Source organism: Acidovorax sp. SRI_002 (assembly GCF_057586455.1).
In genome coordinates this window covers 164466-216883 of the sequence record NZ_JBYCZW010000005.1, presented here as the reverse complement: position 1 = coordinate 216883, position 52418 = coordinate 164466, and the positions used below count along the sequence as shown (strand labels likewise).

General features: G+C 64.0%; 66 protein-coding genes and 5 tRNA genes (2 of these 71 cut by a window edge). 47 read left to right on the top strand and 24 right to left on the bottom strand.

Features of this window, described 5'->3' with window-relative positions; genetic code table 11:
* The 11 genes from AC2YJX_RS15195 to AC2YJX_RS15145 all read left to right on the top strand — a co-directional run.
* On the top strand, positions 1–984 hold the end of the coding sequence (locus AC2YJX_RS15195; protein ID WP_487256505.1) for an efflux RND transporter permease subunit. It extends 2199 nt beyond the left edge of the window; the window shows 984 of its 3183 coding nt (coding positions 2200–3183); the start codon falls outside the window, past its left edge; the stop codon is at positions 982–984.
* A gap of 94 nt (positions 985–1078) precedes the next feature.
* A tRNA-Leu gene (locus AC2YJX_RS15190) sits at positions 1079–1165 on the top strand.
* A gap of 75 nt (positions 1166–1240) precedes the next feature.
* Positions 1241–2554: a trigger factor gene (gene tig / locus AC2YJX_RS15185; protein ID WP_055399519.1), complete on the top strand. Its 1314-nt coding sequence runs from the start codon at positions 1241–1243 to the stop codon at positions 2552–2554.
* 127 nt (positions 2555–2681) lie between these two features.
* Positions 2682–3290 (top strand): ATP-dependent Clp endopeptidase proteolytic subunit ClpP, encoded by a 609-nt coding sequence (gene clpP, locus AC2YJX_RS15180; RefSeq protein ID WP_055399521.1) that lies wholly within the window; start codon positions 2682–2684, stop codon positions 3288–3290.
* Between the two features lie 102 nt (positions 3291–3392).
* Positions 3393–4658, top strand: coding sequence for an ATP-dependent Clp protease ATP-binding subunit ClpX (gene clpX, locus AC2YJX_RS15175; RefSeq protein WP_010460566.1), 1266 nt, complete (start codon positions 3393–3395; stop codon positions 4656–4658).
* A gap of 188 nt (positions 4659–4846) precedes the next feature.
* Positions 4847–7279, top strand: a complete 2433-nt coding sequence (gene lon, locus AC2YJX_RS15170; RefSeq protein WP_055399523.1) for an endopeptidase La — start codon at positions 4847–4849, stop codon at positions 7277–7279.
* Between the two features lie 86 nt (positions 7280–7365).
* Positions 7366–7441, top strand: a tRNA-Gly gene (locus AC2YJX_RS15165).
* A gap of 58 nt (positions 7442–7499) precedes the next feature.
* Positions 7500–7573, top strand: a tRNA-Cys gene (locus tag AC2YJX_RS15160).
* A gap of 182 nt (positions 7574–7755) precedes the next feature.
* Positions 7756–7831: transfer RNA gene (locus tag AC2YJX_RS15155), tRNA-Gly, on the top strand.
* Positions 7832–7987: 156 nt separating this feature from the next.
* A tRNA-Leu gene (locus tag AC2YJX_RS15150) sits at positions 7988–8080 on the top strand.
* 142 nt (positions 8081–8222) lie between these two features.
* Positions 8223–9233 (top strand): tyrosine-type recombinase/integrase, encoded by a 1011-nt coding sequence (locus tag AC2YJX_RS15145; protein ID WP_487256504.1) that lies wholly within the window; start codon positions 8223–8225, stop codon positions 9231–9233.
* Here the strand turns inward: AC2YJX_RS15145 and AC2YJX_RS15140 are convergent.
* From AC2YJX_RS15140 to AC2YJX_RS15060, 17 genes are read right to left on the bottom strand one after another with little or no spacing between them, the layout of a single operon-like run.
* A complete protein-coding gene (locus AC2YJX_RS15140; protein ID WP_487256503.1) occupies positions 9196–9426 on the bottom strand; it encodes a helix-turn-helix transcriptional regulator in 231 nt (76 codons plus the stop codon). The genes AC2YJX_RS15145 and AC2YJX_RS15140 overlap by 38 nt on opposite strands.
* A complete protein-coding gene (locus tag AC2YJX_RS15135) occupies positions 9423–9779 on the bottom strand; it encodes a DUF4031 domain-containing protein (protein ID WP_487256502.1) in 357 nt (118 codons plus the stop codon). The genes AC2YJX_RS15140 and AC2YJX_RS15135 overlap by 4 nt, the downstream gene beginning before the upstream one ends.
* Complete coding sequence (locus tag AC2YJX_RS15130; protein WP_487256501.1) at positions 9779–10219, bottom strand: hypothetical protein; 441 nt, start codon at positions 10217–10219, stop codon at positions 9779–9781. The genes AC2YJX_RS15135 and AC2YJX_RS15130 overlap by 1 nt, the downstream gene beginning before the upstream one ends.
* Complete coding sequence (locus tag AC2YJX_RS15125; RefSeq protein ID WP_487256500.1) at positions 10219–11781, bottom strand: hypothetical protein; 1563 nt, start codon at positions 11779–11781, stop codon at positions 10219–10221. Before AC2YJX_RS15125 ends, AC2YJX_RS15130 begins: the two co-directional genes overlap by 1 nt.
* A gap of 3 nt (positions 11782–11784) precedes the next feature.
* Positions 11785–12306, bottom strand: coding sequence for a hypothetical protein (locus AC2YJX_RS15120; RefSeq protein WP_487256499.1), 522 nt, complete (start codon positions 12304–12306; stop codon positions 11785–11787).
* Complete coding sequence (locus tag AC2YJX_RS15115; RefSeq protein WP_487256498.1) at positions 12303–12560, bottom strand: hypothetical protein; 258 nt, start codon at positions 12558–12560, stop codon at positions 12303–12305. Before AC2YJX_RS15115 ends, AC2YJX_RS15120 begins: the two co-directional genes overlap by 4 nt.
* Positions 12557–12895: a hypothetical protein gene (locus tag AC2YJX_RS15110; RefSeq protein ID WP_487256497.1), complete on the bottom strand. Its 339-nt coding sequence runs from the start codon at positions 12893–12895 to the stop codon at positions 12557–12559. Before AC2YJX_RS15110 ends, AC2YJX_RS15115 begins: the two co-directional genes overlap by 4 nt.
* Entirely contained in the window at positions 12892–13284 is a 393-nt protein-coding gene (locus tag AC2YJX_RS15105) for an ASCH domain-containing protein (RefSeq protein ID WP_487256496.1), read from the bottom strand. The genes AC2YJX_RS15110 and AC2YJX_RS15105 overlap by 4 nt, the downstream gene beginning before the upstream one ends.
* Positions 13281–15623, bottom strand: coding sequence for a ParB/RepB/Spo0J family partition protein (locus tag AC2YJX_RS15100; protein ID WP_487256495.1), 2343 nt, complete (start codon positions 15621–15623; stop codon positions 13281–13283). Before AC2YJX_RS15100 ends, AC2YJX_RS15105 begins: the two co-directional genes overlap by 4 nt.
* Positions 15624–15628: 5 nt before the next feature.
* Positions 15629–15997 (bottom strand): hypothetical protein, encoded by a 369-nt coding sequence (locus tag AC2YJX_RS15095; RefSeq protein ID WP_487256494.1) that lies wholly within the window; start codon positions 15995–15997, stop codon positions 15629–15631.
* Entirely contained in the window at positions 15994–16308 is a 315-nt protein-coding gene (locus AC2YJX_RS15090; RefSeq protein WP_487256493.1) for a hypothetical protein, read from the bottom strand. Before AC2YJX_RS15090 ends, AC2YJX_RS15095 begins: the two co-directional genes overlap by 4 nt.
* On the bottom strand, positions 16305–16625 hold the full coding sequence (locus AC2YJX_RS15085) for a hypothetical protein (protein ID WP_487256492.1): 321 nt from the start codon (positions 16623–16625) through the stop codon (positions 16305–16307). The genes AC2YJX_RS15090 and AC2YJX_RS15085 overlap by 4 nt, the downstream gene beginning before the upstream one ends.
* 12 nt (positions 16626–16637) lie before the next feature.
* A complete protein-coding gene (locus AC2YJX_RS15080; RefSeq protein ID WP_487256491.1) occupies positions 16638–16787 on the bottom strand; it encodes a hypothetical protein in 150 nt (49 codons plus the stop codon).
* Positions 16784–17053, bottom strand: a complete 270-nt coding sequence (locus tag AC2YJX_RS15075; protein ID WP_487256490.1) for a hypothetical protein — start codon at positions 17051–17053, stop codon at positions 16784–16786. The genes AC2YJX_RS15080 and AC2YJX_RS15075 overlap by 4 nt, the downstream gene beginning before the upstream one ends.
* Positions 17053–17595, bottom strand: coding sequence for a hypothetical protein (locus AC2YJX_RS15070; RefSeq protein WP_487256489.1), 543 nt, complete (start codon positions 17593–17595; stop codon positions 17053–17055). Before AC2YJX_RS15070 ends, AC2YJX_RS15075 begins: the two co-directional genes overlap by 1 nt.
* Positions 17592–18008, bottom strand: coding sequence for a hypothetical protein (locus AC2YJX_RS15065; RefSeq protein WP_487256488.1), 417 nt, complete (start codon positions 18006–18008; stop codon positions 17592–17594). The genes AC2YJX_RS15070 and AC2YJX_RS15065 overlap by 4 nt, the downstream gene beginning before the upstream one ends.
* Positions 18005–18148, bottom strand: coding sequence for a hypothetical protein (locus AC2YJX_RS15060; protein WP_487256487.1), 144 nt, complete (start codon positions 18146–18148; stop codon positions 18005–18007). The genes AC2YJX_RS15065 and AC2YJX_RS15060 overlap by 4 nt, the downstream gene beginning before the upstream one ends.
* Positions 18149–18580: 432 nt before the next feature.
* On the opposite strand from AC2YJX_RS15060, the gene AC2YJX_RS15055 reads away from it, so the two are divergent.
* Entirely contained in the window at positions 18581–18997 is a 417-nt protein-coding gene (locus AC2YJX_RS15055; protein WP_487256486.1) for a hypothetical protein, read from the top strand.
* A 43-nt stretch (positions 18998–19040) separates the two neighbouring features.
* On the opposite strand, the gene AC2YJX_RS15050 is transcribed toward AC2YJX_RS15055, so the two are convergent.
* Positions 19041–19424 (bottom strand): helix-turn-helix domain-containing protein, encoded by a 384-nt coding sequence (locus AC2YJX_RS15050; protein WP_487256485.1) that lies wholly within the window; start codon positions 19422–19424, stop codon positions 19041–19043.
* A gap of 21 nt (positions 19425–19445) precedes the next feature.
* Between AC2YJX_RS15050 and AC2YJX_RS15045 the strand changes: the two genes are divergently transcribed.
* Positions 19446–19727, top strand: a complete 282-nt coding sequence (locus tag AC2YJX_RS15045) for a helix-turn-helix domain-containing protein (protein ID WP_487256484.1) — start codon at positions 19446–19448, stop codon at positions 19725–19727.
* A gap of 26 nt (positions 19728–19753) precedes the next feature.
* Here the strand turns inward: AC2YJX_RS15045 and AC2YJX_RS15040 are convergent, their stop codons facing one another.
* The gene (locus tag AC2YJX_RS15040) at positions 19754–19996 is read right to left on the bottom strand and encodes a hypothetical protein (protein ID WP_487256483.1); all 243 of its coding nucleotides are present in this window, start codon (positions 19994–19996) and stop codon (positions 19754–19756) included.
* Between the two features lie 279 nt (positions 19997–20275).
* Here AC2YJX_RS15040 and AC2YJX_RS15035 point away from each other — a divergent pair, with 279 nt between their 5' ends.
* The 5 genes from AC2YJX_RS15035 (at position 20276) to AC2YJX_RS15015 (ending at position 25007) form a co-directional block, all read left to right on the top strand.
* On the top strand, positions 20276–20800 hold the full coding sequence (locus tag AC2YJX_RS15035) for a hypothetical protein (RefSeq protein WP_487256482.1): 525 nt from the start codon (positions 20276–20278) through the stop codon (positions 20798–20800).
* Positions 20797–21087, top strand: coding sequence for a hypothetical protein (locus AC2YJX_RS15030; protein WP_487256481.1), 291 nt, complete (start codon positions 20797–20799; stop codon positions 21085–21087). Before AC2YJX_RS15035 ends, AC2YJX_RS15030 begins: the two co-directional genes overlap by 4 nt.
* An 80-nt stretch (positions 21088–21167) precedes the next feature.
* Positions 21168–23849, top strand: a complete 2682-nt coding sequence (locus tag AC2YJX_RS15025; RefSeq protein ID WP_487256480.1) for a virulence-associated E family protein — start codon at positions 21168–21170, stop codon at positions 23847–23849.
* 419 nt (positions 23850–24268) lie between these two features.
* Positions 24269–24598: a hypothetical protein gene (locus AC2YJX_RS15020; protein WP_487256479.1), complete on the top strand. Its 330-nt coding sequence runs from the start codon at positions 24269–24271 to the stop codon at positions 24596–24598.
* Positions 24585–25007, top strand: coding sequence for a hypothetical protein (locus AC2YJX_RS15015; protein WP_487256478.1), 423 nt, complete (start codon positions 24585–24587; stop codon positions 25005–25007). The genes AC2YJX_RS15020 and AC2YJX_RS15015 overlap by 14 nt, the downstream gene beginning before the upstream one ends.
* A 140-nt stretch (positions 25008–25147) precedes the next feature.
* Here AC2YJX_RS15015 and AC2YJX_RS15010 read toward each other — a convergent pair whose 3' ends face one another.
* Positions 25148–25447, bottom strand: coding sequence for a hypothetical protein (locus tag AC2YJX_RS15010; RefSeq protein WP_487256477.1), 300 nt, complete (start codon positions 25445–25447; stop codon positions 25148–25150).
* Between the two features lie 49 nt (positions 25448–25496).
* On the opposite strand from AC2YJX_RS15010, the gene AC2YJX_RS15005 reads away from it, so the two are divergent.
* The 26 genes from AC2YJX_RS15005 (at position 25497) to AC2YJX_RS14880 (ending at position 47444) form a co-directional block, all read left to right on the top strand.
* Positions 25497–25871 (top strand): HNH endonuclease, encoded by a 375-nt coding sequence (locus tag AC2YJX_RS15005; RefSeq protein WP_487256476.1) that lies wholly within the window; start codon positions 25497–25499, stop codon positions 25869–25871.
* 133 nt (positions 25872–26004) lie between these two features.
* A complete protein-coding gene (locus tag AC2YJX_RS15000) occupies positions 26005–26577 on the top strand; it encodes a P27 family phage terminase small subunit (protein WP_487256475.1) in 573 nt (190 codons plus the stop codon).
* Positions 26578–26583: 6 nt separating this feature from the next.
* Positions 26584–28296, top strand: a complete 1713-nt coding sequence (locus AC2YJX_RS14995) for a terminase large subunit (RefSeq protein WP_487256474.1) — start codon at positions 26584–26586, stop codon at positions 28294–28296.
* The gene (locus AC2YJX_RS14990; RefSeq protein WP_487256473.1) at positions 28293–28487 is read left to right on the top strand and encodes a hypothetical protein; all 195 of its coding nucleotides are present in this window, start codon (positions 28293–28295) and stop codon (positions 28485–28487) included. Before AC2YJX_RS14995 ends, AC2YJX_RS14990 begins: the two co-directional genes overlap by 4 nt.
* Positions 28474–29964: a phage portal protein gene (locus AC2YJX_RS14985; protein WP_487256472.1), complete on the top strand. Its 1491-nt coding sequence runs from the start codon at positions 28474–28476 to the stop codon at positions 29962–29964. Before AC2YJX_RS14990 ends, AC2YJX_RS14985 begins: the two co-directional genes overlap by 14 nt.
* Positions 29965–29966: 2 nt before the next feature.
* A complete protein-coding gene (locus tag AC2YJX_RS14980) occupies positions 29967–30893 on the top strand; it encodes a S49 family peptidase (RefSeq protein ID WP_487256471.1) in 927 nt (308 codons plus the stop codon).
* Between the two features lie 142 nt (positions 30894–31035).
* On the top strand, positions 31036–32523 hold the full coding sequence (locus AC2YJX_RS14975; protein ID WP_487256470.1) for a phage major capsid protein: 1488 nt from the start codon (positions 31036–31038) through the stop codon (positions 32521–32523).
* A gap of 83 nt (positions 32524–32606) precedes the next feature.
* Complete coding sequence (locus AC2YJX_RS14970) at positions 32607–33053, top strand: hypothetical protein (RefSeq protein WP_487256469.1); 447 nt, start codon at positions 32607–32609, stop codon at positions 33051–33053.
* A 7-nt stretch (positions 33054–33060) separates the two neighbouring features.
* On the top strand, positions 33061–33510 hold the full coding sequence (locus AC2YJX_RS14965; protein ID WP_487256468.1) for a hypothetical protein: 450 nt from the start codon (positions 33061–33063) through the stop codon (positions 33508–33510).
* 66 nt (positions 33511–33576) lie between these two features.
* Positions 33577–34158: a head-tail connector protein gene (locus AC2YJX_RS14960; RefSeq protein ID WP_487256467.1), complete on the top strand. Its 582-nt coding sequence runs from the start codon at positions 33577–33579 to the stop codon at positions 34156–34158.
* Between the two features lie 2 nt (positions 34159–34160).
* Positions 34161–34478, top strand: a complete 318-nt coding sequence (locus tag AC2YJX_RS14955; RefSeq protein WP_218299605.1) for a phage head closure protein — start codon at positions 34161–34163, stop codon at positions 34476–34478.
* Positions 34475–34915, top strand: coding sequence for an HK97-gp10 family putative phage morphogenesis protein (locus tag AC2YJX_RS14950; RefSeq protein WP_487256466.1), 441 nt, complete (start codon positions 34475–34477; stop codon positions 34913–34915). Before AC2YJX_RS14955 ends, AC2YJX_RS14950 begins: the two co-directional genes overlap by 4 nt.
* Positions 34912–35268, top strand: coding sequence for a DUF3168 domain-containing protein (locus AC2YJX_RS14945; RefSeq protein WP_487256465.1), 357 nt, complete (start codon positions 34912–34914; stop codon positions 35266–35268). The genes AC2YJX_RS14950 and AC2YJX_RS14945 overlap by 4 nt, the downstream gene beginning before the upstream one ends.
* Positions 35269–35438: 170 nt before the next feature.
* A complete protein-coding gene (locus tag AC2YJX_RS14940; protein WP_487256464.1) occupies positions 35439–36101 on the top strand; it encodes a phage tail tube protein in 663 nt (220 codons plus the stop codon).
* A 120-nt stretch (positions 36102–36221) separates the two neighbouring features.
* The gene (locus AC2YJX_RS14935; protein WP_487256463.1) at positions 36222–36716 is read left to right on the top strand and encodes a phage tail assembly chaperone; all 495 of its coding nucleotides are present in this window, start codon (positions 36222–36224) and stop codon (positions 36714–36716) included.
* Positions 36701–37027 (top strand): DUF1799 domain-containing protein, encoded by a 327-nt coding sequence (locus AC2YJX_RS14930; protein WP_487256722.1) that lies wholly within the window; start codon positions 36701–36703, stop codon positions 37025–37027. Before AC2YJX_RS14935 ends, AC2YJX_RS14930 begins: the two co-directional genes overlap by 16 nt.
* A 47-nt stretch (positions 37028–37074) precedes the next feature.
* Positions 37075–41547: a hypothetical protein gene (locus AC2YJX_RS14925; RefSeq protein WP_487256462.1), complete on the top strand. Its 4473-nt coding sequence runs from the start codon at positions 37075–37077 to the stop codon at positions 41545–41547.
* A gap of 12 nt (positions 41548–41559) precedes the next feature.
* A complete protein-coding gene (locus AC2YJX_RS14920; protein WP_487256461.1) occupies positions 41560–42465 on the top strand; it encodes a carbohydrate-binding protein in 906 nt (301 codons plus the stop codon).
* Positions 42465–44156, top strand: coding sequence for a glycoside hydrolase family 78 protein (locus AC2YJX_RS14915; protein WP_487256460.1), 1692 nt, complete (start codon positions 42465–42467; stop codon positions 44154–44156). Before AC2YJX_RS14920 ends, AC2YJX_RS14915 begins: the two co-directional genes overlap by 1 nt.
* 8 nt (positions 44157–44164) lie before the next feature.
* Positions 44165–44671, top strand: coding sequence for a hypothetical protein (locus AC2YJX_RS14910; RefSeq protein WP_487256459.1), 507 nt, complete (start codon positions 44165–44167; stop codon positions 44669–44671).
* Positions 44668–45159 (top strand): hypothetical protein, encoded by a 492-nt coding sequence (locus AC2YJX_RS14905; RefSeq protein WP_487256458.1) that lies wholly within the window; start codon positions 44668–44670, stop codon positions 45157–45159. Before AC2YJX_RS14910 ends, AC2YJX_RS14905 begins: the two co-directional genes overlap by 4 nt.
* On the top strand, positions 45156–45770 hold the full coding sequence (locus AC2YJX_RS14900; RefSeq protein ID WP_487256457.1) for an SGNH/GDSL hydrolase family protein: 615 nt from the start codon (positions 45156–45158) through the stop codon (positions 45768–45770). The genes AC2YJX_RS14905 and AC2YJX_RS14900 overlap by 4 nt, the downstream gene beginning before the upstream one ends.
* A 12-nt stretch (positions 45771–45782) precedes the next feature.
* Positions 45783–46169, top strand: coding sequence for a hypothetical protein (locus AC2YJX_RS14895; RefSeq protein WP_487256456.1), 387 nt, complete (start codon positions 45783–45785; stop codon positions 46167–46169).
* Positions 46166–46450 carry a hypothetical protein gene (locus AC2YJX_RS14890; protein WP_487256455.1) on the top strand — a complete coding sequence of 95 codons (285 nt, stop codon included), beginning with the start codon at positions 46166–46168 and terminating at the stop codon, positions 46448–46450. Before AC2YJX_RS14895 ends, AC2YJX_RS14890 begins: the two co-directional genes overlap by 4 nt.
* Positions 46447–46905 carry a D-Ala-D-Ala carboxypeptidase family metallohydrolase gene (locus tag AC2YJX_RS14885; RefSeq protein ID WP_487256454.1) on the top strand — a complete coding sequence of 153 codons (459 nt, stop codon included), beginning with the start codon at positions 46447–46449 and terminating at the stop codon, positions 46903–46905. The genes AC2YJX_RS14890 and AC2YJX_RS14885 overlap by 4 nt, the downstream gene beginning before the upstream one ends.
* On the top strand, positions 46902–47444 hold the full coding sequence (locus AC2YJX_RS14880; RefSeq protein WP_487256453.1) for a hypothetical protein: 543 nt from the start codon (positions 46902–46904) through the stop codon (positions 47442–47444). Before AC2YJX_RS14885 ends, AC2YJX_RS14880 begins: the two co-directional genes overlap by 4 nt.
* A 306-nt stretch (positions 47445–47750) precedes the next feature.
* Here AC2YJX_RS14880 and AC2YJX_RS14875 read toward each other — a convergent pair whose 3' ends face one another.
* Both AC2YJX_RS14875 and AC2YJX_RS14870 read right to left on the bottom strand, forming a co-directional pair.
* Positions 47751–48233: a hypothetical protein gene (locus AC2YJX_RS14875; RefSeq protein ID WP_487256452.1), complete on the bottom strand. Its 483-nt coding sequence runs from the start codon at positions 48231–48233 to the stop codon at positions 47751–47753.
* On the bottom strand, positions 48230–48634 hold the full coding sequence (locus AC2YJX_RS14870) for a hypothetical protein (RefSeq protein ID WP_487256451.1): 405 nt from the start codon (positions 48632–48634) through the stop codon (positions 48230–48232). The genes AC2YJX_RS14875 and AC2YJX_RS14870 overlap by 4 nt, the downstream gene beginning before the upstream one ends.
* Positions 48635–48799: 165 nt before the next feature.
* On the opposite strand from AC2YJX_RS14870, the gene AC2YJX_RS14865 reads away from it, so the two are divergent.
* The 3 genes from AC2YJX_RS14865 to AC2YJX_RS14855 all read left to right on the top strand — a co-directional run bounded on the left by AC2YJX_RS14865 (position 48800) and on the right by AC2YJX_RS14855 (position 50834).
* Positions 48800–49081, top strand: a complete 282-nt coding sequence (locus tag AC2YJX_RS14865) for a hypothetical protein (protein WP_487256450.1) — start codon at positions 48800–48802, stop codon at positions 49079–49081.
* 414 nt (positions 49082–49495) lie between these two features.
* Positions 49496–50134 carry a DUF6806 family protein gene (locus AC2YJX_RS14860; RefSeq protein ID WP_055399525.1) on the top strand — a complete coding sequence of 213 codons (639 nt, stop codon included), beginning with the start codon at positions 49496–49498 and terminating at the stop codon, positions 50132–50134.
* Between the two features lie 163 nt (positions 50135–50297).
* The gene (locus tag AC2YJX_RS14855) at positions 50298–50834 is read left to right on the top strand and encodes a M48 metallopeptidase family protein (RefSeq protein ID WP_055399527.1); all 537 of its coding nucleotides are present in this window, start codon (positions 50298–50300) and stop codon (positions 50832–50834) included.
* 84 nt (positions 50835–50918) lie between these two features.
* Here the strand turns inward: AC2YJX_RS14855 and murI are convergent, their stop codons facing one another.
* Both murI and AC2YJX_RS14845 read right to left on the bottom strand, forming a co-directional pair.
* Positions 50919–51788 (bottom strand): glutamate racemase, encoded by an 870-nt coding sequence (gene murI, locus AC2YJX_RS14850; protein WP_487256721.1) that lies wholly within the window; start codon positions 51786–51788, stop codon positions 50919–50921.
* A 168-nt stretch (positions 51789–51956) separates the two neighbouring features.
* Positions 51957–52418 carry the 3' portion of a fumarate hydratase gene (locus AC2YJX_RS14845; RefSeq protein ID WP_431152555.1) on the bottom strand. The gene runs 1125 nt beyond the window's last position, so only the last 462 of its 1587 coding nucleotides appear in the window; its start codon lies off the right edge, out of view; its stop codon occupies positions 51957–51959.

Sequence of the window (52418 nt, the reverse complement as noted above, 5' to 3'; positions counted from 1 at the left end):
AACTGGAACGAGTCTGTGAAGGTGCTGCGCCTGGAAGTGGACCAGGCCAAGGCGCGCGCGCTGGGTGTCACCAGCCAGTCGATTGCCCAGGCGTCCAAGACCATTCTGTCGGGTACGCAGGTGGGCCAGTACCGCGAGGGTGACAAGCTCATCGACATTCTGCTGCGCCAGCCGCTGGACGAGCGCAACGCCATCACCGACATCGCCAACGCCTACCTGCCCACGGCCTCGGGCAAGTCGATCCCGCTCACGCAGATCGCAAAGCCGGTCTTCACCTGGGAGCCCGGTGTGATGTGGCGCGAGAACCGCGACTACGCCATCACCGTGCAGGGCGACGTGACTGAGGGGCTGCAGGGGGCCACCGTGACGGCGCAATTGCTGCCCGGTCTGCGCGCCATCGAGGCCAAGTGGCGCGAGGCCGGGCAGGGCGGCTATCGCATCGAGGTGGCGGGCGCCGTGGAGGAAAGCTCCAAGGGAACCAGCTCCATCGTTGCTGGCGTTCCCATCATGCTGTTCCTTGTGTTTACGCTGCTCATGCTGCAGTTGCAAAGCTTTAGTCGTGCGTTCCTTGTTTACATCACCGGGTTCCTTGGGATCGCTGGTGTTTCGGGCGCGCTGCTGCTGCTCAACCGCCCGTTCGGCTTCGTGGCGCTGCTCGGCGTGATCGCGCTGATGGGCATGATCCAGCGCAATTCTGTGATCCTGATCGACCAGATCGAGCAGGACCGCGCGCGGGGCGTGCCTGCGTGGGATGCGATTGTCGAATCTGCCGTGCGCCGCCTGCGTCCTATCGTGCTGACGGCTGCGGCTGCGGTGCTGGCCATGATCCCGCTGTCACGCAGCGTGTTCTGGGGGCCGATGGCTGTGGCCATCATGGGCGGACTGGTGGTGGCCACCGTGCTGACGCTGCTGGCGCTGCCCGCGATGTATGCCGCGTGGTTCCGTGTGAAAAGGCCTGCGCCGGAGGTCCTTGGAGGGGTTTGATTCCCACCCTGCCCGCATCAGGGTAAAATAGAAGGTTGACCGATTTCACACAGGCGGCAGCTGAGGTTGCCGCCTGTTTGTTTGTTGTAGAACCGCGCGGGTGGCGAAATTGGTAGACGCACCAGGTTTAGGTCCTGACGCCAGCAATGGTGTGGGGGTTCGAGTCCCCCCCCGCGCACCACCCATGTGAGACTTTGCGGAACACGGCGCTGCTGCGCTGCAGCCAGCACGATCCACATTCATAAGAGGAATAGCCATGGCCGTTACTGTTGAAACCCTTGAGAAGCTCGAGCGCAAGATTACGCTGAGCGTGCCCGTCACCCTGATCCAGTCCGAAGTCGACACGCGCCTCAAGCGCCTGGCCCGCACGGTCAAGATGGACGGTTTCCGTCCCGGCAAGGTGCCCATGAACGTGGTGGCCCAGCGTTACGGCTACTCGGTGCAGTACGAAGTGCTGAACGACAAGGTGGGTGAAGCCTTTGCCGTGGCAGCCAACGAAGCCAACCTGCGTGTTGCTGGCCAGCCCCGCATCACCGAAAAGGAAGGCGCTCCTGAAGGCCAGGTCACTTTCGATGCCATTTTCGAAGTGTTCCCAGAAGTCAAGATTGCCGATCTGTCTGATGCCGAAGTCGAAAAGCTGTCGGCTGAAGTGACGGACGCCGCCATCGACAAGACCATCGACATCCTGCGCAAGCAGCGCCGCAGCTTCGCCCAGCGCGCCATGGATGCTGCTGCGCAAGACGGCGACCGCGTGACGGTCGATTTCGAAGGCAAGATCGATGGCGAGCCGTTTGAAGGCGGCAAGGCCGAAGACTTCCAGTTCCTGGTGGGCGAAGGCCAGATGCTCAAGGAGTTCGAAGACGCCGTGCGTGGCATGAAGTCTGGCGAAAGCAAGACCTTCCCCCTGGCATTCCCTGCGGAGTACCACGGCAAGGATGTCGCTGGCAAGACCGCTGACTTCCTGGTGACCATCAAGAAGATCGAAGCTGCCCACCTGCCCGAAGTGAACGATGCCCTGGCCAAGTCGCTCGGTATTGCCGATGGCTCCGTGGAAGGCCTGCGCGCCGACATCAAGAAGAACCTGGAGCGTGAAGTCAAGTTCCGTCTGCTGGCCCGCAACAAGCAAGCCGTGATGGACGCCCTGGTGGCCAAGGCTGAGCTGGACCTGCCCAACTCCAGCGTGCAGGCTGAAATCGCCCGCCTGCTGGAAGGTGCCCGCGCTGAACTCAAGCAACGCGGCATCAAGGACGCCGACAAGGCCGAGATCCCTGAAGACGTGTTCCGCCCCCAGGCTGAGCGCCGCGTGCGCCTGGGCCTGGTGCTGGCCGAGCTGGTGCGTGCCAATGAGCTGCAGGCCAAGCCCGAACAGCTCAAGGCCCACATCGATGAGCTGGCTGCCAGCTACGAGAAGCCTGAAGATGTGGTGCGCTGGTACTTCGGTGACCGCCAGCGCTTGGCGGAAGTCGAAGCCGTTGTGATCGAAAACAACGTGACCGAATTTGTGCTGTCCAAGGCCAAGGTGGTCGAGAAGGCCGTGTCGTTTGACGAACTGATGGCCCAACAAGGCTGATAGGCTGTCGACTGGGCGGCTTGTTATCGAATTGCCCGGTTGTTGCCGATACATACAGGGGCTTGTGCTTTCGTGCACAAGCCCCAATTCATTTCTGGGTACAGTACCTGCTTGTCTGGAGAAAAACATGAGCGCATTGGAAACACAAGGCCTGGGCATGGTTCCCATGGTCATCGAGCAGTCGGGCCGTGGCGAACGGTCCTACGACATCTACTCGCGCCTGCTCAAGGAGCGCGTGATTTTTCTGGTGGGTCCGGTCAACGACCAGACCGCCAACCTGGTGGTGGCTCAGCTGCTGTTCCTGGAGAGTGAAAACCCCGACAAGGACATTTCGTTCTACATCAACTCCCCAGGTGGCTCGGTAAGCGCCGGCATGGCGATCTTTGACACCATGAACTTCATCAAGCCTGATGTCTCGACCCTGTGCACCGGCATGGCCGCCAGCATGGGCGCCTTCCTGCTGGCCGCAGGAGCCAAGGGCAAGCGTTTTGCGCTGCCCAACTCCAAGGTCATGATCCACCAGCCTCTGGGCGGCATGCAGGGCCAGGCCACCGAGATTGAGATCCACGCCCGCGAAATCCTCAAGACCCGCGAGCAGCTCAACAAGATCCTTGCCGAGCGCACGGGCCAGCCGCTGGAAAAGATCCAGCGCGACACCGAGCGTGACTATTTCCTGTCGGCTGATGAGTCCAAGGAATATGGTTTGGTCGATCAGGTGATCAGCAAGCGCTCCTGATAGCCAGAGGGTCAAACAGCGGCGTTTTCCTTTGGGGAAGACGCCGTTTTTTATTTGGTTATCATCCCGACAACTTTCCGTAACAAGCAAGGCATTGCCCCCATGGCCGAGAAAAAAGGCTCTTCCAGCGAAAAAACCCTTTACTGCTCTTTCTGCGGCAAAAGCCAGCATGAAGTGAAGAAGCTGATCGCCGGTCCGTCGGTCTTTATCTGCGACGAGTGCATTGACCTGTGCAACGAGATCATTCGCGATGAGCTCCCGGCTGGCGACCTGGCGCGCGAAGGCCGCAGTGACCTGCCCACCCCCGTAGAGATCAAGACCAACCTCGACAACTATGTGATTGGTCAGGACGTGGCCAAGCGCACGCTGGCTGTGGCGGTGTACAACCACTACAAGCGCCTGCGCCACAAGGACAAGGCCCACAAAGACGATGTGGAGCTGTCCAAGAGCAACATTTTGCTGATTGGGCCCACGGGTTCGGGCAAGACGCTGCTGGCGCAGACCCTGGCGCGCATGCTGGACGTTCCTTTTGTGATGGCCGACGCCACCACGCTGACGGAAGCCGGTTATGTGGGCGAAGATGTGGAGAACATCGTCCAGAAGCTGCTGCAAAGCTGCAACTATGAGGTGGAGCGCGCGCAGCGCGGCATCGTCTACATCGACGAGATCGACAAGATCTCGCGCAAGTCGGACAACCCCAGCATCACGCGTGACGTTTCGGGCGAGGGCGTCCAGCAGGCGCTGCTCAAGCTCATCGAAGGCACGATGGCCAGCGTGCCGCCGCAGGGCGGACGCAAGCACCCGAATCAGGACTTCCTGCAGATCGACACGACCAACATTCTGTTTATCTGTGGCGGTGCGTTTGCGGGACTGGAGAAGGTCATCGAGAACCGCACCGAAGCGTCGGGCATCGGGTTTGGCGCATCGGTCAAGAGCAAGAAGCAGCGTTCGCTGACAGAGGTGTTCACCGAGATCGAACCCGAAGATCTGATCAAGTTCGGCCTGATTCCTGAGCTCGTGGGGCGCATGCCCGTGGTGACGGCTCTGGCTGAACTCAGCGAGGATGCTCTGGTGCAGATCCTGACGGAGCCCAAGAACGCGCTGGTCAAGCAATACAGCAAGCTCCTGGCCATGGAAGGTGTGGACCTCGAAATCCGTCCTGCCGCGCTTAAGGCCATTGCTCGCAAGGCCTTGGCCCGCAAGACCGGAGCCCGCGGCCTGCGCTCAATCCTGGAGCAATCGCTGATTGGCACGATGTTCGACTTGCCCAATACAAGCAACGTTGAAAAAGTGGTGGTGGACGAGTCCACCATCGAAGAAAACAAGCCGCCGCTGCTCGTTTATCGCGAAGCGGCCAAGAAGGCCTGAGAAGGCGTGAAGGAGTCTGCGATGCCCGCATGGACACGCCGGAATCCTTCACACCGTCTGAGATGACCGGAGCGGGCGCCTTGGTGTCGCCCATTGAACCATCAACCCTTGTGCCAGCGCGGCTTGCGCGTAAGGGTTGAAAATCCCCACATGTGGACCCATTTCCACAGAGCACTTTGAGGATTTCCATGTCCGGACATACCCCCCTGCCAGCCACCCCTATCGATCTACCGCTGTTGCCTTTGCGTGACGTGGTGGTGTTTCCCCACATGGTCATCCCGCTTTTTGTGGGGCGTCCCAAGAGCATTAAGGCGCTTGAGTTGGCCATGGAGGCCGACCGTCGCATCATGCTTGTGGCACAGAAAGCTGCAGCCAAGGACGAGCCTTCGGTGTCGGACATGTTCGATGTCGGCTGCGTCTCCACCATCCTGCAGATGCTCAAGTTGCCTGACGGCACCGTGAAGGTGCTGGTCGAAGGCCAGCAGCGCGCTCTGGTGACGTCCATCGAGGACGCTGAGACCCATTTCACGGCCACCGTCACGCCGGTAGAAGCCACACCCGAGGCCAACAAGCCTAGCGAGATTGAAGCGCTGCGCCGTGCTGTGATGCAGCAGTTTGACCAGTACGTCAAACTCAACAAAAAAATTCCCCCGGAGATCCTCACATCGATCTCCAGCATCGACGATCCAGGCCGTCTGGCCGACACCATCGCCGCGCACCTGCCGCTCAAGCTCGAGAACAAGCAGGTGGTGCTGGACCTGTCGGATGTGAAGGCGCGCCTTGAAAACCTGTTCGAGCAGCTTGACCGCGAGGTGGACATCCTCAACGTGGACAAGAAGATCCGTGGGCGTGTGAAGCGCCAGATGGAGAAGAACCAGCGCGACTTCTACTTGAACGAGCAGGTCAAGGCCATCCAGAAGGAGTTGGGCGAAGGGGATGAAGGCGCGGACATCGAGGAGATCGAGAAAAAGATCAAGCTCGCCAAGATGCCTGCCGAGGCGCGCAAGAAGGCTGATGCAGAACTCAAGAAGCTCAAGCTGATGTCGCCCATGTCGGCCGAGGCCACCGTGGTGCGTAACTACATTGACGTGCTCACCGCACTCCCCTGGAGCAAGAAGACCAAGATCAAGCACGATCTGGTCAATGCCGAAGGCGTGCTCAACGAAGACCACTTTGGCCTGGACAAGGTAAAGGACCGCATCCTTGAATATCTTGCGGTGCAGCAGCGCGTGGACAAGGTGAAGGCTCCCATCCTGTGCCTGGTGGGGCCACCGGGCGTGGGCAAGACCTCGTTGGGGCAATCCATTGCCAAGGCCACGGGCCGCAAGTACGTGCGCATGGCCTTGGGTGGCATGCGCGACGAAGCTGAAATCCGTGGGCACCGCCGCACGTACATCGGCGCGCTGCCTGGCAAGGTGCTGCAGAGCCTGTCGAAGGTGGGCACGCGCAATCCGCTGTTCCTGCTGGACGAGATCGACAAGCTGGGCACGGACTTCCGAGGCGACCCGTCGAGCGCGCTGCTGGAGGTGCTGGACCCCGAGCAGAACCACACTTTTGGCGATCACTACGTCGAAGTGGACTTCGACCTGAGCGACGTGATGTTCGTCGCCACGTCGAACTCGATGAACATTCCGCCGGCCCTGCTCGACCGCATGGAAGTGATCCGCCTGTCGGGTTACACCGAGGACGAGAAGACCAGCATCGCCATGAAGTACTTGCTGCCCAAGCAGCTCAAGAACAATGGCGTGAAGGACGAAGAACTGCTGATCACCGAGCCCGCCGTGCGCGACATGGTGCGTTACTACACGCGGGAAGCCGGCGTACGTTCGCTGGAGCGCGAGTTGTCCAAGATCTGCCGCAAGGTGGTCAAGGGTCTGCAGCTCAAGAAGCTCGAACCCCAGGTCGTTGTCACCGCCGACAACCTGCCTGACTTCCTGGGCGTGCGCAAGTACACCTACGGTCGTGCCGAGGCGCAGAACCAAGTGGGTCAGGTGGTCGGTCTGGCCTGGACCGAGGTGGGTGGCGATCTGCTGACCATCGAAGCCGCCGCCATGCCCGGCAAGGGTGTGATCACGCGCACCGGTTCTTTGGGTGATGTGATGAAGGAGTCGGTGGAGGCTGCCCGCACGGTGGTGCGCAGCCGCTCGCGCATTCTGGGCATCAAGGACGAAGCGTTTGAGAAGCGCGACATCCACATCCATGTGCCAGACGGGGCAACCCCTAAGGATGGTCCGAGTGCGGGCGCTGCGATGACGACGGCGTTTGTTTCGGCCCTCACGGGTATTCCCGTGCGCGGCGATGTTGCCATGACCGGTGAGATCACGTTGCGCGGTGAAGTTACCGCCATTGGTGGACTCAAGGAAAAGCTGCTGGCGGCTCTGCGCGGCGGCATCAAGACGGTGCTGATCCCCGAAGAGAACGTCAAAGATCTGGCCGAGATTCCTGACAACGTGAAGAGTGGGCTGGAGATCGTGCCGGTGCGCTGGATCGACAAGGTGCTGGAAGTGGCCTTGGAAACCAAGCCTGTGCCCCTGACGGATGAGGAAGTGGCGGTCGTGGCAGCGCCCTCGACGGACAAGGCCGTTGCAGCGTCGTCCGCGACAGATGGCCTGAAACATTGACGCAAATTTTTTTGAGAACCCCAAAAAATGCGCTACAATTCATCCCATCGCAGCAAACGTTGTACAATGTGAGGCTTCGGTAAAATGCGGGAATAGCTCAGTTGGTAGAGCGCAACCTTGCCAAGGTTGAGGTCGAGAGTTCGAGACTCTTTTCCCGCTCCAATTTCCACAAAAAGGGAAGCAAATGCTTCCCTTTTTTGTCAGAGAAATGTGAATTTCTGGCGCGGTAGCAAAGCGGTTATGCCCCGGATTGCAAATCCGGTTAGTCCGGTTCGACTCCGGACCGCGCCTCCAGATACGGTCTGTGTCTTGATGTCTGAAGATCTTCTGTGATCGTCGTAATCAAGATGACTGTTGAAGGATGGATGGTGATTGGTTGATTTTTTGGTTTGCAATCGAATAGAGCCAAAAAATAGCGATATAATTTGAGGCTTGCTGATTAGCTCTGATGGAAACGTCGGGTGCAGTAGGCGAATGCGGGAATAGCTCAGTTGGTAGAGCGCAACCTTGCCAAGGTTGAGGTCGAGAGTTCGAGACTCTTTTCCCGCTCCATATTTGTAAGGGAAGCTTCGGCTTCCCTTTTTTCTTGGTGGTGCAAGGCGGGCGGCTCGGCAGGGCGTCGGCCCTGTGACCAGAGATACGACAGGGCATTGCGCGCATGCGCTGCCCGGGTTACGCTGCGACGCAGGAGTGCGTTGGGCAGCCGGCGCCCCGATGGTGAAATTGGTAGACACTGCGGACTTAAAATCCGCCGCTTTCCTGAAAAGGGGCGTGCCGGTTCGACCCCGGCTCGGGGCACCATTCATGTGTTTTCATTTGTGCAGCAATTGCACAAAGCTAGACAAATCAACGCTCTAGCGCTTCTCTCTTTGGTGGTACAGTGCGCCCGCTGCACAAGTTTGCACAAGCGGCGCCCCCAAAATTCCCCCACCAATCCCCCCAAATGGCAACGCCCATCAAAACGGCTAAAGGCACCTGGCGCATTCAGATCGAGGTGAAGGGCCAGCGTGACAGCAACACCCTGCCCACCAAGCGCGAGGCAACAGAGTGGGCCGCCAGGCGCTCGGCCGAGTTGCTGGCCACGGCCACCGGCCGCGCTGGTGAGGTGAAGACGCTAGGCCAGGCGCTGGTGCGCTATGGCGAAGAGGTGTCGAGCGAAAAGAAGGGCTGGCAGAAAGAGTTGATACGCCTGCAGGCCTTCCCGCGCCAGCCGCTGTTCCCGGCCAAGCGCCTGCTGGCCGAGCTGACGCCCGCCGACATCGTGGCCTGGCGCGATGCCAGGCTGAAGGTGAATGCGCGCAGCTCGGTGCTGCGGGACATGGTGCTGCTGTCCCACGTGCTAGAGGTGGCACGGCGCGATTGGCAGTGGCTGAACTCGAACCCCATGCGCGACGTGCGCAAGCCGTCAGAGCCTGACCACCGGGAGAGAATTATTTCCGGGCCCGAGGTGAGGCGCATGCTGCGCGCATTGGGGTGGAGCGGGGGGCCGGTGCGTTCGGTGGGCCATGCGGTGGCCAACGCCTTCCTGCTGGCCCTGCAGACGGGTTGCCGTGCCGGTGAGATCTGCGGCATCCGCTGGGAGGATGTGGGGGCGGGTTACTTCAAGGTGGACGGCAAGACCGGCAAGCGTGATGTGCCTGCCGTGCCGTCCACGATGCGCACCATTGAGCTGATGCGCGGCTTTGACAAAGACCTGGTGTTTGGGCTCAAGACGCAGAGCCTGGACGCGATGTTTCGCAAGTACCGGCAGCGGGCGGGCCTGGAAGGGTTTACCTTCCACGACAGCCGCCACACCGCTGCCACACGCCTGGCCCAGCGCCTGCACGTGCTGGACCTGTGCAAGATGTTCGGGTGGACCAGCACCACCCGCGCGCTGGTGTACTACAACCCCAAGGCCGTAGACATCGCCCAGCGCATCACGACTGGCGCTGCTCCCATTCAATCACCTCGCTAAGAAGCCACTTGCCGTCGCGGCCTGGGCGGGGGAAGGTGCGGTCATTCTCCATGCGCGAGCGCAGGGTGTTGCGGTGCACGCCCATGCGCTCGGCAAGTTGGCCACGGTCCAGGCGTGTGCCCAGCATGCTAGCCATCAGCTGCATGGCGCTGGCCATCTTGTCGATGCGTTCCAATAGCTGGGCTTCGCTCATGGCTTGGTTCCTTGGTTGGCCCGCTTGGCGGCCATGTGTTGCTGCAGCCAGGCCTCGGCCGTGGCGGGGTCGCCCAGCTGGCCGGTGATGCGGCGGCGGGTATTCATGGCGCCAGCCTGGCGCCAGGTGATTGCGATTGCGCCCAAGGCGAGGGCCTGGGACCGCTTGGCTTTGGCGATGTCGTAGTGGCTACCGCTGGTCTTCTCAGGGCTTTGCCACCAGCGGCGGGCCACGCCGATCTTGTCGGCCATGGCGTGCAGCTCTTCGTCGGTGTCGGCCAGCAGATGGGACATCTTCATGCGGCCGAACTGACCTGCTGGGGACTGGTACATGTCGTCAACGTAGACTGGCATCAGCTCGCCCCTTCTTTGGTTGTGTCCACAGGAGGGCCCCAGTTCGCCAGCTCACGCGCCATGGCGCGGGTTTCGAAGTGGGCAGATCCAAAGCCCGAGGCCTCACGCTGCAGGTGGTCTAACTCGGCGCGTGCGTGCTCAAGCGCTCCCATGTAGTAGCGCTCTACCCATCCGTGGTCGAAGATCGTTCTGCCCTTGGGTGTGCCAAGGTCGAAGATCCCATACGCCAGGTTGGGCGGCAGTGTGATGACCTGGACCTGCAGGCCGCGCTCCCTGCATTGGCGCTCCATGTGCTGGGCTTCTGCGCCGGTGGCACAGCACACGCGGTCGCCGTCTTTGAGGCTTTCCAGCAGGGCTGTGGTGCGGCCGGTGCGCCTGGCCGATTGAAAGTACACGTGGGCCGCAGCGTCCACTGCGGCGCCGATTCCAAAGTGGTCCATTAGGCGCCTCCTTGCTTGCGGGCTGCAATCAAAGCCTCACGCGGGGTGTTGCCTGATGCCACAAATATAGGTTTCTCATCCTCACCGAACACCGCTGCATGCCACGGGCCTTCGTACTCCGGCGAGACTTCCACACGCGCTGATGCTTGCCAGTCCAACAGCCCAGCGTCCTCCAGCACGCTGTCTGCCTTGCCTGTGGTCTTGACCGCTGCAACGCCGTTTGTTGGTACGTCAGCAGGGCGCCAGATGTGGCCGCAGCCGTGGCACAGGTGCGAGCGGTGGGGCGGATTGGTCCAGCAGAGAACGCCATTCGGATCAAGGGCAGTTTTGACTGCCGACTCTGGGCCGTCGATGTGCTGAAGACCGCATGCCGGGCAGTGCAGAACCATGTCGATTGGCGCTGGCTGGCTGTCTGCCTGGGGCGATGGCTCCGCCTTAAACGGCAGGAGACCTGCTGTTGTAAATGGCTCCCCATTCGCCGCTGCATTCAGCGCATCAAGCCAGTTCTCAGGCAAATTGCACTCGGCGCCAAGGCCTGCATAGCAAGTCGCGGCAAGTGCGCGTAGCTTTGTCACCTCATCTGGCTCATCCACTGCTGGCGCAGCCGATGGGGCGGGCTGCTGTGGGGTGGCTGGCAACAGGCCGGTCTTCATCACCGCCTTGGCGACTTTGCGTGGCAGCGTGGCCGGGTCAACGGGGCGCTGGCCGTGCGCGCGCAGGCCGTCATAGATGCCCAGGAGCTGCTGCAGCTCAGGCAGCATTTCGTCGGGCCAAGGGGCACCGGCAAGCATGCAGGTCAGGTCGCGCGCCTCTGCGATTGTGAGGGGGGCATAGTCCTGGGCCAGCGATGCGGCTGGGCGCTGTTCGAGCGACGTGCGCCAGTTGGGCGAGGGTGTACCGCGCTGCAGGAACTCGCCATCCTCGCGCAGCAGGTTCAGTTCATCGCCCTTGAAATTTCCGACGATGCTCATGGTCCAGCCTTCGCGGACGCCAAACCAATTGCCTGATGAGTCTTGCACGATCTGCGGCCAAGTGTGGCTGTCCCACGATGGTTTGCCAGCCTGCACACCCCGCACCTCTTGCCACTCAGCGCCAGCCACAAAGGCGCCGCGCAACGCCCAGCCATACCAATATGGCCCAGTGTTGTGATGACCATCGGCGCAGGGCCGCATCGCCTCAACGTGGGCGTATCCAGCGGCTGTTTTTGCCCATTCCTTGCTATCAGGGCCCAGCGCGCCGGGAGGCTGCGGCACCAGGCCCAGCGCATCCCGCGCTTCATACGTGGCCACCTTCTTGCGCAGGGCCTGCAGCTCCTGATCAGTGGTCTTGGGAGTGTCGTCTTCTTTGATCAGCGCCTGCAGCTCCTCTGTTGATTGGGGAAGCTCTGGGTAGTCTCGCCAATCGCGGATGGTGGAGACCTGCACATCCACGCCTGCGGTGTGTTCGCCGCCGCACCAGTGGCAGTAGAACTTCTGGCCGTGGTGTACCAGGTTGGGTTCGTTGATGTCGGAGTCGCTGCCGTGAGGGCAGTTGTACTCTTGCGAGAGGTTGGTTCTGAGCATGGGTCAAACTCCTGCAAACGCCAGCTGCACGCCAGCGGGGGTGTGGGTGAGGATGGCGGCGCCTGCAGCACCGGCGGTGCTGCGCACGTCTGCCAGGGCGTGGTCTTCGGCGCGCTGGAAGTCGGCGCGGGTGATGTTCTGCAGCAGCGCCTGGTACACGTCGAGCGCGTCGCGGATCAGGTCACGCTCTTCTAGGTACAGCTCGGTGGGCAGCCATTCGCCGCTGGCCTGGGTGGCCCTGCGCATGAAGCCGTCGAGCGCGTGCTGCGCCGGTGTGATGTGGCCACGTGTGCCGCGCACCGGGCTGGTGAGCGAGATCGAGTCGGCGATGTTCAGGGCGCTGACCAGGTGGGCCCACTGCAGTTCGGTGGCCACGCCCTCGCGCAGGGCCGTGAAGGCGCGGCACAAGGGGGCCATGATGGCTTCGACCTGGTGGCTGTTGAGGCGTGCGGCTTGCCAGGCAGCGAGGCGCACGGGGTTCTGCACACGTGTGCGCGGCTGGCGGGGTTTGCGGCCGTGGGTCATGGCTTCACCTCTGGCACCGTTACAGCGATGGCTACGGGCGGCATGGTGCGGCCGACGACGTGCAGCATGACAAGGCCGCCAGCGTTCAGAGCCGCCAGCTCGGCTGCGTCGGGGCGCCAGAAAGATGCAACGCAGGGCGCGCCCTCCAGCACCGTGTCGGTGACGGCCAGCGCATGCACCGGCACCTGGCTGTGATCCCAGCCTACAGGCGCGCCCAGCACGCGGTTGTTCGATGGGTGTTGCGTCGGGTTCATGGTGCTGCCTTTCGCAGAGCGGCCGCTTTCAGGATGGCCCGGCGGGTCGCTATTTGATGGTCGCCGTCGTAGAGTCCGAACTCCACGCGATAGCTCTGTTCGCCGCGTTTGCGCTGGCCTGCGACTACTGCATGCTTTTCGTACCAAATGGGCATGCTCAGTCGTGCAGCCAGTTCCAGTGCTTGGCCGCTGTCGTTCTCTGGGTCCCACCGGAAGGGAGCGCGCCGGGTGGCGCTGGTGACGTAGGCACCGCCTGCTAAGCGCCAGTTGCTGATGCGCAGGCCCGCAGCGGCGGCCGCTGCTTTGAGGGTCTCCATGTCTTTGTCCAGGGTCATAGCGTGACTCCGTGCGGCAGCTTGAAGTAGCCCAGCGCACCCTTGCAGGGCTGGAAGGGCACGGGCTCGGCGCCCTGCAGGACGTGGCCGAAGGGGCCGGTGAAGAAGGGCGATTCGTGCGCACGTGTGCACGCCACCAGGTGGGCCTTGCCTACGATGCCGCCGCGTGGCAGATCCTGGGGCGTTGGCAGGGCGTCAACGATGTGGCGCAGGCTGGGGTGGCTCTGCAGGAAGGCCACGCAGTCGTCGTATTCGGCGCGTGTCATGCCCTGGCTGGCATGGATGGCCACAGGGCCGCGCCAAAGGGTTTCCCAGGTGCGGTTTTCCACGGGCTTGTAGCCCATGGTGATGAGCCATGCCCAGGGCTGGCGGATGCTGAGGGCTTTCATGCAACCACCTCCAGCTCGGTCACATGGAAGGTCACCACCCAGGGCACAGAGCGCTTTTCGCGGGGGATTGATACCTCCCATACCTGCGGGTTGATGCAGCGCACTATGTGGCCCACCTTGCCCACGTGCGGGGCCTGTTTGGGGCCGCGTGCGTTGGGCAGGATCTTCACTTTGACATCGGGCGCAAGCTCGCCCCCTTCCACTGTTGCCCCTGTCTTCGCGCCTGCACCGCCCTCACCACTGGGCGCGGCTGCGGAGTCGGTCGCCGTCGATGTGCGCGAGGCCTTGAGCTTGGGCCACGCGGCCGACGGGTCTACCGGCGCGGCGCTGTTGCTGGGCGCAGCGTCACCCGCGACACCGCCCGCAGGAGCGGGGGCGCCTTCGTTGCCTTGCGCCGCAGGCGCCTGGATCTGGTCCCCTTCGGCCTCGGCTAGCGCAGCGGCGATTTGAGCCGTGGCCTCGGCCTTCGTGGTCTTGGGCGCGGTAGCGCGGGCCTGCGCAGCGGGGGTGGTTTTGCCCTTGGCCCCTTTGGTCTTGTCTCCCGCGCGCGTAGTAGTAGCTTGCGCAGCGGGGTTAGGGGTAGAAGCGGTTTTCGGGGCTGCAGCTTTGACGGGTCTGGCCTGGGCTTTGGCGGCGGCGCGCAGGTTGGCAATGGCTTCGGCCAGTTCCTCCTTTTCGCGGGCGACGGCTTGGGCTTCTACATCGTGTGCATCAATGCACAGGGCGCGGGCTGCGGCTGTCACCAGGGGCGTGCCGTCGTCATGACCGTATCGGTAGGCGTTCTCGGTGATCACCCAGGCCAGCATGTGGTTGCGCACCTCTCCGTCAGTGGCGCGGTCAATGCGGGCAGTGGCGCGCGCCTCGGTGTCCTGGTAGTTTTCGTCTTCGACGGTCTCCAGCGAGAACACCGTGTGCAGATCGTCCTGGTCCAGATCCTTGATCTTGAGCTTGAGCCACTCGCGCAGCAGCTCGGCATCGGCCAGCACCTTGGCGGGCTGGGGCGATTTAAGGGCGGCTTGGGTCAACGCGCTTTGCAGTGCTGTGGCGGCGGTGCGGGCTTGGCGGTGGGCGGACTGCTGCTTGAGCTGGCTGATGCGCTCTTCCAGGTTGATCTGCTTTACCGTGGTCTTGAGCACGCCGCGCTGCACCAGCACTGCCTCGGCCTCCTCGGTGGGCACGGCCTCGATCAGCTCCTTGGTGGTGGGGTGCTCGATGAGCACGGGCTGCGGGCCTTTGTCGCCCAGCAGCTCGCGCAGTGTTGCGCGGTCTTTCTCGTGGGTGACATCGTGCCGAATGCTGTCCAGCCGGGTGTAGCCGTCCAGCACGTTGCCGTGGCCGTCCCACGCCTGGAGCTTCACGATGCCCTTGGCTTCCTTGCCTTCGATCACGCGCATGCCCTTGGCCTCGGCCTGGGCGCGCAGTGCCGTGCTGTGGGCCGCTTCCTTGCCGTGGTAGCAGGCAGGGTCGGTGCACAGGTCTGGGCTGTTTACATCGGCGAACAGATCAGGATTGGCGCCTGTGCGCTTGGGGCAATCCTTGCAGCTACCAGCTGCGGGCACCAGCTCGATGGCGGTGATGTTGAAAGGGGCGCTGTCCAGCCGCAGCATGACGTTTTGCTGCAGCCAGCCCTCAAACTCGCGCACGCCTATGGCGGGGTCGCCCCGGTAGTTCTTGCGCGATGCTTCGGCCAGGGCTTTGGCCTGCAGCTTGGCGTCTGGGATGCGGGCAATGCGCAGGGCGCGGCTGGCGTCGATCAAGCCTTCGCGCAATGCCTTGGTGGCCTCGGGGGACAGGTCCAGCAGCTTGAGGCGGGCGTACACGTAGCTTTTGCCCTTGCTCTTGCTGTCGCCCTTGCCGATTTTTTCGGCCACCTGTTCCACGGTGAGGTGGCTGTGCTCCATCAGGGCGCGGTAGCCCTCGGCCTCCTCCAGCTCGCTCATGTCCACGCGCTGCAGGTTTTCGATGAGCTGGATCTCCAGCGCCTGCTCATCCGTCAGCTCCCGGATCATGGCGGGCACTTCGGCCACCTTGGCGAGGCGGCAGGCGCGCAGGCGGCGGGCGCCGGCCACCAGTTCGTAGGCGGGCAGGGGGGCGCCCTGGCGGCGAAAGCCGAAGGTCTCGGCCAGGCGGCTACCAGGCAGCGGCCGCAGCAGGATGGGCTGGTGCACGCCGCTGGCCTTGATGCTGTCTGCCAGCTCTTGCAGCTTGGTGGCGTCGAAGGTCTTGCGGGGGTTGGTGAGGCTCTCTTCGATGAGGGCTACTTCCACCATGCGCATCTGCGGGCCTGCTGCCGGTGTGGGTAAGGTGGCGGTTACGGTGTCGTGTTGATCGGTTGCCATGGTGATCACGCCTTGCGGTTGGGAAAGCTGGACAGGCTGGGCACGCTGAAGGCGTCTTCGCTGCCTGGGCGGTGGGGGTTGGTGCGCAGCTCAGGGCAGGTGTACGGATCGCCGCGCATGGTGCTGTTGCGCACGGGGGTGCAGGTGCTGGCTGCCTCAAGGCGTTCGCTCTTGCGGCGGGCCTGCAGCTCGGCCTGGCTGGGCACTGGGCTGATCAGCGGCTTGCCGTGCGCCGATGTGGTGGTGGTGCCGATGGCCTGCAGGCCTGCCTGGCGCAGTGGTTCGGGCTTGCGGCGCAGGATGTGCACGCTGGTTTCGTTGGGCTTGGCCAGCGTGATGCTGTCGGTGCCACGGGTGGGGCGGGCGCGGCTCATGCTGGCACCTTGGGGGTCAAAACGCGGGGGATGCCGAGCACCATGCGGGCGTGGTCGCGGACCAGTTCGCTGACGGCCCAGCCGTTGCGCTCGGGGTCGAGCACGCTCTGCACGAAGTCCAGCGGCTTGTCTGCGGGGTGCCAATAGCGCACGTCACTTGCGCGGTGGGTGCACTGGGTGAGCAGGTCGGTTGCCAGGGTCTGGCCGGGCGTGAGGCGCTGACCGGGCAGGGGGGAGCCTGCGGTGGTGTAGACCATGACGCCGCCGCCTGGCTGGTCGATGATGTGGATGGTGGTGGTGATCGAGGTCATTCGAGGTCTGCGCGCTTGACGCTGGTTTGGGGTGGGTTGATCAGGTCGGCATCGCACTCCAGGCGCTTGGCCTTGAAGCGGGGGTTGATGGCCTGCAGGTCGGCCAGCTGGCCCTGCATGCGGGCCGCGAGGGAGCGCGCAGCCACGCAGCTGGCGGTGCCCTTGTCGGGGTAGTGGTGGGTGATGCACACGGTTTGGCCGGTGGCGCGGTCTTCGATCTCCAGCTCCACCACGGGCAGGCCGTGGCGGGTGTAGCGGCAGGTGCTGCTGGTGACCTGGCCCCGGATGTGCAGCGTGAAGGTGCTGGTGGTGGACATGGCGGGCCTCTGTCAGCGGGGAAGGTGCAGGTACACCCAGGCGAAGACCATGCCCAGCACGCCGATGCAGAGCGTGGCCATGCCTAGGCGTGCCGCGATGCGCAGGCCCTGGTGCCGGGTGCGGCGCTTGCGCAGGCGGATGAGTTGGATGGGGGCGCTCATGGGCGGGCCTCCTGGCGCTGGCGAGACGTGCACACCACGCTGGCGGGGTACGAGTCCGGGTAGATCTGCTCGGCCTGCAGGCGGGCTGCACCGGCGTTAGGGAATAGGCCGTGGAATGGGTTGTGGCCGGGCACCTTGATGCGGAACTCGTGGAGTGGTGCGGGCTTGTCTGCCTGCACGACGAACCAACGGCGGTTGCCGTTGAGGAGGCCGAGGAAGTCTGCGGCGCCTGTGGTTTGCACGATGTGCAGGCGGTGGGCGGTCATCAGAGGCCTCCCATGTATTGACGTGTGTGGATCTCTCCCAGGGCACTGCGGAGGTCTCGGAGGCCTTCGATGGCTTCATTCGCATCTATCAACAGGTCCAAGGCCTCGGCTTTTGCATTGGCTAAGTCGTAGGCCAGCTGTCCCATCGGCTCAAGCAGGCAGAGCGCGCTGGTTGCAGCGACTTTGTGAATGCGAATTGCGCGGTTCATGCGCACGTGGATGGCGTCCGACTCGGTGCGCCACTCGGCCAGGGTCCAGTCGGCGCTGTGGTTGACGGCTGTGGCCAGGCGCTGCTGGGCGGCGGCGCACATGGCGTCCAGGTCGAGCGGCGGGGCTGTAGGCGCTGCTGCGGGCTCGGGGTCCAGCGCCTGCAGCATGAAGCGCGCGGTGGTGAGCTGGTCGCTGTCCACATCGGCCGCGCAGGTCAGCGTGACCGTGGCGATTTCATCGCCGCGCAGGCGGATATCGGCTTCGATCACGTACTTTTGCGTGATGCCGAGCATGTGCAGCAGCTGGTTGTTGGTGCCGACGATGATGGTCATGCTGCACCGCCTTCCTGGCTCGGCCAGGGGGTGTACTTCAGGCGGGCTTCGAGTGCGGCTCGGAAGGACTCCACAGACTCGCCACGGGCTTCGGCGCCCTCTTGGGTCAATAGCTCATAGGTCTGGCTACCGGGGCCGATGAGCCAGGCCAGACGGGGGTCTTCCTGCATCCGGCGCAGGATGTGGAAGGTGGTGCTGCCGTGGATGGGGGCGCCGTGCCCATTACCGATGGCGCGGCGGGCATCCGCCACCAGGGATGCCAGCATGCCAGGGCCGATTGCACCGGCTTCGGGGTTGAGCTTGGCAACACGCTCAGCCAGGCGCACCAGGGGGATGGCGATGTCTGGCGACTCTTGCACGCGGCGCACGAAGCTGCCGGGGGCGCCGTGGGCCACTACGGTGATGTGGTTCATGCTGCACCGCCTGTGCTGCTGGCAACCACCAAAAAGCCGAAGTCGTCCACCACGTAGTGCACGCCCCAGGTCTGCTTTATCCACCTCTCGCCCGTGTCGTCGGCGCGCTCTTCAAAAGAGCGCCAAGTGCCGACGGGCACGCCGTACGCTTCGTCGAAGGTGCGGGTGTAAGACCGCCGAACGCGACCACAGTCGCTAATGAGCGATACGCGTCCGGGGTTGGTTGAGTCAGGAAATCTGTCCCGCAGGGCCAGATTGCCCGGCGGCAGGGTTGTGCACACGTGTGCACTGGGGGATGGGTGGGATTGCATTGCTGCCCTCGTTTTGAGTGAACGACGGGCGCATGATGCATCAGTGCATCATTAAGTGTCAATGCATTGGTGCATCATTTTCAAAAAATACATGTAATAGTCGTTGGAGGGACTGAACGGGGAGGGGCTATGGCATTGGTGAAGTGTGTTGAGTGCGGCCATGCAGTGAGCACGGGGGCGACGGCTTGCCCGGGCTGCGGGGCGGTCAGCTTTGCGCCCGCTACCTCTGCTGCGGCCCGGGCTGAGACCAAGAGCCAAGCTGTGCTGATCGTGGGCGGGATAGCCCTTGCATTGATCATCGCCCTGCTCGTGTTTGGCAAGTCCGATCGGGAGCGAGAGGCTGAAGAGCGTGCTGCCGTTGAGGCGGCGCTTTCCCCTCAGCAGCGTGCGGCGATGGCTGCTGAAAAGGCCAAGAAAGAGCAGGATTTCCAGTTTGCGGTGCTGGCCGTCAAAGCGCTCAAGGCGACGATGAAGAACCCGGCCTCATTCGAGCTGGTGTCCGCAGTGCTGGTGGACAACGGTGGGCCACTGTGCGTTGAGTACCGGGGCACCAACAGCTTCAATGCGGTGACCACAGAGCATGCCGTCATTAAGCGTGACTACAAGCTGGGCAAGTGGAATGCAGATTGCGCGGGTAAGTCGGTGACCAACATGATGTCAATCCGGCACGCGCTTTAGCCAGCGCTGCCGCGTCCCTGGTGGTGGGGGCGGCTTGGTGGGCTCAGTGCCCGTTGGCGATTTTTGGATGGCCGTTGTCACCGGCTGGTTCATTAAGCGCAGAGCTAGTCGCGACTAACACGTCTTTTTTGTACTCGGGCATCTGCTGCATGGCGAGCATGACGACCCGGACCTTGCGGTCTTCGTCAAAGGGTGTCTCCCCGATCAGCTGGGAGACTGTCAGCCCAAAGTAGTGCGCCAGCGTCTGCAGGTGCATGAAGTCGAGCGAGTCGGTCTCGCCTTTCAAAAAACGGTTGAGCGTGGTCTGCGACATGTTGCAGTCGATGGCCAGTTGCCGCTCGCTGCGTATGTCGTTTTCCTTCATCAGTTTTCTGATGATCTCGCGCGTCTGTTCATGCATGCGCGCATTTTCAGGAAAGGCTTGCATGTAGCGATGCGTTGATGCATCATGTGTGATAATGCATTGATGCATCATTTTGCTATGTGGCCACAAATCATTCGACTACTCAAAGCGCAAGGTTTCAGCCAGCGAAAGCTGGCCGAAAAGGCGGGTGTGGATCAATCGACCATCTGCCGCATTGCAGACGGCAGCCTCCCCGAGCCGCGCTACAGCGCAGCGGTCGTATTGATCGATCTGGCGGGTGGCGCTGACCGCCTGGCTACAGAGCACGGCATTTATGTGGCTCAAACCACCACCGCGCCCGCCGGGCAGGGGGTGGCGCATGCTTGATGCGACCTCGCGAATGGTGGCTGCGATTAGCCGTTCTTCGAAACAGCTGAGAGCAGTTCCAGGTAGGCGCCGAGGATTGCGTCCTTCGCGTCCAACTCCGCTTGCGGCGTATCGGGGTCGGCTTCTGTCAGCAGAGCTTCGCGCTCGATTGCGAGATTCAGCGCTGATCGAGCGGCCTGCACCGGGGTCAATGTCATGAGCACCTGGGTCAGGACTAGTGACATGGCCTCCAAACGGCCATTGATGCTCGCGATCTCGTTTTCCATCATGTTCGCCCCTTCTGGTGTTGGTTGTGTAGGAGCTTCCATCGTATGCCAGGAGCGGGCGGGCACCCGTTTTTGCACCCACCACGCCCCAGGCCGCGCTGCCGGGGTATTTCTCCCTCCCCCCCAAATGGTGTGCCGCGCGCGGGAAGGTGCGCGGCGCTTTGTGCGGCTGCGTGGTGGTGTGCGTTCTTTTCCCTCTGTTGTTTTCCCTCATGGCTGCAGTGTCTGCATTGCAGGCCCTGCGCGCCAGCCTGATCCGTTTGCAATTTCAAGGTGTTCCCGATGACCTGTCGTTACTCTGAAACCGACTGGCGTGATGTGCTCTACAACAGCGTGCGGGCGTGCCCCGGCAATGTGGTGGACGCTGCGGCCTTCCTGACCAAGCGGCGCGGCCGCAGCATGCATGCCGAGACCTTGCGCGCAAAGCTGCGGGGCGTGGATGGGGATTCGATCAGCCTGGAGATTGCCGAGCTGCTGACGGAGTGGATGCAGGAGCTGCACCGGCCGGACGCCCTGGATTGGCTGCACGCCTTCAATGCCCGGTTTGGCCTGGCAGTTGCGGTGGTGGCTGATGGCGAAGGGGCTAGCCCGCAGGATGCGGTGCAGCAGCTGCAGCACAAGTTGCTGCAAAACAATGTGTCGGGCGGGCGCCTGGCTGAGCTGGGCCTGCGCAGCATTGCCGATGGCAAGGTGGACGGCCAGGAGGCCGATGCGTTGATTGCCCAGGCGATGATTGAAGTGCGCGAGCTGCTGGATCTGGCCGAGGCTGTGCGTGTGGCCTCTGCAGCCAAAGGTGGTGCAGCATGAGGCCCGCCGGTGAAGTGCGCATGGCGCTGTTCGATGCCTGCTGCGAGCTGGCGACGCCTGAGCGTGGCCCGACCCTTCAGGAGATTGCAGCCCGCGCTTGCGTAGGCCTGAAGGCTGCCCGCAACACGTTGCCGAACATGGTGCGAGCCAAGCAGTTGCGCAGCCCGCGCACCCGGCAGGTGTCACACCGCAATCGCCCGGTGGCGGAGTATGTGCCTGCAGCCCTGGTCGATGGCCAGGATGATGGGTTTGACTTGAGCAGCGTGCTGCGGGTATGGGGCGGCTGACACCTCATCATGACTTTGCAACAAGATGCCGCCGGTGGTGGAGACGCCGGGTTTTGTAGTGCGTGCCTGGGGGGTGTTGCATGAGCGGCGCGCCCCTTCCTCCTATCCAGTTTGCGGCCTTGGCCGATGCGCTGCTGCAGAGCGTGAGCACGCTGCTGCCACAGTGGCTGCCCGATGGGGAACAGCGTGGGCATGAGTATGTCTGCGGCTCCCTGGCCGGAGGCAAGGGCAGCAGCTGCTCGGTGAATATGACCAATGGCCGCTGGGCAGACTTTGCCAGCGGTGAGCAGGGCGGCGACTTGCTGAGCCTGTATGCGGCCATCAATGGCTTGAGCATGGCAAAGGCTGCTGTGCAGGTGGCGCGCGAGGAGGGCTTGGAGAGTGTGGCCGGGCTGGTGAAAGCGCCAGCCGGTGGCGCTGCACCTGCCCCTAAGCCACCACGGCCCGCGCCAGAACCCAAGCCGGTGAAGGAGTCGGAGAAGTGGGAGACCATCAAGCCCGCACCCGCGCACCATTTGCCGCCCACCTTTGTGCACTATGCAAAGGAGCGCAGCAAGGACCGCATTGACCACACGGCGCGCTACCAGGTGGGTGATGACCTGTATGGGTTTGTGGTGCGCTTCATCGACAGCGCGGGCGACAAGGTAACGATTCCGTATACGTACGCGCGTAGCCTGATGGATGGCACCGAGACCTGGAAGTGGCGGTTTTGGGCGGACCCTCGGCCGCTGTATTTCCCGGGCGGCCATTTGCCCAATGGGCGCACTGTGGTGCTGGTGGAAGGGGAGCGCAAGGCGGATTGCCTGCAGGCGCTACTCGATGCGATTGCGCCCGGCGTGTACTGCGTGGCCAGCTGGCCGGGCGGGTCGAACGCATGGCAAAAGGCTATGTGGGAGTGGCTGGCCGGGTGCACTGTGATCATGTGGCCCGACTGTGATTCTCTGCGCGAGAACCCGCCCCGCAATGAGCTGAAGGCCTGCACCACTGATGAGGAGCGCGAGGCCCTGAAGCTGCGCCAGCCGTACATGGCCTTTGATGCGCAGCCGGGCATGAAGGCGATGCTGGGCATTGGTGCGCTGCTGCGGGATACGCACGGCTGCACGGTGCAGCTGCTGCCCGTGGACAAGCCTGGTGTGAAGCCCTCGGGCTGGGATTGCCGAGATGCCATCGAGACGGACGGCTGGGACGGTGAGCGCGTGCTTGCGTACTTTGGCACGGCCAGGGCTTTGCTGGCCGATGTGTCGGCGCCTGCGCCTGCAGCTGCTGGTGGCGCACCGCCAAAAAATCGCGAACCCTCGGCTAGCGCCAGTCCGGCCCCAGGTGGGGGCGGTGGTGATGATGGCGACGATGACCCGTTCGGCATCCTCTTGGACGATGAGGTGGCACGCCTGCGACTGCGTGGCCGGTGGCTGCTGCGGCCGCGCCGGGGCCTGCTGATAGAGGCTCTGCGCTGTGCACCAGGCCTGGCCGGTTGCGTGGCTTATGACGAGCTGCGGGAGCGGCCGATTGCGGTGAAGGCTTTCCCCTGGCGCGAGGCGCCTGGGCCATTGGTGGATGCCGATGTGCTGCGGCTGGCGAACTTTGTGGAGACCTACTACGGCACGGGCGAGGCCAGCGCGCAGACCTGCGAACAGGCTGTAAACGTGGCGGCTGATGAGAACCGCATTCACCCATTCCGCGACTGGCTGCGGGCCCAGGTCTGGGACAAGAAGCCACGGCTGGAGAAGTGGCTGATTCACGTGCTGGGGATGAAGCCCGCAGAGATGAAACCCAAGCTGCTGCGCTATCTGCAGCTGGTGTCCAAGTTCATTGTGATGGGGCATGTGGCACGGGTGATGACGCCGGGCTGCAAGTTCGACTACTCGGTGGTGCTGGAAGGCAAGGGCGGCATTGGCAAGTCTTCGATGGTGCGCACGCTTGTGGGCAAGGAGTTCTTCTCGGACACTCACTTCGATATCGGCAGCGGCAAGGACGGCATGGAGCAGCTCAGCGGCATCGTGGCCTATGAGCTGTCGGAGATGACGGCCTTCAGGCGTGCCGACAGCGAGGCGGTGAAGGCGTTCTTTTCGAGCGAGACCGACCGCTACCGGGGCGCCTATGGCCGCTATGTGCAGGAGCACCCGCGCCAGTGCGTCATCTGGTGCACCACAAACAAGCGTCAGTACCTCTTCGACATCACGGGCAACCGGCGCTTTTGGCCGGTGCTGGTAGGTGGTCGCACGAATCTGGAGTGGCTGCAGAAGTTCAGGGGGCAGCTCTTTGCCGAGGCGCTTGCTCTGATCGAAGCCGGGGAGCGGTATCACCCCGACCCGGAGGAGGAGCGCGTCTATTTCAAGCCTGAGCAGGACAAGCGGCTGGTAGAGACCAGCGTGCAGGGGCGGCTGTGGTCGCTGTTGACGCGCGAAGGGATCACCAACACCGACGGCAAGGCCACGCAGGGCCTGAGTGTGCTCACGCAGTTCGTGACCATACCGGACCTGGTGCAGGCCTTGGGCGCGGACCCGGGCAAGTCCAGCAACATGCTTGACGGCGCGGTGCGGGACTGGCTGTTTGAAAACGGATGGGAGCCGACCCGAGAAGGGGGCGGCCAGCGCAGGCGAGGCTTCAAGCAGCCAGCTGCGTGGCCTCCGCCATTTGAGCCGGATGAGGAACAGGACGGTGATGGCCTGGCGCAGGGCGCAGGTACGGATGCCGGACCACAAGATGCCACGGGCGCCGCTGCAGCGCCTTGGGCAGGGGACGACGACTATGCACCTCTGTAGGCAGGGATCGGCGCGCACAGCGCCGGAAAAGCCGCAGGTGCTTGAAACGCGCCATGGCGCAACGCTGTCTGGAGGCGCGATTCGCGGCCAGCGTTGCGGTGTGGTGGCGGGGATGTCGTTGCGCGTAGGCGGGTGGCCCATGACATAGCCCTGACCTGTTCAGGCGCCTGGCGCTGGTGCATGCGTGTGCGTGCCGTCCAGCCGTCCAGGGTTTGCCATGGAGTGCGCGGCGGTGGGCCATTGGGCCATTTCACCAGTCGAAGCCGCTGCATTGTCTGAATGAATCGTGAGCGCCCTTGATGTGGGCGCAGGCGGATGGGTGCGCATGTGCTCGTGCCCGCGCGTGCGGACTTCCGCTTATGTGTGTGAGGTCTATAGAAAAGGTGGACGGGTGGACGGCCCGGAAAGGAGCGGCAGTTATGTCAGAGCAGCAAACGCAGGACGGCATGAAGGCGCTGGTGGATCAGCGGCTGCAGGTGATCAAGTCCAGCATGCCCAATGTGAGGCAGTCCATTGAAGACAAGGTGGCGCAGATCGGACCCGAGGCATACGCGCTGGTGCGCCGGGGTTTGCGGGGCGAGCCGGGTTGCTTCTACGCGCTGGAGGCGGGGCATGTGGTGGGCACGCCGTTTGGTCGCAGTGACCCGCGCATGCAGCAGCTGGCGCAGTTCCTGGTTCGGTTCGGTTGTGCATACGTGTGCATTTTCCCGATGACGGACGATGAGGCGCGGACCTATGGCACGGCTTAAGCACATCCAGCGGCGGCTGGAGAACTGGGCCATCTGGTCATCGCGCGGTGCCAGCGGCGGGCGTGGCTTTGCAACGCGGTCGGTGCTGGCCAGTGAGGTGTGGTCTCGTGGGTCATACAACCATGTGGCCATCCCGGTGGAGGATGAGGAGGCGGCGCTGACAGATGAGGCGGTGCGTGTGCTGAAGCTGGGCAAGGGCCATCTGTTCCTGACGCTGGAGTGCATCTACCTCAAAGACCTGGGCATCAGTGCCACTGCGCAGCGTATGCAGCGCGCGCCATCCACCATCAAGGCGCAGCTGGAACAGGCCGACCATGCCATTGCCGCCTGGCTGGAAGCGCGTGCCGAGGAGCACGAGCGCAAGCGGGTTGCAGCCCGTGTATCCGAAGCCAAAGCCAAGGCGCTATAGACGCCAAAAGGAGTTTTACAACATAGACCTTTTGGGTACATTTCAGGCACTGTGTGTGTATTGCGCCTCCACCCGCAATGCATCAAGTGGGAACCCCGGCAAGTGTTGAGCTTGTCGGGGTTTTTCTTTGGTTTCAGGCATCAGCGCTTCTTCCCTAGTGAAGGGAGTCCGCCGTTGACGATATGGACGCCTCTTTTTGTTACGGTGTTTGAAGCCTTCTGCCACTCGCTCAGAGGTTTGGATTCTTTAATGCCGAGTTGCTTCTTCCTCTGCTGCTTGTCGCGGTCTCGCTGCTTGGCAAACTGCGCCAGCTGTTTGCCGGTTTCGGGGTAACGTGTCTGAATTGCGAATAGATCGCGTTTTGCCTGATCGTCACCGCGAATCGCAGCGAGCCAGATGGCAAACAACACTTTTGCGGTGGGGCATTTGAGCGGGCTCATTCAGCATTTATACGCTCTAACTCTGGTTGCTGAGAGCAAACACTGACCAATGCCCATTGCCGCCCCACGCCCCTGCAGTCATCCCGGCTGCGGGGCACTGGTGCGTGACGGCACAAGCCGCTGCCCCAGGCATCCGAAGAAAGCATGGGCCGCACCTGCAAAGGAAACCAAGCGGATCACCGGCCGCAGGCTGCAGGCCATGCGCGCCGATCTGTTCAGGCGCAAGCCGTTGTGCGAGCCATGCCAGGAGGCTGGGCGCGTGACGCTCGCAACCATCCGCGATCACCGCATCCCATTGGCCGAAGGCGGTGCGGATGACCCGACCAATGAGCAATCGATTTGTGATGACTGTCACACGGTGAAGACCAAGGCTGAGTCGGCGCGCGGTGTGCGCCGCGCCTGGGGCAACTACCGCGAGGGCTGACCCCGGCCCCGCGCGGTCGGCCAGGGGGAGGGGGGTGTCCAAACTTCCCAGCCCTCAACCTGGAAACCGACCGGTTCCCCAGATTTTTGCGTGCGCGGGTTTTAGGGGGGTGGGGGGGTAGCCAGGAGGAACTATGGGACAACGAGGACCGGCCGCGAAGCCGACTGAGCTGAAGGTTTTAGAGGGCAACCGGGGAAAGCGGCCGCTGGCACTGAACCTGGACAGCACCTTCCGGCCCGAGGCGGGCATGCCCAGCGTGCCAAAGGATCTGAGCCCGGGCGCGCGCAAGGTGTGGAAGCGGCTCGGCACTGAGCTGCTGCGCTACAACCTGATATCGGTGGTGTACAGCGACCTGTTCGAGGAGCTGTGCGAAACCATCTCGGACGTGAAGGACCTGCGGCACTCGTTCCGGGGCAAACAGAAGCTGCTGCGCGCCAGTAACAAGGATGCATCTGACGCCTTCACCGTACTGACGCCCAACGGCATGCCGCAGCAGCACCCGCTGTACCAGATTCTCAAAAGCGAGCGCCAGATGATGCTGTCGCTCATGGCCAAGTTCGGGCTGAGCCCGGCCGAGCAGGCCAACGTGCAGACCGCCGTGCGCGCGCAGTTGCAGCTGTTCGAGGGCGAAGGCGGGGACAAGCCCAAAGACACCAAGCCAACGGCCGCAGCTGGCGCGCCGAAGGGGTTTGCCGACTTCGATTGATCCACCATGTCCCGACCTCATGCCGAGTATTTCGAGCGCGCACAGGCTTACGCCAAGCGCGTGATCGAAGGGCAAGAGACAGCGGGCAAGTATGAGCGCCTCGCCTGCAAGCGCTTTCTGGGCGACCTGGCGCGGCAGAACACCGAGGGCTTCCCGTACGTCATCGACGTGCGCCTGGGCGGGCGGGCCTGCCAGTTCCAAGAGCTGCTCTGCCACATCAAGGGCGAGTGGGCCAAACCGATCTACGTGGACGGCATGGTCACGTACGCCAAGATCCGGTTGGAGGACTGGCAGATCTTTGCGGAGTTCCAGCTGTTCGGGTGGGTCCATGTCGAGACCGGCATGCGCAGGTTTCGGCGGTCGTACGAAGAGATCGCCCGCAAAAACGCCAAGTCCACCCGCGCTGCAGGCCGGGGCCTGTACCTGGCCTTTGCAGACGATGAACCTGGCGCCCAGGTGTACAGCGCGGCCACCACGGCCGAGCAGGCAAAGGAGGTGTTCGACACCGCCCGCGAGATGGTGCTGCGCGACAGCGAATTCCGTGCACGCTTCGGCGTCACGGTAGGCCGCTACGACATCACCTGCGCCAGCTCGGCCAGCAGCTTCAAGATCATGAACGCCGAAGCGTCCACGCAGGACGGCCTGAACGTGCATGGCGGCATCGTGGATGAAGTGCACGCCCACAAGAAGCGCGACCTGTGGGACGTGATCGAGTCGGCAGACGGTGCCCGCTCGCAGCCGCTGATCAGCGCCATCACCACGGCGGGCAAGGACACCGGCGGCATCGGGTACGAACTGCGCGGCTACACCATCAAGGTGCTGGAAGGCACCCACGTGGATGAGACTTGGTTTGGTGTGATCTACACCATCGACGAAGGCGACGATTGGAAGGACCAGAAGATCTGGCGCAAGGCAAACCCCAACATGGGGATCAGCGCAAAGGTCGAGAAGCTGATCGCCACGTGCACCAAGGCCATCGCCACGCCATCGGCGCGCGGCAACTTCCTCACGAAGCACTTGAACGTGTGGACCAATGCCGGGGTGGCCTGGATGGACATGGAGGCCTGGAACGCCTGCGAAGACACCGACATGCGCGAGGAAGACTTTGCAGACTGCGAAGCCTTCAGCGCGATGGACCTGGCTGAAAAGCACGACTTCGCCGCCAAGGTCAAGGTGATCGAACGGGACGGCATCTATCACGTCTTCACCAGGCTGTACTACAACGAAGTGGCGGCGGCTGAAAGCAAAACCGCGCAGTTGGCGGGGTGGATCGAAGAAGGGTTTGTGCAGGTAAGTCCGGGCAACCAGACCGACTTCGACATGGTGGGAGCCGACCTGCTGCGCGACCGGGAACTGCACGACCTGCGCGAGGCAGCTTTTGACCCTGCACTGGCAGGCTACTTCGCCCGCACGCTGCTGGAAAAAGGCCTGCCCATGGTGGAGATCACCCAGCGGTCCAGCTTCTACACCCAGCCGCTGCTGCAGGTGCAGGCGCTGGTGCTCAGCGGCAGGCTCAAGCATGACGGCAACCCGCTGATGACTTGGATGATGAGCAACCTGGTGGTGCTCACCTCCAAATACAACGAACTGAAGTCGCCCACCAAAGAACGCGAAGAAAACAAGATCGACGGCCCCATGGCCATGTTGATGGCGTTTGGCCGCGCGCTCGCGGGGGTGGAGATCGAAGAAACCATAGACAGCGACTACACCTTCGCATGAACAGCAACATCTTCAACACATGCCTGGCCCTGGGCTGGCTGCTCACGGTCGCCGGTGTGACGGGTCTGCACTCGCTGGCGGCTGGGCTGCTGGCTGGTGGCCTGCTGCTGCTGGTCATCACCATCCTGCTGGCACGCTGGGCCGGGGTCAAGGCGCCTGCGCCCAAGAAGGAAAGCCATGTTTCTGACTAACCTGCAGGCGGCATCGGAAGAGCGCAACCCCAGTGACGACTTCTGGTTTCAGCCGGGCTCTGCACTGGGGCACACCCAGTCCGGCGCCGTGGTGACTGCTGAAACGGCCATGCGCTTGAGCACCGTGTACAAGGTGATCAAGGTCATCAGCGAGACCATCGGCATGTTGCCCATGCACATGTACAAGGCCATGGGGCCGCAGCGGCGCGAACGCATGCGCGCCCACCCGGTGGCCCGATTGCTCAGCTCGCGGCCTAATCAGTGGCAGACGCCAATGCAGTTTCGCCAGATGCTGGAGGCGCACCGTTCACTGCGCGGCAACGGCTATGCGCGCATCTTCTGGGCCGACAACGGCGACCCCGAGATGATCGTGCCGCTCCACCCGGATCGTGTGACGGTCGAGGTGGCGGCCAACGGCCTGCCACGCTACCAGGTGCGCTCGCAGGACGGCACCCGCACCGAGACGCTGCTGCAGGGTGAGGTGTTCCACCTTGTGGGCCTCACGCTGGACGGCTACGTGGGCGTTAACCCCATCCAGGCCGAGCGCGAAGCCATCGGCAGTGCCATCGCCGCACGTGACTACGGCAGCCGGTTCTGGAACAACGACGCCCGCCCGCCGTTCTACATCAAGGTGCCGCAGCCCTTCAAAGACAACGAAGCGCGCAAGAACTTCCGCAGCGAGTGGCAGGTTGCATACGGTGGCTCCAATCGCGGCAGGCCTGCAGTGCTCGACCGTGGCATGGAGATTGCCGAGCTGGGGGTGAACAACAGCGACTCGCAGTGGCTGGACTTCCGAAAATACAGTGAGGTCGATATCTGCGGGCTATGGCGAACGCCGCCGCACAAGATCGGCATCATGGACCGTGCCACCTGGGCCAACGTCGAGCACATGAACATTGAGTTCGTGTCTGATTGCTTGCTGCCCCTGGCCGTGAGCTGGGAACAGACCGTGGCCCGCGACATCCTCGCGGAAGACACGGAAGAGTTCACGGAAATGCTGCTGGAGTTGCTGCTGCGCGGCGACACCAAGACCCGGTACGAAGCCTACGGCAAGGCCATCCAGGACGGCTGGATGACGCGCAACGAAGCCCGTGCCCTGGAAAACCGCAACCCGCTGCCTGGTCTGGACGAACCCCTGCAGCCGCTCAACATGACCACCGCAGGCGCTGCCATGCTGCCCCGGGGCGGCGGCAGCGCTGGCCGAGCCGCTGCGCTGCTGGGTGCAGCTGCTGCCCGCATCGCCCGCAAGGAGGTGGGCATGCTGCAGACAGCCACCAAGCAAGGCCAGCCGCTGGCCGCAGCCTTCGCCGGGCATGACCGCTTCGTGGCCGAGGTGATGGCGGTGCCTCAGGCTGCGGCCGAGGCCTACGTGGCCAGCACGCTGCGCCAGGCCGAACAGCTCAACCTGGCCGTAGGCTTCGATGCCCAGGCCTGGACCGATGCACAAATTGCCGCCTTGCTGCGGCTGGAAGGATGACCATGCTGCTGCTACTCGCAGAGTTTTACGCCACCCCATGGGCGCTGGACCCCACCATCCATGCGCAGATGGAAATGATCCTGGAGCGCTGGGCGCAAGGCAACCGCCTCACGCCCGACCAGATCCAGGCTGCAGTGGGCACCGCCCCCCAGGCAGCCGCGCAGCGCCGGAGCGAAGCCGCCCAGGCCAGCGGCGGCGCTGTGGCCGTGGTGCCGGTGTACGGCGTGCTCACGCACCGTGCCTATGCCGCGCAGTCCATCAGCACCACGCTCACCAGCACCGAAGGCCTGGCAGCGCAGATCCGCGCGGCGGAGGCAAACCCCGAGGTCTCCAGCATCGTGCTCGATGTGAACAGCCCTGGCGGCTCGGTGTTCGGCGTGCAGGAGGTGGGCGACACCATCTACAAGGCGCGCAGCACCAAGCCCGTGATTGCGGTGGTCAACTCCATTGCCGCCAGCGGCGGCTACTGGGTGGCCTCGCAGGCCACCGAGGTGGTGATCACGCCCAGCGGCATGGCGGGCAGCATTGGCGCATTCATGGCGCATGAAGACCGTTCGCAAAAGTACGCGCAAGAGGGCATCAAGCGCACCTATGTTCACGCCGGTGAGTACAAGGTTGAGGGCAACGACAGCGGCCCCTTGGAAGGCGAGGCGCTGGAGTACACCCAGGCCATGGTGGACGGTTTTTACAGCACCTTTGTGCGCGCAGTGGCCCGTGGCCGTGGCGTTAGCGTAGAGACCGCACGCGGTCCTGACTTCGGCCAGGGCCGCATGGTGATGGCAAAGGACGCCGTGACGCGTGGCATGGCCAACCGCATCGCCACGCTTGACCAGGTGATCGCAGAGCAGAGCAAGCCCACCACGCGCCGCAACAGCAACCTGAGCGCATCCACAGCCTCGGCCCGCTTGCAGATCCTGCAGGCAGGCTGACCCCTGCAACCCCGTACGCGGCACGACAGCGCCGCACCGCTGCCCGCCCGATGGCTGGCAGCGCAGGCCGCCGCCTGGCTGCTGTCAAACCCACCCGTTCCGGCCCGCCTTGTGCGGGCTTTGTCATTTTTGAAAGACGCCCATGAAAACCTCTCGCTTCCGTTCCTTGGTGGCATTTGCCGCCGTCGCCGCCATGGCTGTTGCAGCCGCTGGTGCGGCCTGCGCCAGCCCGGCTGATGTGCTGATGGGCTATGCCCTGCTGCAGCCCGATGCACTCAGCACCGGCCACCTGCTGGCCTTCGCTGCCGCTGGCAGCATCAAGCAGCTCAACGCCCTGCTGGCCTCGCGCAAGTCCACTCTGGATGCCATGGCGGTGATTACAGCCGCCGCCGAAGCACGCGACGACGGCATGCTCACCGCCGAGGAACGCACCCAGTTCGACGCCCACGCTGACAAGATCAAGACGCTGGACGGCGATATCGCCCGCGTGCGCGCAAATTTGGAAACCACCCGCACTGGCACCTCTGTCGAGATGCCTGACGGTCGCATTGTGGTCGAAGACAACCGCGCTGCAGATCCGCGCGGCGGCTTCCGCAGCTTTGGTGAATTCGCCGCAGCTGTGCACGCTGCGGGTGTCGCGGCGGCCAACGGCCACCAGGTGCGCGATGACCGTCTGGTCTTCAACGCTGCGGCGCCCGGCGGCAATTACGCCAATGAATCGGCAGGCTCCGACGGTGGCTTCCTGGTGCCGGTTGATTTCAGCCGCACCATCTTCCAGGCCAGCCAGACGCAAGTGGATTCACTGCTGCCCTACACCGACAGCACCCCGGTAGAGGGGAATGGCATGGCCTTCCCAGTGGACGAAACCACGCCCTGGGGGACCAGTGGCATCAAGGCTTACTGGACGAGTGAAGCTACCGAGATGGCCAAGAGCAAGCCGTCCTTTGACCCGATGCAGCTGCGCCTGCAGAAGCTGACCTGCTTGGTTCCTGTGACGGATGAGCTGCTGGCCGACAGCGGCGCCATCGGCTCCTACCTCAACACGCAAACGCCCCAGGCCATGGCATGGCGCACCAACGAAGCGTTGTGGGGTGGAGACGGCGCCGGTAAGCCGCGTGGCTTCTTCGGCAGCGGGGCCATGATTTCTGTGCCGAAAGAATCTGGCCAGGCCGCCGCCTCCATCGTCCGGAAGAACGTTACCAACATGCGCGCGCGCATGTCGCCAGCCAGCTACCGCCGCGCCATCTGGATGATCAACAACGATGCGCTGCCGCAGCTCGATGAGCTGGCGTACGGCCAGGCCACCACCAACGCCGCCATCTACAACCCGGTGGGCGGTGAGTTTGGCTACGGCACGCTGCTTGGCCGTCCCGTCATGGTGACCCAGCACAACCCCACTGTGGGCGCGCAGGGTGACATCGCCTTGGTGGACTGGAAGAGCTACCGCACCATCACCAAGTCGGGCGGTATCGAGACGGCCACCAGCATGCACTTGTGGTTTGACCTGGGCATGACGGCCTTCCGCGCGGTGTTCCGCGTGGCAGGACAGCCGGCTGTCACCAAGCCCATCGCGCCCAACAACGGCAGCAACACGCTGTCGCCGTTCGTGGTGCTGGACCTGCGCGCCTAACGCTCGCTGGCTCACGCAGTCTTGCAGGCCGCCCCGTTGGCGGCCTGCACCTCGTTTTGATCCTCATCTGACAGGAAACCATCATGCAACTCAATGCCAAGCTGCGGGAATTGCTCCCGCTCGTGGGCGTGCTGTCCCCGGCCGCCACCGTCAACGTCGAGCGCTTCTCCACCGTGGTGGATATGGGCGCGCACATCCAGGCCGTGGCCGTGGTAACACTGGGCGACATGGCCGCCGAGACAATCGACGCCAAGCTGTACGCCTGTGACTCGGACGGCAACAACGCCGTGGCGCTCACGGCCAACAGCGCCACCCAGCTGACCGCCCACGCCAGCAACAACGACAACAAGCAGATCGTGCTGAATGTGCGCTCTGATGACTTGCTGGCCAGCGGCAAGCGCTATGTCAAGTTGGGCGTGGTCACTGGTGGCGCTTCGGGCGGGCCGGTGGGCGCCGTCATCCTGGCGCAGCCGCGCATGGGCAGCGCCGCCTCGGTGGACCTGGCCAGCGTAGTGCAGCTGGTGGGCTGATCGCACCATGGCGACCACCCCACCCAAGCTGCTGCGCGCCCTGGTGGACTACTACCAGGGCGGTGCCAAGGTGTACGCCGCAGGCAACCTGTACCCCGAATCCGACGCGCTGCTGCTCATGAAGGCACGCGGCGAAGCCGAGGTTCCCAAGGCAACCCCAGAGTCCAAGGCGACCAAGGCTGCGCGCGAAGCCCAGGAAGCTGCGGACAAGGCAGCGCGGGAAGCCCAGGAAAGGGCTGCGCGCGAAGCCCAGGAAGCTGCGGACAAGGCAGCGCGGGAAGCCCAGGAAAGGGCAGAGCGCGAAGCCCAGGAGGCTGCGGACAAAGCGGCGCGCGAGGCCCAAGAACAGGCCGAGCGTGAGGCCGCAGAAGCTGCTGAAAAAGCCCTGGCAGAGCAGGGCGCTGCCGGTAACGCCTCGGGCCCGGGCACAGGCCCCGCAGACACCACGAAGCCCTGATCTCCCTTCGCCTTGCGCCTGCCACCCTCACGGGTGGGCGGGCGCAAGCCAAAGGCGGAACACACCATGCCCACCATCAAAATCACTGACGCTACGGTTGAGCCGCTCACTCTGGCCGAGGCCAAGGCGCACCTGCGCGAGACGCAGACCGAGACGCACAACGACCTGTTGATCTCCGGCCTGATCACGGTGGCGCGCCAGGCTGCGGAGGATCGGCTGCAGCGCACGCTGCTTACCACCACCTGGCAGCGCACGCTGGACCGCTTCCCGGCCTGCGGTGGCCATGTGGAGCTGTACATGCCGCGCGTGATCGCCGTGACCCAAGTGAAGTATGTGGCACCCGATGGCGCGAACCCCACGCTGGACCCTGCGGCCTATGAGCTGGAGCCCACGGCCGAGCCTGGCCTGCTACTGCCCGCCCATGGCACCAGCTGGCCCGCCACCCGTGTGCGGCCCGGTGCGGTGCAGATCCAGTACACGGCGGGCTACGGCGCCACCGCCGACAAGATCCCCCAGCCCATCGTGCAGTGGATCAAGCTGGCCCTCACCGACCTCTACGAAAACCGCGGCCGCAGTGCCGAGCGGCCCGCGCTGCCGCAGGACTTTGCGGACGGCCTGCTGGATACTTACAAGATCTGGAGCGTGTAGCCATGGACCCGGGCAAGCTCAAACACCTCTGCAGCCTGCAGGCCCCCAGCAGCGTGCAAGACGCCGCTGGCCAGCCCATCCCGGGCTGGGCAGAGGTCACCACGTTCTGGGCTGACATTCGGGGCGGGGCTGGGCTGGAGACGATCAAGGCCGGTGCCGTCACCTCGGTGCGGCAGGTCTCCATCCGCACGCGCTACCGCACGGACATTACCGGCGCCATGCGCGTGGTCAGCGGCGGGGTGGTCTACGCCATCCAGGCCGTGCTGCCTGACCTGGTGGGCAGGCAGCACACCGACCTGGTCTGTGAGGTGTTGGCATGAGCCGCGCCAGCATGTCTGCCAGCTACGACTTTTCCAAGCTGGATGCCAGCCTGGACAAGATCACCAAGGTGGCCGAAGAAAGCACGCGCCCGGCCGCGCAGGCGGGCATTCAGGTGTTCTACGACGAAGCCCGTGCGCGCTGCCCGGTGTCTGACCAGGCACACGGGCGCAAGGGCGGGCAGCAGTTTCAACCCGGCAATCTGCGGGACTCGATCTACCAGGCGTATGCAGACGACGAAAGCACGCCCGCCCGTTCGGTGTACCGCACCAGCTGGAACAAGGCAAAGGCGTTCTACGGCACGTTTGTGGAAAACGGCACCAGCAAGATGGCCGCCCAGCCCTTCCTGCGCCCTGCGTATGACGCCGTGCGCAACAAGGCCGCCCAGGCCGCCCGGCGCCGCATGCTGGCCGATGTGAAGAAAGCACTGAAGTCATGAGCGCTGAAACCATCCTCCCCGCCGCGCTGGGCGCCCTGGTGTCCGGCCGCGTGTACCCCGATGTGGCGCCCGAGGGCTCACCGCTGCCGCGCATCGTGTACCAGCAGGTGGGCGGCGTCAGCCCGGTGTATGCCGAAGGCGCCTTGCCCACCACGGAGAACGGCCGCTACCAGCTGGCCTGCTGGGCCGCCACCCGGCTGGAGGCCCTTGCCCTGGCCCAGCAGGTGGAGGAGATCCTGGTGGAGCACCCGGTGCTGCAGGCGGAGCCCATCGGCGCGCGCACAGCGGCGCACGAACCCGACAACGGCCTGCGCGGCTACCGGCAGGACTTCAGCATCTGGAGCCCGCGCTAACCGCAGCGCCACCGCTGTGCACACGTGTGCACAGCCACTGACCGACCACGGCCGCAAGGCCACCCCGTAAAGCCCTGCAGGCATCAGCCCGCAGGGCTTTTTTCTTGCCCGCGAGGGCGTTTCCATTGCCCACCTCGCGTGGGTTTTTTCACTTCTGAAAGGCCCCAACCATGGCTCGTACCCCTTCCGGCACCATCAGTGCCGTCGCCACCGAATTTGCTGCCAGCAAAGTCGTCACGGCCATCACCAATGCGGCTGAAGCCGTTGTCTCGTGTGTGGCCCACGGCTGCAACCCCAACGACATCGTCGTGATCCAGTCCGGCTGGGCGCGCATCAGCCGACGTGCCTTCCGCGTCAAGTCGGCGCCCACGGCGGACACCCTGGTGCTTGAACAGGCAGACACCACCAGCCTCACCCTGTACCCGGCAGGCGGCGGCGCGGGCAGCCTGGTCAAGGTCAACACCTGGGTGCAGCTCACCAGCACCCTCAACCCCACCAGCTCCGGTGGCGAGGCCAAAAAGGTCACCTACAAGTTCCAGGAGTCCGACCAGGAGTTCTCGATCAACGACGGATTCAGCGCCGTGGACCGTGGCTTCGACATGGACGCCGACGCGATCACCACGCCCGGCTACCTGGCCCTGCGCAAGCTGACCGAAGTGCAGATCGACACCGTGATGCGCAAGGTGGCCAAGAGCGGCGCCACCAGCTACCTGCCCTGCACCGTGAACCTGAACGAAGAAGAAATCGAGACCGACGGCCAGATCGTGGTCTGCAAGGTGGCCGTTTCCGGCAACGCCCGCAGCACGCGCTACGCCACCCCCGCCGTCGTCTGACCCCCGGGCTAACCGCCCACACCGAGCACCGACTCTGCCCCGTTCGCCCTTTCGCTGGGGGCGGCGGGGTGGGGCACGGGCTTTTTTCATCCACCCAGCGAGAGAAAGAACCTAACCACCATGTCTACCGACAACACCGCAAAAAGCAAGCCCGTCACCATGCTGACCAGCCTGCGCGACCAGGCCGCCAAGTTCCCCGTGCACCTGGACCTGCAGCGCCTGGATGGCGAGATGGTGCGCGTCACCATCACCTGCAAGGCCTACGGCAAGCGCGCCTGGAGCAGCATGCGCTGCAAGCATGTGGACGAAGTGCTGGCCGCAGAAAAGGCCATGGCCGAAGCCGAGAAGGCCAACCAGGTGCCCGGCGCTGATGCGCCAGATGGCAAGCCCTCAGCCCCCCGCCTGGAAGACCTGGTGGACCGTGGCATTGCACGCGACGCCGAGTTCTTCGCAGGCATCGTGGACTCGTGGACCCTTCCCGAACCCTGCGACGCCGAGGGCCTGGAGAATCTGGAAGACAACTTTGGCGGCGCGCTGAGCCAGCTGCTGGCGGCCTACGAACGCGCGGTGTACCACGGCCAGTTGGGAAACTCCGGGCCATCGCGCGCGCGCTGATCGAACCGCCGATCACAGAGGCCGAAGCCCGCGAGGCGGGCTTTGAGCTGGAGGACTACGACACGGCAACGCTCGATGTCTGGCCCGAAAACGAGCGCGCATGGCTCTTCTACTGCGGCATTGGTAGCCGCTGGGCCTATGGCCCATCTGGCAGGCCCCTGGGCTTTCGCTGGGAGGCCCTGTACCCCTTGCTGGACCGAGAGGCCCCAGACCCCGAGGACTGGGAAGACCTGCGCTACCAGCTTGAGGTGATGGAGGCCGCAGCCCTGGCGGCCTACACCGAGTTTTTTCCACCCCCCAAAAGACGCTAGTGCACACGTGTGCGCTGGCGTCTTTTTCTTTTTGACGCAGGCCCGCCGTGTCCAACGAAGACCTCAATCAGGAAATCAAGTTTGTCGCGGATGCCTCGGGCGTCAAGTCCGGCGTCAGCGAGATCAAGCGCGAGCTGGGCTCCATTGGTCCCGCCGCCGACAAGGCGGGCGAGGCGGGCGCTGCTGGCCTGAACAAGATTGGCGCCGGTGGCGAGAACGCCGCCCGCAAGCTGGACTCGGTGACCAAGAATATGGTTGCCAGCCTGCAGCGCCAAACTGCTGCACTTGAAGCTGGCGGCACCGCCACGCGGGAATACCAGGAGTCCATTGCCCGCATGCGCGGCGCCGACCTGGGCGCCCTCAAGCCCTACCTGGACCAGCTTGATGCTGCAAAGCGCAAGGCAAACGACGCAGCAGATGCCACGAAGTCCTTGGGCGCTGCCGCCACCCTGGCACGCGGCGCCATTGCATCGGCCCTGGCCGGGCTCACCGTGGGCTCGGTTGCGGGCTTTGTGCGCAGCGTGAACGATGGCGTGGACGCGCTCAACGACATCAAGGACGCCACTGGCTCCTCAATCGAGAACATCAGCGCGCTGGAAGACGTGGCCCTGCGCGCTGGCGCCAGCATGGACGTTGTCAGCTCGGCCATGATCAAGTTCAACCAGGTGCTGGCCGATGCCAAGCCTGGCAGTGCACAAGAGCTGGCCTTGAAAGCCATCGGCCTGAGCGCTGAAGAACTGCGCAGGCTCGACCCTGCCGAGGCTCTGCGCCAGACGGCAGTGGCCCTGTCGCAGTATGCCGACGACGGCAACAAGGCCCGCCTGGTACAGGAGCTTTTCGGCAAGTCCATCAAGGAAGCCGCGCCATTCCTGAACGACCTGGCCGAGAAGGGGCGGCTGGTGGCCACCGTGTCGGCCGAACAAGCGGCCGAGGCCGAGAAGTTCAACAAGCAGCTGGCCGAGATGTCGAAGAACGCCACCGACGTGGCGCGCAGCCTGGTCGGCCCCATGGTCACCTCCATCAATGAGGTGATCAAGAAGTTCAAGGAAGGGCGCGCCGCAGGCCAGGGCTTCATGGCCATTGGCTGGCAGAACTACAAAGACGGCGTCCGCGAATTCTGGACGGGCGAGAAGCCCAGCACAGGCGGCGCCACGGGCAGCTGGGGCGAGCCGGAGCAAACCGAGAAGCCCAGTGTGGGCAACCTGCCCGACCCGGCCGCCATGAAGGCCCAGGCCGACGCCGCCAGAAAGGCCTCGGAACAAGTCCGCAAGGAGCTGTCCGAACAGGCCAAGCTCATGGCCGAGCTGTCGGGCCTGACCGGCTCGTTTGCCGAAGACTGGGCACGGCTCACGGCCGTGTTCACCGACAAGACCGGTGTGGTGAATGTGGAGGCGCTCACCGCCGCCCAGGCAGAGCTGCTCAAAAAGCAGCCGTTCATGGCCGCCACAGCCAAGGCAGAGGCCGATGCGCGCAGGGCCCTGATTGCGGTGTACCAGGAACAGGTGGCGATTCAGGAAGAACTGAACGCCGCCTATGTGGCAGACAGCCGCGCCCGCGAGGCAGGGCGCGCTGCAGTCAGTGACTACGCACGCGGCATTCAGGAGTCCGCCGATGCGCTGGAGTTCGAGCTGTCGCTCATGGGGCAGACCGAAGAAGCCCGGCGCACCGCCATCGAGCACTACCGCATCGAGCTGGATCTGAAAAAGCAGATCGAGGCCATCGACCGCAACACCGGCTTTAACGAAGCCGAGCGTGAGGAAGAACGCGCCCGTGCCCGTGCTGCAGCCGCCACGGCCCGCCTGACGGCCAGCACCCGCGTGGCCATGGACGAAAGCCGCCGCATGGCGGAGTCCATCCAGGGCAGCCTGACCGATGCACTGATGCGCGGCTTTGAAAGCGGCAAGGACTTTGCAGCCAACTTCCGCGACACGCTCTTGAACATGTTCAAGACGCTGGTGCTGCGGCCGGTGATCAGCTTCATCGTCAACCCCATTGGCGCCGTCATTGGCGGTGTGATCAACAGTGGGCTGTCTGCGCTGGGCCTGGGCGGCAACCTGCTGGGCGGGGGCGGCAGCTCCATCTTGAGCGGGCTGGGTGCGCTGGGCAGTGTGGGCACGTCGGTGGCGGGGTGGATCGGCTCGGGCGTGGGCTCCATCTTTGGGGGCGCTGCGGGCAATGCGGCCATTGCGGCATCGTTGGGCCTGGGCACCGGCAGCGCCACGGCTGCGGCCACGGGTGCCGCCATTGCTGGGGGTGGCACAGGGGCGGGGGCTGGCCTGGGCGCCTTCCTCGGTGCGAATGCGATCCCCATCCTGGGCGGCGCGGTGGCGGCCATCACCTTGCTGGCCCGCGCCACCCGGGGCGAAACCCGCGTGGGCGGCCAGTTTGGCGTGGCCTTTGGTGGCGAGGTGGACAACAACCGGCGCGGCCAGACCTACACCTATGAGGGTCAGCAGTACGACCGAGACTTTAGTGGCGGTGCGCGCAACCCGCTGGTGGACGGCCAGGCCTACCGCCTGGAAGGCGACCCGGTCAAAGACGAAGGGTTGATCCGCCAGGCCGTGGCCGACACGGCCAAGGGCATCAACGACACCCTCAAGGCGCTGGGCAGCGTGGCCACCGTCACGGGGTTCTCTGCAGGGCTGGAGACCTCGGGCAAGGGCCGGGGCGGTGTGTTTGCCGGTGGCACCTTGTCCAACGGTGTGGCCTTCGGCGAAAGCGGGCAGGGCGACAACTACGCGGGCACGCTGTACGAGCTGACCAGCACCAACAGCCCTGACTACCAGACCGCACTGGCCAACTTCACGTTGGACCTCAAGCAGTCCACCATCCAGGCGCTGCAAGCAGCAACCGACATTCCCGAAAGCGTCAAGAAGATGCTGGAGGATGTGGACGCCGAATCGCTGTCCGACGAAGCGGCCACCGCGCTGCTGACGGCCATCAATGCGCAGATCGCAGGGGTTACGGCATTTCGGGATGCGCTGGGCAACATGGGCCTGGAAGACCTAGCGGGCATTGCCTACGACGTGGCCGTGGCTGTGGCAGAGGCCTCGGGCGGGTTTGAGGCGCTGGGCTCCAACATGACCAGCTTCTGGCAGAACTACTTCACGCCGGAGGAGCGCGAGGCCGCCATGCGCGACCGCGTGACCGAGGCGCTTGCCGAGGTGGGGCTGGAGATGCCCGCAACCCGCGAGGAGTTCCGGGCCCTGGTGCTGCAGCTGCTGGCCATGGGCGAGGAGGGCGCTGAAGCGGCCGCCGTGCTGCTGAGCGTGAACGACGAATTCGCAGCGCTCACCGAAGGCGCAGCCTCTGCCGCTGAAGCCCTGGGCATCACGGCGGGCGGGCTGGCCGGGATCATGAGCGATGCGGTGCGCAACTCATCCAGCCGGGGCGAAGCCGAAGAAAAGGCCAGCCAGGGCTTTGAAGAGGCGTTCTACGGCGGCGTGCTGGACACCATGACCTCGGCCCTGTCAGAAGGGCTCATGTCTGCCGTGCTGGGCCCGCTGCTCAATGGCCTGGTGGGTGGCGCAATCGCTTCGGGTACGGCCCTGGCTGTGGGCGGTGCTGCCGGTGGTGGCGCTGTCGCTGCAGGTGGTGCCGTGGGCGGCGGTGCTGTGGCAGCAGGCGGTGCGCAGGCTGGTGGGGCGGTGGCTGCGGGTGGTGTGCAAGCTGGTGCGGCCATGGCGGCTGGTGGCGAGGCCGCTGGCGGCCGGGTTACCGACTTCATCACCTCCGCGCGCGAGTACATCAATCAGTTCGTGTCGGTGATACGTGATCCTGCTGTTCAGGGTGCCATCGGGGAGTTTGCCGGGATCTTCGGGAACATCACGGGCGACTTGTACGAAGGCATGAACACCTTCTTTATCAACAGCAAGTCAATGCCTGCGGTGGGCGGCAGCCTGTCCAGCGCCATGGGTGGCGTGGCTGATGCCATGAAGGATCTGACCGACTCGCTGATTGACGAAGTGCGCCGCCTGCGTGGGCTGATGCAAGAGGATTCGCCCATGCTGCAGGACGTGCTGATGTCCCAGTTTGCCACCGCCACGGCCCAGGCCCGCGCGGGGGACAAGGATGCCCTGGCCAAGCTGCCGCAGCTGTCGCAAGCCATTGAGGCTGCCGCGCAGATCTCGGCCACCAGTGCCGTGGAGCTGGCCCGCCTGCGCGGCTGGCTGGCGGGCAGCCTGGAGGAGACGCTCAAGGCACGCGGCGTGACGGTGCCCAAGCTGGCCGTGGGCACCAACTACGTGCCGCAGGACATGCTGGCCTACATCCACAAGGGTGAGGCCGTGGTGCCCGAGCGCTACAACCCCGCCGCCGGTATGCAAGTGCCCATGCTGCAGGTCATGCAAGGGCCCCACCAGGGCCACGAGCAAAGCCTGCTGGATGAGGTGCGCAGCCTGCGCAGCGAGGTGGTGCAACTGCGCGAGCAACTGGACGACGCGGCGCTGGATGCCCAGCGCCTGCGCCTGCGCCATGTGCTCGCCACCGAGCGGGTCGAACAGCTGACAGCGATGAAATAGCAAGGGAGAGATATGGCTGATGGCATCTTGATCATGAAGCCCATGGAGGTGACCGAAACGCACCTGGTTTCGTCCACCGTGCCAGAGGCGGATGAGGCGGTCTACAACCCGGCCACGCCCTACGCGCTGAAGGCGCTGGTGATGTGGCAACACTCGGTGTACGAAAACACCCTGGCCGACAACACGGGCCACCAGCCAGACCTGAACCCAGACAAATGGGTGCGCGTGCGGGCCACCAACCGGTGGCGGCTGTTCGATGGCTCCAACAGCAGCCGCACGCAGCAGGCCAACAGCATCAGCTACGTGTTTGCGCCGGGCATCGCGGTGCGCATGGTGGCCGCGCTGAACGTGGTGTCGTGCTCGGGCGTGCGGGTGCGGTTGATCGACCCTGTGCGCGGCACCGTGTACGACGTGACCAAGTCCCCAGGCCGCCGCCCCATTCGCTCAGACCCGTGGGAGTGGTGTTTTGGCGTGTGGTCCCAAGGCCTGGGGCTGTCGCTGTTTGAGAACCTGCCCGCCTACCCGCTGGCGCAGCTGCATGTGGACTTCACCGGCGGGGCAAGCCTGGCGGTGGGCTTGCTGATGTACGGCCAGCCGCGCCGCTTTGGGCTGGGCGTACTGCGCGGCGGCAAGGTGGGGCGCCGCATCTACAGCCGCCGCGAGTTCAACGACTTTGGCGACGTGGAGCTGGTCAAGCGCCCATCGGCCAAAGAAAGCTCGCAGGAGGTGCTGATCCTCAACACCGAGCTGGACGGGGTGCTGGAGTACCTCGATTCGATTGATGCGTCCATCTGCCTCTTTGTGGCCGGGCGCTCCCACTCGGCGAACGTTGTGTATGGCGTGTTTACCAGCGCCGGGGTGCTGCAGTCGCACCGCGACCACTCACTGCTGCAAATTGAAATGCTAGGAGCAACCTGATGTCTTTCCCGAACCTTACCCCCTGGCCAGCGGCGGTCACGCCCGACGACGAACCCGACGTTTTCAGCGCCAAGATGTATGCCCGCATTGCGGCCGAAGCACAGAACGTGACCGAGCTGAACGCTGCCGGGGCCTACATCGACGCCCAGGTGCTGTTGGTGGACTTGGATCGCATTGCCGCCCAGGATGCCGTGGGCGATGCCGAGCAGCAGGTGGCCCTTGCAACCGAGCAGGCAGAGATTGCAGGCTTCACGGCCCACTACGTTGGGCAGTGGGCCGACCTGGTCGGAGCCCTGAACAAGCCAGCGACCGTCAAGCACGGCGGCTTGTTCTGGCTGCTGGTCAACAACCTGGCCAACGTCACCACGTCAGAGCCTGGCATGACCAACGACTGGACGCGCATCCCGGGCGTCACCGAGGTGGCCACCCCCATCAACGCCACGCCCGCGCAAGGCGCCGTCAACGTGGGCGCCACCAGCGCCATCATGCTGGTGGCCAATGCCTTCGGCACCATCTACACGGCAGACACGCACACCGCCAGCCAGTGGCAGGTGCACACAGCCAACGCGTTTGCGTTCCCCCTGTACGACAGCGGCGAAGTAGCGGCCGGCACATCGCACACCCTGGCCCTTGGGGTCTTGGCTGTCAGTACCTCGTATTTCTGGCGCGTGCGCTACAAGAGCAGCCGGGGCACGTGGTCCGCTTGGTCGCGGTCCACCAGCTTCACCACTGCGGCCGCGTTCAACAGCTACGTGCCTGCGCCTGTTGCCACGCCAGCCATCGGTGGCGCGCTGGAGGGTGGGTTCTACGGCGGCATGGTGTGGCAGCAGATTGCCACCAGCACCACGTTTGTGACGCTCGCTACGGGACCGCTCACACTCTCGATTTCAGTGAACATGCACACGACGCCTCTCGTGTACGCAGGGCAGGTTGTTGAGGTGCGCAGCCTCGTTGATCCGACCTATAAGTTTGTAGGCACGGTCACTGGTGCGACTGGAACCACGCTCAACATCAACGTTACCAGCATCGGGATGTCCGGCGCGGGTGGCAATTGGTCCATCAACGTCCGCTATCGCGTGATCAAGGCGCCCAAGGCGTCCGGCGAAACCAACAACCTGGCCTGGAAGAATGCCAACACACTGGCGCCCAGCAGCTCGGGCACGCTGGTTGAAGGCTGGAAGTCCACCACCGGCCTGGTGGCCGCAGGCGACTCCAGCGTGTACCCCATGGCGCACTGGTGCCGAAACCGCAACATCGGCGGCTATACCGATTGGTACATGCCATCTCGCGATGAGATGGAAGTGCTGATCCGCAACCTGAAGCCGGGCACTGTATCCAACAGCACAGCCAACCGGCCCACGGGCTCGGTGCACAACTACCAGAACCAGGGCGCCTACCCTGACCTGACCAACGCCAATGGTGCAAACCGCAACTCAGATCCCAATGGCGCTGTGTACACCACCACCGTGCCTGGCCAGACCACCCCGGTTGCGTTCCGCACTGGTGGGGCCGAGGCCCTGGTGGCGGTTGTGACTGCGGGCTCTGGCTACTGGACATCCACTGAGCACGCGGCTACCACGGCCATCTTCATCGAGACCAACGATTCCAACTTCGGCTTGCCGACAGCGAAAACGAAGAACTTGGCGGGGTCAGATAACTACGTCATCGCCGTGCGCCGAAGCATGATTTGAGAGGCCGTATGCAGTACATCAAATACACCTACGTGGACGCCTTGACGGGCGTGCCCGTGACGGTTGCTCCCGCCGCCAATGGCCCCGCCATGCCAGCCGTGGAGGGTCTGGAATATGCGTGGGCGCGCGAGAGTGCATACCCCACAGAACAGCCCGAGTTCTTCGGGACATGCCCCGACGAATCGGCAACCGATGTGCCTGGCGTGCTGGCCGTGCTGGCCCAGGCAGAGTGGGAGGCGCTGCAGGCCGACGAAATGCTGGCACGCAACCCGGTGCCCGCATCGGTCACCATGCGCCAGGCGCGGCTTGCGCTGCTGGCGGTGGACAAGCTGGACGATGTGGCGCCTACCATCGCCGCCATTGCAGACAGCACGCAGCGGCGCAAAGCACAGATCGAGTGGGAGTTCTCGAACGAAGTGCAGCGCCACCACGGCTTTGTGACCGTGCTTGCACCTGCGCTCGGCCTCACGGATGCGGCGATTGACGACCTGTTCCGCCTGGCGGTGACGCTGTGAAGGCCGCGTTCTACAAAGGCCGCAAGCGCCTGTTCAACCGGATCACTGCCTGGTGGCTGCGCGGGGCGTACAGCCATTGCGAGCTGGTGCTGGGCACCGATGCCAATGGCCTGGCCATCTGCGCCAGCAGCTCTTACATGGACGGGGGCGTGCGCGTGAAGCACATGGCCCTGGTGCCCGCGCACTGGGATGTGATCGAGCTGCAGGGCAACCCCGACGACGCCTGGCTGTGGTTGCAGCAGCACCACGGCCAGCCGTATGACCTGCTGGGCCTGGCTGGCTTTGTGGCCCGCCGCCTGGGGCACAGCAAGGCCCGGTGGCTCTGCAGCGAGGCCGTGGCCGCGATGCTGGGCATGCCTGATGCCTGGCGCTTTGACCCCTGCAGCCTGTGGGCGGCGCTCACCCGGCCGCCGCCTGGCGACACCACCACACCCAACCAACCCGCTCCGGCGGGTTTTTTTATGCCCGCGCGAAGGGGAGACGAATGAAACGCAGCTTGGTTGTATTGGCCGCAGTGGCGGCCCTCATCTCGTGCGGCGGTGGCGGTGGTGGTGCCGACGCACCCGCCCCGCAGGCCCTGGGCGTGGAGCTGTACAGCGACAGCATCGGCGCGGGCTATGGCGTGCGGGTGCCGCCTGCAGCCCGCATGCAGCAGCTGCGCCCTGCCTGGCAGGTGGTGGACCACTCGGTCAACGGCCTGCAGCTCACGGCGCTGATGCAGGGCTTTGCAGGCCTGCACCGCACCGGCCGCTACGTGCCCCTGGCCCTGGGCCTGAACGACGCCTACCTGGGCGCGCAGGGCTATGAGCAAAGCCTGCGCACCGCCATCGAGCAGCTGCAGCGTGAGGGCAGGGTGCCCGTGCTGACCGGCGTGGTGGGCGTGCCCAGGCCGCCCGCCCTGGCCGCCCAGCACAACGCTATCACCCACGCCCTGGCGCGGGAGTACGGCCTGCAGCACGCGGGCTGGGGCGAAGACTACCGGGGCGAGGTGGACGTGATCGCCGATGGCATCCACCGCACGCAAGAGGCCAGCGACCGCCTGGCGGCGTTGCTGGTGGCGGCCATCGAGCGGGCTGCGCAAGAAGAACAACAACGATGAACGAGGGAAACCATGCCTGAACCCACTTCCACCTCTGCTGGCATCAGCCTGGCGGCTATTTTTGTCACGCTGCTGGGTCCGATGGCGGGGCCTTATGTGCTGATCGTGTTTGCGGCTCTGGCCGGGGCGCTCTGGCCGCTGAGCGCATCGGAGACGACCACGCGCAAAGCGGGGGGCTGGCTGGTGCTGCGCTGCACGCTCACGGCCGTGGCGCTCACCAGCGTGCTGGCCGCGCTGCTGCAGACGCACTGGTCCATCCCGGCCACCGAGGCGCTGGCGCCCGTGGCGTTTTTCATCGGTGCACTGGGCAACGGCTGGCGCCCGGTTTTCGATGCCATTGGCACCGCCCTGGCGGCGGTAGCCGGGGGCATCAGCAACATGCGAGGGCCCAAGCAATGACACCACTCCTGATCGCGCACGAGGCAGTGTGCGCCCTGCTGTTCTTCAGCGTGTTCTGCCGCATGCGCCTGACCACGCAGCGCACGCGTGCCGCCATTCGGCTGGCGTTCTGGCTTCTGGGCACCGTAGCTGCGCTTGGCATGGCATGGCCCCTGGTGGGCTGGCCGCTGCCATGGTTTGGCGTGCTGTTGGCCCTGGCCATCGTGCAGGTGCAGTGGGTCACATCCCACTACTGGCGCGGCGGCGTTCCCCACAGTTTCACCACCGAAGGCAACCCATGAAGCTCACCCCTCACTTCACACTGGCCGAACTGACGGCCAGCGCCAAAGCCCGCGCCCTGGGCCTGGACAACACGCCCCCGCCCGAGATCGTGCCGCGCCTGGTGCTGACGGCCGAGATGCTGGAACGCATCCGCAGCACGTTGAACGCGCCCATCACCGTGACCAGCGGCTACCGTAACCGCCAGGTCAACGCGGCCGTGGGCGGCGTCACAAGCAGTGACCACACCCAAGGCCATGCGGCCGACATTCAGGCGCCGAGCTACGGAACCCCGACGCAGATTGCGCGCTGCCTGGCCCCGCTGGTGTCGGTGCTGGGCATCGGCCAGCTGGCCCTGGAAGGTAAGAAGGGCAAGCAATGGGTGCACGTCAGCACCCGCATTCCCGACAAGCCCGCGAACCGCGTGATCACGATCACCGACCAGGGCACCATGCTGGGCATTCAGGAGTTGCCATGATTCCCGGCCTCTGGACCTACGTGGGCACCGGCCTGGTGGCCGCAGCGCTGGCTGCAGGCGGCACCTGGCGCGTGCAGGAATGGCGCTGGGGCGAAAAGGAAGCCGAACGCCTCAAGGCCGAACGCGTGGCCGATGAGGCCCGCCAGTCTGACGCCAAACAACAGCGCCAGTTCAACGACACCGCCAGCGGCCGCCACGCGGCCACGGTGGCCACCCTTTCCAACAAACTGGGAGACGCCCGTGCGCAAATCGCTACCCTGTCTGCTGATCGCCAGTGCCTTGACGCTCGCACTGTCGGCATGCTCAACAACCTCGGCGCCGCAAGTTCGCTCGGGCTACGAACCCCTGCCAGCCAACCTGCGGGCGCGGCCGCAGCCGTTGCCGCCCCTGAAACTGACCGTACCCCTACCACCGGCTACGCCAGTGAGCGTGATACCGCAGAGTGGATAGCCATCTGCAAAACACAGCACGATGCGCTGGCCAGCCAAGTCAACCAGATCCTGGACATCGAAGAGCGGCGCCAGCAGGGGGCGCAGTGATGGCCGCCGTGCACACGCATGCACACCAGGGCGCCCGGCCTGGTCTTGGCCGCAAGGCCGTCAAACAATTCAATGAGCGCCTGCGGCGAGACCAGCGCGAGCTGGAGCGGGAGCTGCGGGAGCGGGCGGGGCGGGGGTGCTATCCGGTGCGGGAGGATGCAGCGCTGCCTAGGATAGATTGAAGGCGCAAAAAAGCCCTCGAATCTCTTCGAGGGCTTAGGTGGCAAAGTGGATTACTTCGACTTTGCCTTGTTTGCTGCCTGGGTCAATGTGGAACCTGCGACAGCCTTTTGAGCAGGGGTGCTCTTAGGGTCGCGCAAGATTTTTCCAGCGATAGATGCCACTCTGGGGGAGGTCTGCTCGTTGGTTTTTTTCTGATTTGCCATGATTGATTTCCTTGCCCAATGGGCGTGAGTTACAAAAAACCAAACTGAACCAAATCAAATCATGGCAAGATCGCAGCCGCGAGGAATTGATCTTTCCTGATCTGCCTTTCCCGGTTTGGAGACGAGTCGGGCGAATGAGCCACGGTTGCAGCCGTGGCTTTTTCGTTTGGTCTGCGCGGACTATATATGGTGTGTCTAGTGCGTTCAAGACGCTACCGGTAGTGTCCCGCCTGAATCTGTACGGAATAAAGAAAGTCTTTGTTTCAGCGAGGCTGCAACTCAACAACAGATCTTCCCATTGCCTCGGTCGAATGGACTCCAGCGGCAGAACCAGCTCGGCATGCATGCCGCCGTACCAGGTCGGCGTGCGTAGCAGTGTGGGGTAGGGGATCGGGTTGCTCATGGCGCAGGTTCCACCGACACAGGGCCCCGCCCCTGGTACACCACCCGGTGCGGGCTGCTTGCTGTGGATGTCACTGTCCACACGTCCCCCTGGGCGCTTACGTGGTACAGCACGGCAGCCAGGGGCAAGGGCACAAAGTCGGCCTCTTGCGGCAAGGTCTTGGGGCGATGCAGTCGGGATAGGCGCACCGGATCGCTGGCGAGACTCCGGGCCATCAGGTTGAGATTGGCCTGGTCGATCTCACAGGGCTGATCCATCACGGCCACCTCTTCCCGCGTGCCGTCCAGGCGCACAGCCTCGGGGTTCTCCTTGCGGGCTTGCTCCTCAGTCATCTTCACCCTGGACACCGCTGTGCGCCCGCCCCACTTGTACCGCCACGAGTAGCGGACTTCGATTTTCATGGTAAATTCCCCAAATCACTGGATAAGAATACAGTGTTTGCGCCTCAAATGCACGGGGCATTAGATTTTTCTTCGGGTGGGGATTCGGCTCTGGAGGGCCGGTTGTCATTCGAGTTTTGACGAAAGGAGGGGAGATGCAACAGGCCAACTTTTCATTAGTTCTCCATGGACCACCCCTCTTGCAACACTGACATCAACGAAAAAATCGTTTCTCTGGCGGGCGTAGCGTCTTGCCTTCTTGACGAAACAATAAACCGCGAGCGAGAAAAAAATGGGTCTTGTGACCCACGCCTACTCGCTTCACTTTCACTTGTGCGCGATATTGGCGCGCTCGGTGATGAGTGGCTGCGTATGCAAGGTGCGCGAAGAGCGCGCGACGGATTCCGCGACTGGCTCCTGGGCTGGGACGCTGAATACTTTCCGGCGCAAGGTTCGCCGGAGCCATGAGTCGACGGCGGCTAGACGACTAGCCTGTCGTAGACGACGGGCGCGTGCGAAAATGGGGGTATCGTGGCGCTGCAAGGTAGCGCTTTAAGAAAAAGGTCCCCCCAATTTCCCCCCGGAATCGGCGCCAAAGCCAATAGGCATGCGGCAATCCGACCCCGGCTCGGGGCACCACGAAGAGCCTGTTCAATGTCCTTTTGGAGATCGCATTGGAGTGCAATCGGGAAGAGTGGATGCGCTGGCTGCGCAGTATGGGCTCATGCCCATGCAAGCAGCCGGGGCGTCCAGTCGCCCGATTTCACTCCAACCCTTTGGGCAAGTGCCTTGCCGGGCGGTATGCGCCGCGCCTAGCAGCCCATCCCGGTAAGGTACTTGTGCGACTCCAAAAAGACATTGAACAGGCTCTAGGATTCAATCATGTCAAGTTACAACGCTCCCTTCGAAATCCACGTCCACGGACAAGTCCAGCTGCGCGCTGATGTGAGCTTTGACCAACTCCAGGAGGCGCTCAAACCCTTGTGGAAGTACGCCGGAGCCCGCTCGCTGGCTGATGGCGCAGCCAGCGCCTACGAAGAAGAGCCCGGCATCAAATACGACGCGCAGGAACACTTGCTGCAGATGTGCTGGACGGTGCGGGGGGATGAAGACTTTCGCCAAGTTCTGGACGAAATGTGCATGAGCCTCAATGAGCTTGCCGAGCAAGGTGCTGCCATCGAAGTCACGTTCTACGACGCAGATTTCGACGAGGACGAGGAAGAGCAGGGTGCGGAGTCGCGCGACGATTTCGTCATGCTGTTTGTCGGCCCCACGCCCGCCGCCATCATGCAGGTGCAGCGTGATTTGCTGGTGCAGGACGTTGTCAACATGATGGAGCGCCACTTTGATGGTGCCGAACTGGGCGGCGTGGTGGCCGAGATCGACAAACTGTTCAGCCAGCGCTTTGATGCACTGGTGAACTCGCTGGAGATCGGAAAACCGCCGCGTGGCCCTGGTGGGGGCGGCTCCGGCAGTGGTCATGGTGGCGGTGGTGGTCGCCGTCCGCGCCACCTGCACTGATTCTTTCATTCAACCTCACACTGGTGTCCCCGTGTGGGGTTGCCTTGCATGTGCTGGTGGCAAAAGTTGATCGGCAGGCTGTGGCAATGACTTGTGCCCGTGTGCGTTGTATTCAATGCGGTCCTGCGCAGTTCTGTGATCTCTTCGAACTGTCGTGCTCTCCATGACCTCTGATCTACCGTATCTGCGTTCCTATCCGGTGTCTTTGCAGGACCAGGCGCGTGATCTGCTTGCGCAGGGGCGGCTGGGGGGCATGTTGCAGCGCAAGTATCCCCAGGCCCATGCGGTGCGCAGCGACAAGGCGCTGTATGACTACGCGCAGGAACTCAAGGCGCGGTACCTGCGCAATGCGGGCACGGTCAACAAGGTCCTTTTTGACAACAAGATCCACGTGGTGCGCCATGCCTTGGGGTTGCACACGGCGGTCTCGCGCGTGCAGGGCAACCGGCTGGCGGCCAAGCATGAGATCCGCATTGCGTCGATGTTCAAACAGGCACCCGACGAGTTTCTGCGCATGATTGTGGTCCACGAGCTGGCCCACCTGCGTGAGAAGGACCACGGCAAGGCTTTTTACCAACTGTGTACCCACATGGAGCCGCAGTACCACCAATACGAGTTCGACCTGCGCCTGTACCTCACCCATGTGGAGCATGCGGGTGAGCGGCTGTGGAGCGCTGCTGCAGAAACTAGTTCTGGGTAGAAGAAAAGTTGAACGCCACTTTGTTGATGGCACTTTGCAATTTGCGCTTGCTGGCAAAGCGCCAGGCCCTAACACAGCGGTTGGTCAAGGCACAGACACCGTTTCACAGCAGTCTGCTGGCAAACCCAGCCAGCGCTCTGCAGCCGCCTGAAGCATGGCCACCGGCCCGGTGGTCAACAGGCGGGTGCGTGGTGCATCCGTGGCCACGGCACCATCGGGCGCGGCCTTTAGCCCCGCAGTCTCCAGCAAGCGCCGCGTCTGGCGGGCGACGGGCTCACCCGTCTCGATGAACTGCACGCCCGGCCCGACCAGTGCGCGCAGCTCGTGCGCCACAAAGATGTAGTGCGTGCAGCCCAGAACCAGCGTGTCCATCTGCCCCGGGGCGGTGCCAAAACTGCCCATGGCTTGGACATAACGCGCGCACAGCGCCCCGGTCTCCGTGGCATGGACGGGGCTGCCTTGGTCGGCCACTGGCAGCGCCACGCTGCGCTCGATGGCATGGGCCAGGCCGTCACAGGGTTGCACCACAAAATGCGCCTGATCAGCCAGCGAGGCCAAGAGCTTGCCGAACTTCGCACTGGTCAGCGTGCCCCGGGTGCCGATCACGCCCACGTGGCCTGTCTTTGTCACCGCGAGGGCGGGCTTGATGGCGGGCTCCAGGCCCACAAGGGGTAATTCTGGGTGGCTGCTGCGCACTTCGTGGATGGCCGCTGCTGTGGCGGTATTGCAGGCTACCACCAGCGCCTTGATGTGGTGCTGCTCGCGCAGGTACTCGGTGATGGCGTGGGTGCGGGCGGCCACAAAGGCATCGCCGCGCTCGCCATAGGGGGCGTTGGCGCTGTCTGCCAGGTACACGAAACGTTCGTGGGGCATGGCGGCCAGCAGGGCGCGCAGTACGCTCAGCCCACCGACGCCACTGTCAAAAACACCGATGGGAGAAGAGGCCTGCGGCATCGAGGAACCAAGCTCTGGCATTTGGAGGAAAGCGTGGATTGTAGGAAAGACGCAGCCTTCGTGCCGGATTGGGCGAGCCCCAAGAAAAAACCGCCCGAAGGCGGTTGGGAGAGCGGTTGCCCTGGTACCAGCGTCGAGTCTGCCGCCAGGGCGACGCCGAGTGGGGCCTCAGGCCGCGGCGACCCCGATGCCCTTGAATTCGCCCGAGGCAATGCGCTTTTGCCATTCGGCCGGGCCGGTGATGTGGGCGCTGGTGCCGCCGGCATCCACGGCCACGGTCACGGGCATGTCCACCACGTCAAATTCGTAGATGGCTTCCATGCCCAGGTCTTCAAAACCCACGACCTTGGCGGCCTTGATGGCCTTGGAGACCAGATAGGCGGCGCCGCCCACAGCCATGAGGTAGGCGCTTTGGTGCTTCTTGATGGCCTCGATGGCGACCGGGCCGCGCTCGGCCTTGCCCACCATGGCGATCAGGCCGGTCTGGGCCAGCATCATCTCGGTGAAGCCATCCATGCGCGTGGCGGTGGTGGGGCCGGCAGGGCCCACGGCCTCGCCCTTGACGGGGTCCACGGGGCCCACGTAGTAGATGACGCGGTTGGTGAAGTCCACGGGCAGCTTTTCGCCCTT

What these genes read in the sequence shown, in the direction of transcription:
- AC2YJX_RS15130 (WP_487256501.1), bottom strand. Translation starts at nt 10,219, where the DNA reads ATGGACCACTTTGGAATCGGCGCCGCAGTGGACGCTGCGGCCCACGTG.
- clpP (WP_055399521.1), top strand. Translation starts at nt 2,682, where the DNA reads ATGAGCGCATTGGAAACACAAGGCCTGGGCATGGTTCCCATGGTCATC.
- AC2YJX_RS14920 (WP_487256461.1), top strand. Translation starts at nt 41,560, where the DNA reads ATGGCTGATGGCATCTTGATCATGAAGCCCATGGAGGTGACCGAAACG.
- AC2YJX_RS14960 (WP_487256467.1), top strand. Translation starts at nt 33,577, where the DNA reads ATGCCCACCATCAAAATCACTGACGCTACGGTTGAGCCGCTCACTCTG.
- AC2YJX_RS14870 (WP_487256451.1), bottom strand. Translation starts at nt 48,634, where the DNA reads ATGAAAATCGAAGTCCGCTACTCGTGGCGGTACAAGTGGGGCGGGCGC.
- AC2YJX_RS15030 (WP_487256481.1), top strand. Translation starts at nt 20,797, where the DNA reads ATGAGGCCCGCCGGTGAAGTGCGCATGGCGCTGTTCGATGCCTGCTGC.
- AC2YJX_RS14910 (WP_487256459.1), top strand. Translation starts at nt 44,165, where the DNA reads ATGCAGTACATCAAATACACCTACGTGGACGCCTTGACGGGCGTGCCC.
- lon (WP_055399523.1), top strand. Translation starts at nt 4,847, where the DNA reads ATGTCCGGACATACCCCCCTGCCAGCCACCCCTATCGATCTACCGCTG.
- AC2YJX_RS15145 (WP_487256504.1), top strand. Translation starts at nt 8,223, where the DNA reads ATGGCAACGCCCATCAAAACGGCTAAAGGCACCTGGCGCATTCAGATC.
- AC2YJX_RS14895 (WP_487256456.1), top strand. Translation starts at nt 45,783, where the DNA reads ATGCCTGAACCCACTTCCACCTCTGCTGGCATCAGCCTGGCGGCTATT.
- AC2YJX_RS15140 (WP_487256503.1), bottom strand. Translation starts at nt 9,426, where the DNA reads ATGAGCGAAGCCCAGCTATTGGAACGCATCGACAAGATGGCCAGCGCC.
- AC2YJX_RS14985 (WP_487256472.1), top strand. Translation starts at nt 28,474, where the DNA reads ATGTTTCTGACTAACCTGCAGGCGGCATCGGAAGAGCGCAACCCCAGT.
- AC2YJX_RS15105 (WP_487256496.1), bottom strand. Translation starts at nt 13,284, where the DNA reads ATGAAAGCCCTCAGCATCCGCCAGCCCTGGGCATGGCTCATCACCATG.
- AC2YJX_RS14900 (WP_487256457.1), top strand. Translation starts at nt 45,156, where the DNA reads ATGAAACGCAGCTTGGTTGTATTGGCCGCAGTGGCGGCCCTCATCTCG.
- AC2YJX_RS15035 (WP_487256482.1), top strand. Translation starts at nt 20,276, where the DNA reads ATGACCTGTCGTTACTCTGAAACCGACTGGCGTGATGTGCTCTACAAC.
- AC2YJX_RS15135 (WP_487256502.1), bottom strand. Translation starts at nt 9,779, where the DNA reads ATGCCAGTCTACGTTGACGACATGTACCAGTCCCCAGCAGGTCAGTTC.
- AC2YJX_RS15025 (WP_487256480.1), top strand. Translation starts at nt 21,168, where the DNA reads ATGAGCGGCGCGCCCCTTCCTCCTATCCAGTTTGCGGCCTTGGCCGAT.
- AC2YJX_RS14935 (WP_487256463.1), top strand. Translation starts at nt 36,222, where the DNA reads ATGTCTACCGACAACACCGCAAAAAGCAAGCCCGTCACCATGCTGACC.
- AC2YJX_RS14970 (WP_487256469.1), top strand. Translation starts at nt 32,607, where the DNA reads ATGCAACTCAATGCCAAGCTGCGGGAATTGCTCCCGCTCGTGGGCGTG.
- AC2YJX_RS14880 (WP_487256453.1), top strand. Translation starts at nt 46,902, where the DNA reads ATGATTCCCGGCCTCTGGACCTACGTGGGCACCGGCCTGGTGGCCGCA.
- AC2YJX_RS15090 (WP_487256493.1), bottom strand. Translation starts at nt 16,308, where the DNA reads ATGACCTCGATCACCACCACCATCCACATCATCGACCAGCCAGGCGGC.
- AC2YJX_RS14965 (WP_487256468.1), top strand. Translation starts at nt 33,061, where the DNA reads ATGGCGACCACCCCACCCAAGCTGCTGCGCGCCCTGGTGGACTACTAC.
- AC2YJX_RS15085 (WP_487256492.1), bottom strand. Translation starts at nt 16,625, where the DNA reads ATGTCCACCACCAGCACCTTCACGCTGCACATCCGGGGCCAGGTCACC.
- clpX (WP_010460566.1), top strand. Translation starts at nt 3,393, where the DNA reads ATGGCCGAGAAAAAAGGCTCTTCCAGCGAAAAAACCCTTTACTGCTCT.
- AC2YJX_RS15005 (WP_487256476.1), top strand. Translation starts at nt 25,497, where the DNA reads ATGCCCATTGCCGCCCCACGCCCCTGCAGTCATCCCGGCTGCGGGGCA.
- AC2YJX_RS15110 (WP_487256497.1), bottom strand. Translation starts at nt 12,895, where the DNA reads ATGACCCTGGACAAAGACATGGAGACCCTCAAAGCAGCGGCCGCCGCT.
- AC2YJX_RS15040 (WP_487256483.1), bottom strand. Translation starts at nt 19,996, where the DNA reads ATGATGGAAAACGAGATCGCGAGCATCAATGGCCGTTTGGAGGCCATG.
- AC2YJX_RS14915 (WP_487256460.1), top strand. Translation starts at nt 42,465, where the DNA reads ATGTCTTTCCCGAACCTTACCCCCTGGCCAGCGGCGGTCACGCCCGAC.
- AC2YJX_RS14860 (WP_055399525.1), top strand. Translation starts at nt 49,496, where the DNA reads ATGTCAAGTTACAACGCTCCCTTCGAAATCCACGTCCACGGACAAGTC.
- AC2YJX_RS14990 (WP_487256473.1), top strand. Translation starts at nt 28,293, where the DNA reads ATGAACAGCAACATCTTCAACACATGCCTGGCCCTGGGCTGGCTGCTC.
- AC2YJX_RS14855 (WP_055399527.1), top strand. Translation starts at nt 50,298, where the DNA reads ATGACCTCTGATCTACCGTATCTGCGTTCCTATCCGGTGTCTTTGCAG.
- AC2YJX_RS15020 (WP_487256479.1), top strand. Translation starts at nt 24,269, where the DNA reads ATGTCAGAGCAGCAAACGCAGGACGGCATGAAGGCGCTGGTGGATCAG.
- AC2YJX_RS14975 (WP_487256470.1), top strand. Translation starts at nt 31,036, where the DNA reads ATGAAAACCTCTCGCTTCCGTTCCTTGGTGGCATTTGCCGCCGTCGCC.
- AC2YJX_RS14955 (WP_218299605.1), top strand. Translation starts at nt 34,161, where the DNA reads ATGGACCCGGGCAAGCTCAAACACCTCTGCAGCCTGCAGGCCCCCAGC.
- AC2YJX_RS15015 (WP_487256478.1), top strand. Translation starts at nt 24,585, where the DNA reads ATGGCACGGCTTAAGCACATCCAGCGGCGGCTGGAGAACTGGGCCATC.
- AC2YJX_RS14945 (WP_487256465.1), top strand. Translation starts at nt 34,912, where the DNA reads ATGAGCGCTGAAACCATCCTCCCCGCCGCGCTGGGCGCCCTGGTGTCC.
- AC2YJX_RS14885 (WP_487256454.1), top strand. Translation starts at nt 46,447, where the DNA reads ATGAAGCTCACCCCTCACTTCACACTGGCCGAACTGACGGCCAGCGCC.
- AC2YJX_RS14865 (WP_487256450.1), top strand. Translation starts at nt 48,800, where the DNA reads ATGGACCACCCCTCTTGCAACACTGACATCAACGAAAAAATCGTTTCT.
- murI (WP_487256721.1), bottom strand. Translation starts at nt 51,788, where the DNA reads ATGCCGCAGGCCTCTTCTCCCATCGGTGTTTTTGACAGTGGCGTCGGT.
- AC2YJX_RS15010 (WP_487256477.1), bottom strand. Translation starts at nt 25,447, where the DNA reads ATGAGCCCGCTCAAATGCCCCACCGCAAAAGTGTTGTTTGCCATCTGG.
- AC2YJX_RS14890 (WP_487256455.1), top strand. Translation starts at nt 46,166, where the DNA reads ATGACACCACTCCTGATCGCGCACGAGGCAGTGTGCGCCCTGCTGTTC.
- AC2YJX_RS15000 (WP_487256475.1), top strand. Translation starts at nt 26,005, where the DNA reads ATGGGACAACGAGGACCGGCCGCGAAGCCGACTGAGCTGAAGGTTTTA.
- AC2YJX_RS15100 (WP_487256495.1), bottom strand. Translation starts at nt 15,623, where the DNA reads ATGGCAACCGATCAACACGACACCGTAACCGCCACCTTACCCACACCG.
- AC2YJX_RS15070 (WP_487256489.1), bottom strand. Translation starts at nt 17,595, where the DNA reads ATGACCATCATCGTCGGCACCAACAACCAGCTGCTGCACATGCTCGGC.
- AC2YJX_RS14875 (WP_487256452.1), bottom strand. Translation starts at nt 48,233, where the DNA reads ATGAGCAACCCGATCCCCTACCCCACACTGCTACGCACGCCGACCTGG.
- AC2YJX_RS15120 (WP_487256499.1), bottom strand. Translation starts at nt 12,306, where the DNA reads ATGACCCACGGCCGCAAACCCCGCCAGCCGCGCACACGTGTGCAGAAC.
- AC2YJX_RS14980 (WP_487256471.1), top strand. Translation starts at nt 29,967, where the DNA reads ATGCTGCTGCTACTCGCAGAGTTTTACGCCACCCCATGGGCGCTGGAC.
- AC2YJX_RS15080 (WP_487256491.1), bottom strand. Translation starts at nt 16,787, where the DNA reads ATGAGCGCCCCCATCCAACTCATCCGCCTGCGCAAGCGCCGCACCCGG.
- AC2YJX_RS14940 (WP_487256464.1), top strand. Translation starts at nt 35,439, where the DNA reads ATGGCTCGTACCCCTTCCGGCACCATCAGTGCCGTCGCCACCGAATTT.
- AC2YJX_RS15050 (WP_487256485.1), bottom strand. Translation starts at nt 19,424, where the DNA reads ATGCAAGCCTTTCCTGAAAATGCGCGCATGCATGAACAGACGCGCGAG.
- AC2YJX_RS15095 (WP_487256494.1), bottom strand. Translation starts at nt 15,997, where the DNA reads ATGAGCCGCGCCCGCCCCACCCGTGGCACCGACAGCATCACGCTGGCC.
- AC2YJX_RS15065 (WP_487256488.1), bottom strand. Translation starts at nt 18,008, where the DNA reads ATGAACCACATCACCGTAGTGGCCCACGGCGCCCCCGGCAGCTTCGTG.
- AC2YJX_RS15125 (WP_487256500.1), bottom strand. Translation starts at nt 11,781, where the DNA reads ATGCTCAGAACCAACCTCTCGCAAGAGTACAACTGCCCTCACGGCAGC.
- AC2YJX_RS14950 (WP_487256466.1), top strand. Translation starts at nt 34,475, where the DNA reads ATGAGCCGCGCCAGCATGTCTGCCAGCTACGACTTTTCCAAGCTGGAT.
- AC2YJX_RS15075 (WP_487256490.1), bottom strand. Translation starts at nt 17,053, where the DNA reads ATGACCGCCCACCGCCTGCACATCGTGCAAACCACAGGCGCCGCAGAC.
- tig (WP_055399519.1), top strand. Translation starts at nt 1,241, where the DNA reads ATGGCCGTTACTGTTGAAACCCTTGAGAAGCTCGAGCGCAAGATTACG.
- AC2YJX_RS15115 (WP_487256498.1), bottom strand. Translation starts at nt 12,560, where the DNA reads ATGAACCCGACGCAACACCCATCGAACAACCGCGTGCTGGGCGCGCCT.
- AC2YJX_RS15045 (WP_487256484.1), top strand. Translation starts at nt 19,446, where the DNA reads ATGTGTGATAATGCATTGATGCATCATTTTGCTATGTGGCCACAAATC.
- AC2YJX_RS14995 (WP_487256474.1), top strand. Translation starts at nt 26,584, where the DNA reads ATGTCCCGACCTCATGCCGAGTATTTCGAGCGCGCACAGGCTTACGCC.